The sequence below is a fragment of the Streptomyces sp. NPDC002125 genome (genome assembly GCF_053593715.1).
The window spans coordinates 56,045-110,022 of record NZ_JBSFDD010000014.1; the positions used below are offsets into that span (position 1 = coordinate 56,045).

Here is a 53,978-nt window from a genome sequence, read left to right on the forward strand (position 1 = left end):
CGAGAGCCGGATCGAGCTGCTGGAGCACCGGGGCGGGCTCGGGCGGTACAGGCTGCTGCCCGCGACCGGGCGCACCCATCAGCTGCGGGTCCATATGAACGCGCTGGGGCTGCCGCTGGTGAACGATCCGGTCTATCCGGTGGTGGAGCCCGAGCCGACTGCCGTGGACTACGGCCGGCCGCTCCAACTGCTGGCGAAGGTGCTGGAGTTCACCGATCCGGTCACGGGTGAGCCGCGCCGCTTCGGGAGCGGGCTGCGGCTGGCCGCGTGGCCGGACCGGTGACGCGGCTGGCCGCGTGGCCGGACCGGTGGGACGGTCCGCGGTCAGTGGCCGCGGGCGATCCAGTCCTCCAGCTGCGGCGCCTCCGCGCCGATGGTGGTGGAGTCCCCGTGGCCGGTCCGGACGGCCGTCTCCGGCGGCAGGGCGAGCAGCCGGTCCCTGATCGAGTCGATGATCGTCGGGAAGTGCGAGAAGGACCGTCCGGTGGCGCCGGGGCCGCCCTGGAAGAGGGTGTCGCCGGTGAACACGGTGCCCAGCTCGGGGCCGTGGAGGCAGACGGCGCCGGGGGCGTGTCCCGGGGTGTGCAGGACCGTGAGCCGGGTCCCGGCGACCTCCAGCTCCTGGCCGTCGGCCAGTTCGCCGTCGGGGGCCCGGTTGGGGTGCGTCTGCTTCCAGAGCGGCAGGTCGTCCGGGTGCAGCAGGATCGGCGCGCCCGTCGCGTCGGCGAGGGCCGGGGCCGCGTCGATGTGGTCGTTGTGCGCGTGGGTGCAGATGATCGCGCGCAGCGTACGGCCGCCGAGCGCGGCCTCGATCGCGGCGGCGTCGTGGGCGGCGTCGATGACGACGGCCTCGGTGTCGTCGCCGACGATCCAGACGTTGTTGTCGACGTCCCACTCGCCGCCGTCGAGGGCGAAGGTGCCGGAGGTGACCAGGTGGTCGATGCGGGCGGCCATCAGAAGACCACCACAGAGCGCAGGACGTCGCCGTCGTGCATCCGGTCGAAGGCCTGCTCGATCTCGCCGAGCGCGATGGTCTCGGTGACGAACGCGCCCAGGTCGAGGCGGCCCTGCTGGTGCAGGTCGATCAGCATCGGGAAGTCGCGCGAGGGCAGACAGTCGCCGTACCAGGAGGACTTGAGCGAGCCGCCGCGGCCGAACACGTCGAGCAGCGGGAGTTCGATCTGCATCTCCGGGGTGGGGACCCCGACGAGGACGACGGTGCCGGCGAGGTCGCGGGCGTAGAACGCCTGCTTGTACGTCTCCGGGCGGCCGACCGCCTCGATGACGACGTCCGCGCCGTTGCCGTCGGTCAGCGCGCGGATCGCCTCGACGGGGTCGCCGGAGCGGGAGTTGACGGTGTGGGTGGCGCCCATCTTCTTCGCCGTCTCCAGCTTGCGGTCGTCGATGTCGACCGCGATGATCTTCGCCGCTCCCGCGAGCCTGGCGCCAGCGATCGCCGCGTCGCCGACGCCGCCGCAGCCGATGACGGCGACGGAGTCGCCCCGGCCGACCTGGCCGGTGTTGATGGCGGCGCCGATGCCCGCCATGACACCGCAGCCGAGCAGTCCGGCGACGGCAGGGGAGACCTCGGGGTCGACCTTGGTGCACTGTCCGGCGGCGACGAGGGTCTTCTCCGCGAACGCGCCGATGCCGAGCGCCGGGGAGAGCTCCGTGCCGTCCAGAAGGGTCATCTTCTGCTTGGCGTTGTGGGTGTCGAAGCAGTACTGCGGGCGTCCGCGCAGACAGGCGCGGCACTGGCCGCACACCGCGCGCCAGTTGAGGACGACGAAGTCGCCGGGCGCGACGTCGGTGACGCCGTCGCCGACGGACTCCACGACGCCCGCGGCCTCATGGCCGAGCAGGAAGGGGAAGTCGTCGTTGATCCCGCCCTGCTTGTAGTGCAGGTCGGTGTGGCAGACGCCGCACGCCTGGATCTTGACCACGGCCTCGCCGGGGCCGGGGTCCGGCACGAGGATCGTCTCGACGCGCACGGGCTCGTTCTTCCCCGGTGCGATGACCCCTTGTACCTGCTGCGCCATGCCCTGGCTCCCATCCCGACTGCCCCGTGGTCTGCAAAGATCGAACCCGCCCACCGTACCCGGACGGGGACCCGCTCACGGGGCCAGGACGTCCAGTTCGTGCAGCGCGCCGACCGCGATCTCCTTGGTGAGCCGCTCGGCACCCTCGGCGTCCCCCTCGCGCACCGCTTCGGCGAGCCGGACGTGGAGCGTGACGGCGGCGGGGTCGGGGTCCTCGAACATCACCTGGTGGTGGGTGCGCCCGGCGAGGACCTCGGCGACGACGTCGCCGAGCCGCGCGAACATCTCGTTGCCCGAGGCGTTGAGCACGATGCGGTGGAAGGCGATGTCGTGGCGGAGATAGCCCTCCAGCTGCTGGCCGCGCGAGGTGGCGACCATGCCGAGGGCGCACTCCGTGAGCGCGGCGCACTGCTCGGCGGTGGCGTGACGGGCCGCGAGGCCCGCGGCCACGGGCTCGACGGCGGACCGCAGCACGGTGAGCGACCGCAGCTGCCGGGGCCGGTCGGCGCCCGCCAGCCGCCAGCGGATGACCTGGGGGTCGTAGACGTTCCACTCCTCGGTGGGCAGCACGGTCACCCCCACCCGGCGCCGGGACTCGACGAGGTGCATGGATTCCAGGACGCGGACCACTTCGCGGACGACGGTGCGGGACACGTCGAAGCGCTGGGCGAGCTCGTCGGTGCGCAGGACCAGGCCGGGCGGCGAATCACCCGCGGCGATCTCCAGACCCAGGGTGTCCAGCACATGCGTATGGAGCCCCTGGGCAGGTGTGGTCATGGCCACAAGCCTACGGGGCAGCCTTGAGGAACAAAAAGTACGACGTTTATGTCACAGCCTCTTGAATAAGTCGTATGTAATGGGTTTCAGTAGCGCGACGGACCGATGTCGACGGACCGATGTCGATGAAGACAGCGAGGCACCAATGAGCACCCCCCACGTCGTCGTGGTGATGGGCGTAGCAGGGACCGGCAAGACCACGATCGGCCCCCTGCTCGCCGAAGCACTCGGCGTCCCCTATGCCGAGGGCGACGACTTCCACCCGCCGGCCAACATCGCCAAGATGTCCGCCGGTACGCCCCTGGACGACGACGACCGCTGGCCGTGGCTCGACTCGATCGGGCAGTGGGCGCACGGCCGGGCGGGGCTCGGCGGTGTCGTCAGCAGCTCCGCGCTCAAGCGCGTCTACCGCGACCGGCTGCGGGCCGAGGCCCCCGGTGCCGTCTTCCTGCATCTGACCGGCGACCGGTCCCTGATCGAACGCCGCATGGCGGACCGCAAGGGCCACTTCATGCCGACCGCGCTGCTCGACTCGCAGTTCGCCACCCTGCAGCCGCTGCAGGAGGACGAGGCGGGCGTGTCCGTGGACGTGTCCGGCACCCCCGAGGAAATCACCGACCGGGCCGTCGCCGCGCTGCGCCGGCTCGCGAACTAAGGATCACCACCGTGACCAGTCTCAGCGTCGAGATGCTGGCAGCGGATGCCGTCGAACCCATCACTTCGGCCGGCAACGCACAGCTGGGCATCGCCGTCCTGGCGGGCATCGCCGTCATCGTCCTGCTCATCACCAAGCTCAAGATGCACGCGTTCCTCGCGTTGACCATCGGCTCGCTCGCGCTCGGATCGTTCGCCGGGGCCAACCCCGCGAAGACGATCACCAGCTTCACCGCGGGCCTCGGCTCGACCGTCGCGGGTGTCGGTGTCCTCATCGCCCTCGGCGCGATCCTGGGCAAGCTGCTGGCCGACTCCGGCGGCGCGGACCAGATCGTCGACACGATCCTCGCGAAGGCGAGCGGGCGTGCCATGCCGTGGGCGATGGTTTTGATCGCCTCGATCATCGGGCTTCCGCTCTTCTTCGAGGTCGGAATCGTGCTGATGATTCCGGTGGTGCTGCTGGTCGCCAAGCGCGGCAACTACTCCCTGATGCGGATCGGCATCCCCGCGCTCGCCGGCCTCTCGGTGATGCACGGGCTGATCCCGCCGCACCCCGGCCCGCTGGTCGCCATCGACGCTCTCGGCGCCAACCTGGGTGTCACGCTGGCCCTCGGTGTGCTGGTGGCCATCCCGACCGTGATCATCGCGGGCCCGGTCTTCTCGCGCTACGCCGCCCGCTGGGTGGACATCGAGGCGCCGGAGAAGATGATCCCGCAGCGTCCCTCCGAGGACCTGGACCGCCGCCCCAGCTTCGGCGCCACGCTGGCGACGATCCTGCTGCCCGTCGTGCTGATGCTGGTCAAGGCACTGGTCGACATCGTGGTGGACGACCCCGAGAACCACGTCCAGCGGGTCACCGACGTCATAGGCTCGCCCCTGATCGCACTGCTCGCGGCCGTGATCGTGGGCATGTTCACCCTGGGCCGGGCCGCCGGGTTCACCAAGGGCCGTCTCTCCAGCACCGTCGAGAAGTCGCTCGCCCCGATCGCCGGAATCCTGCTCATCGTGGGTGCCGGCGGCGGGTTCAAGCAGACCCTGATCGACGCCGGTGTCGGCCAGATGATCCTGGACTTCTCCGAGAACTGGTCGATCCCCGCGCTGCTGCTCGGCTGGCTGATCGCCGTCGCGATCCGTCTGGCGACGGGCTCGGCGACCGTGGCCACCATCTCGGCGGCCGGCCTGGTCGCCCCGCTGGCCGCCGACCTGTCGGCCTCGCACGTCGCGCTGCTGGTCCTCGCGGTCGGCGCCGGTTCGCTCTTCTTCAGCCATGTGAACGACGCCGGGTTCTGGCTGGTGAAGGAGTACTTCGGCATGGACGTGCCGCAGACGGTCAAGACCTGGTCGGTGATGGAGACGATCATCTCCGTCGTCGCGCTGGTCTTCATCCTGCTGCTGTCGCTGGTGCTGTAGCCGGCGCTACTCCCCCGGCTCCCGCCACAGCGGGTGCTCGGAACGGGCCCAAGGGCGCTCGACCGACCCGGTCCGCATGCCACGGCGTGCCTCCGGGTCGGCGAGCGCCTTCGCCATGTGCCCGGCGACGACGACGCCGATCGCGAGCGCCAGCCAGTCGTGGACGAAGGTCGCGCCGGTCCGCCACACCAGCGGGGCGAGGCCGGTGAACCACATCAGCAGTCCGGTGCCGGTCATCACGAGCACGGCGCCCGCGATCCACGCGGCGTACAACTTCTGGCCCGCGTTGAACTTCCCGGCCGGCCGCGCGCCCGGCGTGCGGTCGCGGCGCAGGACGGACACCAGCCACTGCCGGTCGTGCGGCCCGAACCTGTTGAGCCGGGAGAGGTCGGCCCGCAGGGCCCTGGAGACCAGCCCCGCCAGCAGCGGTACGGGAATGAGCAGCCCGGACCATTCGTGGACGGTCACCACGAGGTGGCGGCGGCCGACGAGTTCGGCGAGCTGGGGGACGTACAGACAGGCGGCCGAGGCGACGCAGAGCAGCACCAGCCAGGCCGTGGTGCGGTGCACCCAGCGCTCGGCGGTGCTGAAGCGCCGCATCCTCGGGGCGGGTTCAGACGGTGGGGGCGTCGTCCCGGCCGTTGGACCGGCCGACCCAGGCGTCGACGTCATAGCCGAGCTCCTCCCAGTAGCCGGGGCGCACGGAGTCGGTGACGGTGATCCCGGAGAGCCATTTGGCGGACTTGTAGAAGTACATGGGGGCGACGTACAGCCGGACCGGGCCGCCGTGGGCGTGGGCCAGCGGCTCGTCCCGCATCCGCAGGGCGGCCATGACGTCGTCGCGACGGGCCTGTTCGAGGGTGAGGCTCTCGCTGTACGCCCCGTCGAAGCAGGTGAACCTGACCGCCTTCGCGCCGGGCCGCACACCGGCCGCGTCGAGCAGCGCGGAGAGCCTGACGCCCTCGAAGGGCGTCTCGGGCACCCGCCAGCCCGTCACGCACTGGACGTCACGCACGACGCGGGTCTGCGGGAGGGCTCGGAGGGCGTCCAGCGTGTACGTCGCCGGGCGGTCCACCAGACCGTCCACGGTCAGGCGGTAGTCCGTGGCCCCCTTCTCCGGCACCGAGGTGGTCACGGAGTAGTAGCGGAAGCCCCCTCCGTTGGGCAGGAGCCCGGTCAGACCGGTCGGGTCCTTGTCGGCGACGGCGCCGAGACCGCTCTCCAGGCCGCGCTGGAGCACGGGAGCTGCCGCCACGCCCACGGCCCCGAGACCGAGCATGCCGAGGACGAGCCGGCGGCCGACGGGCGTGCCGCCCTCGTCGGGAGGGGAAGTGTCCACCCGCCCATTGAACACCCGCCCGTCGTACACCCGCGGCCGTCCTTCGCCAGGGGGCCGCGGGTGTACGTCGTCCCGCCGGGAGATCAGCGCGGGTCGTGAGCGGTCTCTGCGGCCTTCTCCAGCTGGAACGCCTCGTTGCCGAGGCCGATCCGCGCATGGACCTCCGGCTTGGTGCGGCGCAGCACCGCGCCGTAGGCCAGGCCGCCGGCGAGGGCCAGCAGGATGACGCCGGGCAGCAGCCAGTTCAGCGCCGAGCCGGGGCCGGAGCCGACCAGGACGTCGAAGTCCCGGACGGTGAAGACGGCGATGGCCAGCAGGGCGAGGCCGGCGAGCCCGGAGGCGACGAGCCTGGGGGCCTGGGCGCGGCCGGCTCCGCGCCGTACGAAGAACGCGATGACGGCGAAGGAGGCCGCGGCCATCAGCACGATGACGCCGAGCGCTCCGACGTTGCCCATCCAGGTGAACAGGTGCAGGACGGGTGCGGTGGGGTCGCCGGCCGGGTTGTCGTCGGTGAGGGCGAAGGCCAGCACGATCACGACGGACACCGCGGACTGGAGCATGGAGCCGGTGGCGGGGGCGCCGCTGGCCTTGTTGGTGCGGCCGAAGCCGGAGGGCAGCAGGCCCTCGCGGCCCATGGCGAAGGCGTAACGGGCGACCACGTTGTGGAAGCTGAGCAGCGCGGCGAACATCCCGGTGACGAAGAGGACGTGCAGGACGTCGGTGAAGGTGGTGCCGAGCCGCTCCGCGGTGAGGCCGAAGAGCATCCCCGGCCCCTCCTTGAGGGAGGTGTCGGCGACGGAGGAGGGTCCGGCCGCGACGGTCAGCGCCCAGGAGCTGACGGCGAGGAAGAGGGCGGCGTATCCGACGGCCAGGAACATCACGCGGGAGACGACGATCTGCGGGCGGCTGGTCTCCTCGGCGTACACCGGGGCCTGTTCGAAGCCGACGAACGCCGCGATGCAGAAGCAGAGGGCGGTGCCGAGCCCCGCTCCGGTGAGGGTCTCGGGGTTGAACGCGTGCAGGGACAGGCCCTCGGGGCCGGGATCGCTCACGGCGGCGATGTCGAAGATCACGACGAGGGCGCACTCGACGACGAGCAGCACACCGAGGACCTTGGCGTTGAGGTCGATCTTCAGCCAGCCGAGTACGCCGACGACGGCCACGGAGGCGAGGGCGGGTATCCACCACTGGAGTTCGATGTCCAGATAGGTGGCGAAGAGCCCGGAGACCTCGAAGCCGAGGATGCCGTAGATGCCGACCTGCATGGCGCTGTACGCGACCAGGGCGACGAGCGAGGCCCCCGCGCCGGCCGTCGGGCCGAGGCCCCGGGCGATGTACGCGTAGAAGGCACCGGCGTTGTGGACGTGCCGGCTCATCTCCGCGTAGCCGACGCCGAACAGCATCAGGACGATGCCGAGGATGACGTAGAGCAGGGGCTGTCCCACAATGCCCATCACGCCGAACACGGTCGGCATCACCCCGGCGACGACCATCAGCGGCGCGCTGGCGGCCAGGACGGAGAGGAGCAGACCGGGGGTGCCGAGCCGGTCGGCGCGCAGGGCTCGCTCCTCCCCCTTGTACGTGTTGATCCCGCCGGTGCCGCCGGCGGTCCTGGTGGTGCCGGTCTCGCTCGTTTCCGATGTGCCCGTCGACATGGCGGGGGTGGTCCCTTCGTTGAGAGCAACGTGCGTCAGGGGGCGCCGAGCGCGTAGGTGCGCGCGGCGAGGAATTCTTGGTGGGCGTCGCGGCCGGAGTAGGACCACGGGGCCTCGGTCGCGTGGGGGCCGATGCGGTGGAAGAGCGCGGCGGCCTCGGCGGGGCGGCCCTCGCAGATCTTGGCGTGGGCGAGGAAGTTGAGGTCGGCGCGGTGGCGGGGGTGGTCCTCGCGTTCCCATTCGAGCCACCAGTCGAAGGCGGCCTTCATGACCTGTCTGGCCCGGCGGCCGGTCCAGTGGCCGGAGGAGGCCGGGTCGCCGGACACCGCTCCGGCGGCGGCGAGGACGCGGTAGCGCTCGGCGTGCGCCACCACGGGGAGCACGGCCAGGGGCGAGTCGGCCGGGGCCTGTTCGGCCGCCCACGCCGCGAAGTCGTACACCTCGTGGAGCGGGTCGCTCTCGGGGCGGGACTCGGCGAGCCCGGCCGTCATCAGGTGGTGGGCCTGGTGGTGTTCGGGGTGGCGGGCGCGGATCTCCTCGAAGTACCGGGCGGCCTGCTCCTGGGTCCCGTGCGTACGCTCCAGGCTCATCAGCCCGAGCCACGGGGTGGGGTCGGCGGGGGCCAGAGCGGCGGCGGCCAGGCATGCCTCGCGCGCCCGGTCCTCGTCCCCGGGGCGGGCCTTGGGGCGCTGGGCCCGGGCGACGGCGGCCAGGGCGAGGAGGGTGGCGGCGTCGGGACTGCCCGGTTCGGCGAGCAGCCAGTCACCGGCCCACCCCGCGGCGGACGGCACGGCGGCGAGGGTGAGGACGCGGTGGCCCCGCCGGTCCCAGTCCGCGCCGGTCGCGACGAGCAGGGAGCGGGCCCTGGTCCACCGCCCCTGGGTGAACTGTCCCCGTACGTCGATGAGTTCGCCGTCGTCGAGGGCCGGGTCGAAGGTGTGGTCCGGGCGTCCGCCCCTGCGACGGGGGCGGCCCAGGGGTGGCGGAGGCGGAGACATCCGCAGGCTTCCTTCTCGGCTTCGACATGACACCCGCACATTTCGATGCTGTGTGCGAGCAAACGATCGCGCACAGCAAAGCGGCAGGCATCGCTTCGAGTCAAGGGCGGCTTTGGCCCAACTGCTTGTGTTTAACATGTAGTTGACGTTCACAAGGGGCGACCTGAGCCGTTCGCGCAGTTCGTCACACCGCCTGGGGTGTGACGGGTGGGGACAGCGTGACGCGTGCCACACTGCCGCCATGGAGAACCGCGAACCGCTCAAGCCCTTCCTTCTCGCCTTTCCCGGGCCCCTGCGCGACCGCCTGGTGGCGGCCGTCCTCTCCGGCGAGAAGGTCTCCACGTCCGGGCTGCTCGTGGAGTACGAGGCCGAGCGGGAGGAGCTACCGCCGGTGGGCGAACGGTCCGCACTCATCGACTCCGACGGCCGGGAGGTCGCCGTGGTCGAACTGACGGAGGTGCGGGTGCTGCCCCTGGGGTCGGTGGGGCTTCAGCACGCGCTCGACGAGGGCGAGGGCTACGCGTCGGTGGCCGAGTGGCGGGCGGGGCACGAGGAGTTCTGGCACAGCGAGGAGATGCGGGAGGCCCTGGACGACCCGCACTTCACCGTGGACGACGACACGATGATCGTGGCGGAGCGCTTCCGGGTGGTGGAGCGGCTCACCTGACGGCGGGATCGAGGCAAATCACGAGTCGCTGGAGGACGGCAGCACCGCGCGCGTCGTCATCACCGACTTCTCCTGGTCCCCGCCCCCGGCGCCCGGCACACCGGTGGTGCGCCGGGCGCCGGGGTGTCCGGCGGCCTTCCTCAGCCGACGGCCTTCGCCGCGGCCCGGCCCGCCGCGCGGCCCGAGAAGATGCAGCCGCCGAGGAACGTGCCCTCCAGCGAGCGGTAGCCGTGCACCCCGCCGCCGCCGAAGCCCGCCGCCTCCCCCGCCGCGTACACCCCGGCCAGCGGGGAGCCGTCCTCGGTCAGGACGCGGGAGGACAGGTCCGTCTCCAGCCCGCCGAGGGACTTCCGGGTCAGGATGTTCAGCCGTACGGCGATCAGCGGGCCGGCCGCGGGGTCGAGGATGCGGTGCGGCTTCGCCGTGCGGATGAGCTTGTCGCCCAGGTAGGAGCGGGCTCCGTTGATCGCCGTGATCTGGAGGTCCTTGGTGAAGGGGTTGGCGATCTCGCGGTCGCGGGCGGTGATCTCGCGGCGCAGCCCGTCCACGTCGATGAGGTCCTCGCCGGTGAGCGCGTTCATGCCCCGTACGAGCGCGCCGAGGTCCTTCTCGACGACGAAGTCCACGCCCTTGTCCATGAACGCCCTCACGGGCCCGGGCACGTCGGCGCGCGCCCGGCCGATCACGTCGCGCACGGACTTCCCCGTGAGGTCGGGGTTCTGCTCGGAGCCGGAGAGCGCGAACTCCTTGCCGATGATCTTCTGGTCGAGGACGAACCAGGTGTATCCGTGGCCGGACTTCATGATGTGTTCGAGCGTGCCCAGCGTGTCGAAGCCGGGGAAGAGCGGGACGGGCAGCCGCTTGCCGGTGGCGTCCAGCCAGAGGGAGGACGGGCCGGGCAGGATGCGGATGCCGTGCTTGTCCCAGATCGGGTTCCAGTTCTCGATGCCCTCGGTGTAGTGCCACATCCGGTCGCGGTTGATGTGGTGGCCGCCCGCCTTCTCGGCGACGCCGAGCATCAGCCCGTCGACATGCGCGGGGACCCCGGAGAGCATCTTCTCGGGCGGGGTGCCCAGCCGCTCGGGCCACTGGGCGCGGACGAGGTCGTGGTTGCCGCCGATGCCGCCGGAGGTGACGATCACCGCCTGGGCCCTGAGCTCGAAGGCACCCTTCACCTCGCGGCTGCTGGCGGTGCCCCGCTCGGCGCCGCTCTCCTGGAGGACCTCGCCGGTGACCGTGTCGACGGCTCCGGCCGAGCGGCCGAGGCCGGTGACCCGGTGGCGGAAGCGCAGCTGGACGAGGCCCTTCGCCACGCCTTCGCGGACCCGCCGCTCGAAGGGGGCGACGACGCCGGGGCCCGTGCCCCAGGTGATGTGGAAGCGGGGGACGGAGTTGCCGTGGCCGTTCGCGTCGTAGCCGCCCCGTTCCGCCCAGCCGACGACGGGGAAGAACCGCAGTCCCTGGGCGTGCAGCCAGGACCGCTTCTCCCCGGCCGCGAAGTCGACGTACGCCTCCGCCCACTTCCGCGGCCAGTGGTCCTCCTCGCGGTCGAAGCCGGCCGTGCCGTACCAGTCCTGGAGGGCCAGCTCGTGGCTGTCCTTGATCCGGAAACGGCGCTGCTCGGGCGAGTCGACGAGGAAGAGCCCGCCGAACGACCAGTGCGCCTGGCCGCCGATGGACTGCTCGGGCTCCTGGTCGAGCAGGATCACCGTGCGGCCCGCGTCGACGAGCTCCGCGGTGGCCACGAGCCCCGCGAGCCCTGCCCCGATCACGATCACATCAGCGTCGTACGCCATGGGTTCCATCCTTCGGGGCGGTGCGGGGCAGCGGCGGGCACGGCCAATCAAGTTACTTGTGGGTCAGATCTTCGGTACGGGCCGCGCCCACGTCAACCGTCCGGTCGGTGGCGCCCTCACCGATCCGGCACGGCCTCGGGGCTATCGTCGGACCGTGTCGGTGCTGGTAATCCTGCTCTCCGTAAGCGCCGCCTGCTGTCTGGGCTTCGGCTTCGTCCTCCAGCAGGACGCCGCCCGCCGCGCGCCCCTGCGCGATTTCCTCTCCCCCCGGCTGCTGCTGGACCTGATGCGGGTGCCGAGCTGGCTCGTCGGGATCGGCCTGATGGTCTGCGGCATGGTCCTGGGTGCCCTGGCGCTCGGCCAGGGCGAGGTGTCGCTCGTGGAGCCGCTGCTCGCGACCAATCTGCTCTTCGCGATGGCCCTCTCGCGCCACCGCACCGGCCAGCCGCTCGGCAGGCAGGGCTGGGGAGGCCTCGCCCTCCTGGCGGGCGGCGTCACCGCGTTCCTGCTGGCCGGACAGCCGCGCGGCGGAGAGGCGGTGACGGCGCCCCTGCGGCACTGGCTGGTGATCGGCGTGGTGGCGGGGGCCGCGCTGCTCCTCACCGCCTTCGCCCGGCACCCCAGGGCCCGGGGCACCCCCGTGATGCTCGGCCTGGCGGCGGGACTGCTCTACGGGCTCCAGGACGCCCTGACCAGGGTCAGCGGGGTGCGGCTGACCGAGGACGGCTGGGCGGCGCTGCTGACCAGCTGGCAGCCGTACGCCGTCGTCGTCATCGGGCTGACCGGACTGCTCCTGGTCCAGAGCGCGTTCGAGGCGGGCCCGCTGCGGCAGTCGCTTCCCGCGCTGACCGCCGCGCAGCCGCTGGCGGGGATCGTGTGCGGGATCGGCTTCCTCGGCGACCAGGTGCGCACCGACACGGCCGCCCTGGCCTGGCAGGCGGCGGGGCTCGCCTCGATCGTCGGGGGGATCGTGCTGCTGGGGCTGCACCCGGCGATGCCGGAGGGCAAGGACAGACACGGATCAACGGCCGCCGACCGGTTGATGTTGGATGGACCTCATGACTCCGGCTGACGAGATCCTGGACATTGTCGACGAGGACGACCAGGTCGTGGGGCAGGCACCCCGCGGCGAGGCGACCGAGCGCGGCCTCCTCCACCGCTGCGTCTTCATCGAGGCGAGGGACGCGGAGGGCCGGCTGTTCGTGCACCGCAGGACGGCCACGAAGCTGGTCTTCCCCTCCCACTACGACATGTTCGTCGGCGGGGTCGTGGGCGCGGGTGAGTCCTACGACGAGGCGGCGCTGCGGGAGGCCGAGGAGGAGCTCGGGGTCCGTGGGCTCCCCCGGCCCGTGCCGCTGTTCAAGTTCCTCTACCGGAGCCCCGGGCACAGCTGGTGGTCGTACGTCTACGAGGTGCGCTGCGAGCTCCCGGTCGATCCGCAGGCGGAGGAGGTCGACTGGCACGCCTTCCTGACCGGCGCGGAGCTGGAGCGGCGCCTGGGCGAGTGGACCTGGGTGCCGGACGGCCTGGAGGCCTACCACCGGCTGCGCCGGTTCCGGGACGGCGGGCCGGGGGCCACCGCGTGAGCGGCGGCTTCGCCCGCGGGCTGCGGCTGTGGTTCACGCCCGGACGGATCAGCGAGGAGGGCGACACCCCCGACTACCGTTTCTCCCTCGCCAACGAGCGCACCTTCCTCGCCTGGATCCGTACGGCACTCGCGCTGATCGGGGGCGGTTTCGCCGTCGACCAGTTCCTGCCGGAGCTCGCCTGGGGCGTCCGGGCGGGTCTCGCGCTCGGGCTGCTGGCGGCGGGAGTGCTCTGCGCGCTGCGGGCCGTCAGCCACTGGGTGCGGTGCGAGCGGGCGATGCGGCGCGGTGAGGATCTGCCGGTGTCGCGCTTCCCCGCGCTGCTCAGCCTCGTCGTCGCCGTGGTGGCGGTGGCCATGGTGGTGGTCGTGCTGTTCGGCTGGGAGGGCCGGTGACCGCTCAGGTGCGCGATCCGGGTCTCCAGCCGGAGCGGACACGGCTGGCCTGGCGGCGCACCACGCTGGCGTGCACGGTGGTGGCCCTGCTGGCGGTCCGGCAGGGCCTGTACGGGGGGTCGGCCGGGGCGGGGGTGCTCGCGGTGGCGCTGAGCCTGCTGGCCTGGCTGGGGTTCCTCGCGGTGGCGCACCGCCGGGTGTCCGCCATGGGTCCCGCCGAGCCGGCCACGCTGTCGCCGCGCCTCGCGCTGACCGCCGCGGCGTGCACGGTGGCGCTCGCGGTGTTCGCCGCGACGACGCTGTTCTGACCCGCCCAGGGCCCGCCGCCGTCAGCTCTCCCAGTCCACGGTGACGACGATCTTGCCCCGGGTGCGTCCCTGCTCGTTGAGCCGGTAGGCCTCCACGGCCTGTTCCAGGGGGAAGACGCGGTCCACGTGCACGGAGACGATGCCCTGTTCGGCGAGCTCCGCGAGACGGGTGAGGTCGGCGGCGTCGGGCCGTACGAAGGCGTAGTGCCCGCCGTAGGAGAAGACCTCGGCGTCGGCGATGGACGCGAGGCGGCCGTCGGAGGCGAGCGTATCGGCGGACGCGCGGAGCGCTTCACCGCCCACCGTGTCGAACGCGGCGTCGAAGCCCTCGGGCACCAGTTCCCGCAGCCGGGCGGCCAGCCCCTCGCCGTACTCCACGGGCTCGCCGCCCAGGGTGCGTACGTAGTCGTGGTTGTGGGGCCCCGCGGTGCCGATGACCCGGCAGCCCGCGTGCCGGGCGAGCTGGACGGCGAGGGAGCCGACCCCGCCGGCGGCGGCGTGGACGAGGACGGTCTCGCCCTCCTGGATCCTGAGGGTGCGGTGCAGCACCTGGTGCGCGGTGAGGCCGCACAGCGGGAGGCCCGCGGCCTCCTCGAAGCTCAGGCTCAGCGGCTTGCGGGCGAGGGTCCGCACGGGGGCGGCGACGTACTGGGCGAAGGTCCCGCGCGAGAGGAAGTCCTCGCGTACGTAGCCGATGACCTCGTCCCCCACCTCGAACTCGTCGACGGCGGCGCCGGGCTGGACGACGACCCCCGACACGTCCCAGCCGGGGATGACGGGGAAGACGGCTTCCAGCCCGGCCTGGAGGTACCCCTCGCGGGCCTTCCAGTCGACCGGGTTTACGGCTGCGGCCCGGACCTTCACCAGCACCGTGTCGGGGCCCACCTTCGGGTCGGGTCGCTCGCCGTACTCCAGGACGTCGGCCGAGCCGTACCTGCTGTAGCTGATCGCCTTCATCCTCCGACGATCGGGGCGCCCCGGGGTCCCCGCAACTCAGGCCGTGACCACGTCGAAGGGCGGCAGCAGCGTGCGCGGGTCGTGCCCGGAGTGCCAGAGCCCGATGAGGAAGGCGGTGGTCGCCTCCAGATACGCGGCCCGGTCGAGCCCGCCCACGGTCAGGGGCACGCAGCCCAGGTCCCGGACCAGGGTCCCGACCGTCTCCAGGGCCGAGGCGTCGTCGCCGCAGAGCGGGACGGCGAGGGGCCCCTCGGGGAAGGAGGGTGCGGCGCGCCTCCACACGGAGTCGGGCAGGTGGTTGAAGGCCTTGACGACCCGCGCCCCGGTGGCGTCGGCGATCGCTCGGGCGGCGCCGGGGCCCGTGCCGGTGGTGAGCCGGAAGCCCGGGCCGACGGCGTTGGTGCAGTCGACGAGGAGCCGGCCGCGCAGCGCTCCGTCCGCCGCGCCGAGCGCGTCCAGCACGCCCGCCACCGCCCCGTGGGGCAGGGCGAGCAGGACCGCTTCGCCGTGGGCCATCGCTTCCGCCGGTGTGCCGGCTCCCTGGCCGGTGCGCTCCGCGAGCGCTCCGGCCCGTGCGGCGGACCTGCCGCCGAAGAGCACCTGATGGCCGGCCGCCGCCCACCGGCCTCCCAGTGCGTCCGCCATGTTGCCGGTCCCGATGATGCCGATACGCATGTCTCTCTCCTCCACAGGGCGGTCACGTAGCGTCGTGCCGATGGGGACGTTAGGAGATCCGTTGCGCACCGTTCGGTGCCGAACGGGCGGGGGAAGGGGAACGCATGGACCGGCTGCTCGCCGACTGCAGGGCACGGCTCGGCTTCGACCTGCTGGGCAACACCTGGAATCCCGTGGTCCTGTACGCGCTCGCGGCGGGCCCGCGCAGGCCGCGTGAGCTGCGTACGGAGATCGGCGGCATCAGCGCGAAGGTGCTCACCGAGACGCTGCGCAGACTGGAGGAGTACGCGCTGGTGGAGCGCCGGGCGTACGCCGAGGCCCCGCCGCGCGTGGAGTACTCGCTGACCGGGCTGGGCCGGACGCTGCTGGAGCCGATCGAGGCGCTGGGCCGCTGGTCGGCTGCGCACGGGGACGCGTTCGTGGCGGCGCAGGGCTGGGACGACTGAGCCCCGCCCCGGGCTGGGACGGCTGAACCCCGCACAGGGCTGGGACGACTGAGCCCCGCGCAGGCCCGGGACGGCTGAACCCCGCCCCGGGCTGGGCCGACTGAGCCCCGCGCCGGGGAGGAGCCGGAGATCACTTCTCGGATTGCGGGAGGACACTGGACGGCATACCGACTGGTCGGCATCATGGTCCCGACCGTCCAACCGCCCCGGAGGTGCGCACCATGAGCCCAGTCCATCCGCCAGGTCTCGATCTCGACCTGCTGCGCGGCCATCTCGACCGCGAGCGGCCGGGGCTGGTGAAGGGACCGCTCGAAGCCCGGGTGATCGAGGGCGGCCGTTCGAACCTCACCTACATCGTCACCGACGGCGCCGGACAGTGGGTCGTGCGCCGGCCTCCGCTGGGCCATGTGCTCGCCACCGCGCACGACATGAAGCGCGAGCACCGGGTGATCAGCGCCCTGCACCCGACGGCGGTCCCGGTGCCGGAGACGCTCCTGCTCTGCGAGGACGACGCCGTCATCGGCTCCCCCTTCTACGTCATGGAGTACGTCGAGGGGACCCCGTACCGCACGGCCGAGCAGCTCGCCCCGCTCGGCGCCGAGCGCACCAGGGCGGTCGTGCTGGGGCTCGTCGACACCCTCGTGGACCTGCACGCCGTCGACCCGGCATCCGTCGGCCTCGGCGACTTCGGCCGGCCCGAGGGCTTCCTCGACCGGCAGCTGCGGCGCTGGGGCAAGCAGCTGGACGCCTCGCGCAACCGTGAACTGGCCGGGATCGACGAGCTGCACGCCGCGCTCGGCCGGGACCTGCCCGCCTCCCCCGCGCCCACCGTCGTCCACGGCGACTACCGCCTGGACAACGTGCTGATCGGCGGGGACGACCGGATCAAGGCGGTGCTGGACTGGGAGATGTCCACGCTGGGCGACCCGCTCACCGACCTCGGTCTGCTCGTGATGTACAGCTCCGACCTGGGCCTGCCCGAGTCGCCCGTCTCCACCACCAGCGGTGCCCCGGGCCACCCGAGCCCCGCCGAGCTGATCGAGCGTTACGCCGCCCGCTCGGGCCGCGACACCTCCGCCATCTCCTGGTACACGGCCTTCGCGTGGTTCAAGCTCGCCGTGATCCTGGAGGGCATCCACTACCGCTACACCCTGGGCCAGACAGTCGGTGCCGGCTTCGACCGTATCGGCGACCTGGTCCCGGTCTTCATCGCGCACGGCCTCACCACCCTCCAGGAAGGCTGATCCCCCCGTGGACTTCGCATTCGACGCCCGCACCGAAGAGCTGCGCACCAGGCTGCTCACGTTCATGGACGAGCACGTGTATCCGGCCGAGGAGGTCGCCGAGGAGCAGCGCGCGGCGCTGGCCTCCCCGTGGGACACCCCGCAGATCGTGGAGGACCTCAAGGCCGAGGCGCGCAGGCAGGGCCTGTGGAACGTCTTCCTCCCCGACGCGGAGTACGGCGCTGGGCTGACGAACCTCCAGTACGCCCCGCTGGCCGAGATCACCGGCCGCAGCCCGCATCTGGCGCCGACCGCCCTGAACTGCGCGGCGCCGGACACGGGGAACATGGAGGTGCTCTTCCAGTTCGGCTCCGAGGCGCAGAAGAAGCAGTGGCTGGAGCCGCTGCTCGCCGGGGAGATCCGCTCGGCGTTCGCGATGACGGAGCCCGAGGTGGCCTCGTCGGACGCGACGAACATCGAGACCCGGATCAGGCGGGAAGGCGACGACTACGTCATCAACGGGCGCAAGTGGTACATCTCCGGGGCGATGAACCCGGACTGTGCGATCTTCATCGTGATGGGCAAGACCGACCCTGACAACGACGACATCCGCCGTCAGCAGTCCATGATCCTGGTGCCGCGCGACACCCCGGGCCTCGAAGTCCGGCGTGCGATGCAGGTGTACGGCTACGAGGACCACTCGCACGGCGGCCACGCCGAGGTGGTCTTCACCGATGTACGCGTGCCCGCAGCGAACCTGATCGGCGAGGAGGGCGGCGGCTTCGCCATCGCCCAGGCGCGGCTGGGTCCCGGCCGCATCCACCACTGCATGCGGCTGATCGGGATGGCCGAGCGCGCGATCGAGCTGATGTGCAGGCGCGCCGTGGCCCGTACGGCCTTCGGCAAGCCGCTGGCCCAGCAGGGCGTCGTCCAGAACTGGATCGCTGACGCCCGGGTGACGGTGGAGCAGCTGCGGCTGCTGGTGCTGAAGACGGCCTGGCTGATGGACACGGTGGGCAACCGGGGCGCGCACACCGAGATCCAGTCGATCAAGATCGCCACCCCGCGTGCGGTCGTGGACATCCTCGACCAGGCGGTGCAGCTGTACGGCGCCGGGGGCGTCAGCCAGGACTACCCGCTGGCCGAACTCTGGTCGTCGGCGCGGACGCTGCGGCTGGCGGACGGTCCCGACGAGGTGCACCAGCGGTCGCTGGCGCGGCGGGAGATAAAGAAGTACCTCTGAGCCCCGCTGTCCCCGTGCGGGGAGGCGCCCGGAAGGCACCTCCCCGTGGGTCTTCCGTGGGTCTCCCCCGGGTCAGAAGGTGAGCTGCCAGCTGTCGATGTAGCCGGTGTCCTGGGCGGCGACGTCCTGGACCCGGAGCTTCCAGCTGCCGTTGGCGGCCTCGCTCGACGCGTTGACGGTGTACGTCGCGATCACGTTGTCCGCGGAGTCGCTGCTGCTGGAGTTCTTCAGCCGGTAGGCGCTCCCGTCGGGCGCGAGCAGGTCGACGACGAGGTCACCTCGGTAGGTGTGCTTGATGTCCACACCGACCTTGAGGGCGGACGGGGCGTTGCCCGTGCGTCCGGTGACCGCGACCGTCGAGGTCACCGCGGCGCCGTTGTCGGGCACCGCGACATCGGCGGCGTTGCTGAAGACCGTGCCGGCCGGCGGGGTCGTCGTACCCGCCGACAAGGTCCAGACGGCGTGGGCGATCGCGTCGCTGTTGCGGTCCAGCGCCGTGTCGTTGATGTTCGCCGTCGTGTCGCACGAGGAGTGGTAGCAGCGGTCGAAGGACTGGCCCGCCGTGCCGCCCCACTTCTGGGCCTGGGCGCTGGACTTGGTGTTGCTCGCCCCGGTGAACAGACCGCCGACGGGGACACCGGCGCTCTTGAACGGGGCGTGGTCGGAGCGGCCGTCGCCCTCGGTCTCTATCTCCGTGGGTATCGACAGGCCCGCGTAGTAGTCCTTGAAGGTCTGTTCGATGGCCGGGTCGTCGTCGTAGACGAAGTACCCGGGGTTGGGCGAGCCGATCATGTCGAAGTTGAGGTACCCGGCGAGCTTGGCGCGCTCCGTGGTGGCCAGGTTGTTGACGTAGTACTTCGATCCGACGAGGCCCAGCTCCTCGGCGCCCCACCAGGCGAAGCGCAGGTGCTTGTCCGGGGCGAGCTGCGCCCGGGAGACGGCGAGGGCGGTCTCCAGCACGGCGGCAGATCCGGAGCCGTTGTCGTTGATCCCGGCGCCCGAGGTCACCGAGTCCAGGTGGGAGCCGGCCATGAGCACCTGGTTCGGGTCGCCGCCCGGCCAGTCGGCGATCAGGTTGTAGCCGGTGGCTCCGCCGGAGGTGAACTGCTGGAGCGTGGTGGTGTATCCGGCGGCGTCCAGCTTGCCCTTCACATAGTCGACGGACGCCTTGTATCCGGTCCTGCCGTGGGCCCGGTTGCCACCGTTGGCGGTGGCGATCGACTGGAGCTGGGTGAGGTGCGCCTTGACGTTGGCGAGCGGGATGTCGGGGGCGGCCGCGACCTTCGCGGGTGCGGCCTCGGCGGCCGGCGCGGCGGTCGCCAGCAGGGCAGCCACGGCGAGTGCGGCGGCGGGCAGGGATCTGAGTCGTACGGGTCTCATCTGGGGCTCCGGATTCCGTTCGGGGACTGACGGAACGTGCGGGGGGTCCCAGGGCGTGCACGGCCCTGGACCTGGAGCGGTGGGGCTGGAAGTGCGCCCCCGATGCTCGGGGAGATGACCGAGCACCGTCAAGGGTGGAATCCGGACAGGTGTGTTCGCTGAACGGACACCTCTTCCTGCGGAGCCGGCTCACGTGTGTGCCGGAGCGTCGGGCGGGGGGCCACGCGCCGGGGGCGCTCGTTCGGGGTGTTCTGCCTGCTCAACGCGATTCGCGCGCCGTGTTCCGGCCTCTTGGCGGGGTGTGCGGGTGGCCGCAGACTCCGAAGGGGGTCCCCGCGGGGAGCCCGGCCATGACGTCCACGCAGCGCGAAACGAGAGGCCCTCCATGTTCCCGCTCCGCCTGTCCGCAGCATCCCTGTCCGCCGCGGCCCTCCTGCTGGCCGCCGCCTCCACGACCGCGTCCGCGCACCCGCAGGGCACGCAGACGCACAGCACGCAGACACCAGGAACGCAGACGCACACCACCGTGCCGGGGATCGCCGGCGGAGGCTTCGAGACGCCGGTGGTCCCCGCTCCGTCCCCCTTCACCAGCTACGCCGGCGGACAGGCCGTCGGCCCCTGGACGTCCGGCGGCCACAGCGTCGACCTGACCTCCGACCGGCTGTGGGACGCCGCCGAGGGCAGCCAGTCTCTGGACCTCAACGGCAGTGCGTCCGGCAGCGTCTCGCAGGAGATATCGACGCTCCCCCTGACCTCGTACATCGTCAGCTTCGAACTGGCCGGCAACCCCGCGTGGGCTCCCGCCCTGAAGACGGGTGAGCTCAGAGTCGACGGCGTCCCGGTGAAGACCTTCGCCTTCGACATCACGGGCCATGGTTTCCGGAACATGGGCTACACGAGGCAGACCGCCGTCTTCACCACCCTCCTGAAGACCTCCGTGACCCTCACCTTCGCCAGCACCAGTCCCGGGGTCGGCGGCCCGGTCATCGACGACGTGCGGGTCCGGAGCTGTCTGCTGGTGCTCTGCCCGCCCGTCTCCTGATCCCGGACGGGACCGCGACGGCCCGGGGCCGCGCCCTGCGCGCAGGGCGCGGCGGCCGGAAGTGTGCCCGGGAGGCCGTCAGGGCCGCAGGGCCCTCAGCAGCAGGTCCGCCAGGTGGTCCGCGACCTCCTGCTGACTGAGCGGGCCCTCCGGGCTGTACCACGTGGAGAGGTGGTGGACCGAGCCGAAGTGGTAGTCCACGACCAGGTCGGCCGGGGTCGCGGAGGAGAAGACACCGGCCCGCTGGCCCTCCTCGATCAGGGCCCGGAACCGCTCGTGGTAGCGGCGGCGCTCGATCCGCACCTGCTTGTTCTTCTCCGGGCTCAGATGGTGCATGGAGCGGAAGAAGATCGAGGCGTCGTCGAGGTTCTCGATGGTCGTGACGACCACGTCCGCCGCCGCGTCACGCAGCCGCCGCTCGACGGGGGCGTCGGCGTTCGCGAAGGCGTCGAGCCGCTCCTGCTGGAGCCGCAGCACCCGGGCGTAGACCTCCTGGAGGAGGTCCTCCTTGGAGCCGAAGTAGTGGTACAGCGCCCCCTTGGTGACCCCGGCCGCCTCGACGATCTCCTGCACCGAGGTGCGGTCGTAGCCCCGCTCCGCGAAGAGCCGGGTGGCGGCGGCCAGCAGCCTTTGGGGAACGGGCACGCCGTTCCCGTCCGTCGCCTTGGCCATTGCCGCCACCTGCCCTCTCGTACCACGCGTGAACTGTTCTAACGGGGGGAACGCAGTTCCCGCCTGAGGATCTTCCCACTCGCGGTCTTCGGGAGTTCGGTCAGGATCTCCACTTCGCGCGGGTACTTGTACGCCGCCAGCCGCTCCTTGCAGTACGCGCCGAGCTCACCGTCGGCGACCTCGGCCCCCGGCCGCAGGCTGACGTAGGCGCGTACGGTCTCGCCGCGGTAGGCGTCGGGAACGCCCACGACGGCGGCCTCGCGGACCGCCGGGTGGGTGTAGAGGACGTCCTCGACCTCCCGGGGCCAGACCTTGAAGCCCGAGGCGTTGATCATGTCCTTCTTGCGGTCGACGACGTAGAGCCAGCCTGCCGTGTCCATGAAGCCGATGTCACCGGTGCGCAGCTCCCCGCCGGGGAAGGCCGCCTCGGTGGCCTCGGGGAGGTTCCAGTAGCCGGAGACGACCTGCGGTCCCCGTACGGCGATCTCGCCCTGTTCGCCGAAGGGGACGTCGTCGCCCTGCTCGTCGACGATCCGGACCAGCGTGTCGGGTCCCGGCACGCCGACGGACAGCGTTCCGGAGACCGGGTCGACGGGGGCCTCGTGCTCCGGCGGGACGGACGCGCAGGGCGCGGTGCACTCGGTGAGGCCGTAGCCGTTGCGGATGTACGGGCCGAAGCCGTCGCGGAACTTCTCGACCAGCGCCGGCGGCAGCGGAGCTCCGCCCGACGAGATCACCTTGAAGGAGGCGAAGTGCTCCCGGGTGACCCCGGGGTGCGCGGCGAGCGCCATGAAGGCGGTCGAGGGGCCCACGGTGTAGGCGGGGCGGTGCTCGGCGAAGGCCTCCAGGACGACGCTCGCCTCGAAGCGGTACGCGAGGACCAGGGTGCCCGCGTTGGCGATACAGGCGGCCAGCTGGCACACCATGCCGGTGATGTGGAACAGCGGGGCGAGCGCGAAGTAGGCGGAACCCTCCTCGATGGGGTGTCCGGCGCGCTGCCGCTCGGCGTTGACCATGATGTTGCCCTGGGAGTTCATGGCGCCCTTGGGGGTGCCGCTCGTCCCGGAGGTGTAGCTGATCAGGGCGGTGTCCGACGCGGTCAGCTCCCGGCCCCCGGGCGCCGCGAGACCGAGACGGGCGACGGTCACCAGGTCGGAGGCCCGGTCGTCGGGGCCGGGCGCGGGGAGCCTCTCGAAGCCGAGCACGCGCGGGTCGTCGGCCGACTGGAGGTCGAGCTCGCAGGCGGTGAGGGCGATCCGGACGCTGGGGGCGGCCTCGGCGGTGGCCCGCAGATAGGACTCCCAGGCCCGGTCCGAGCAGATGAGCGCGGTCACCCCGGCGTCCGTCAGCACGTGCCCGACCTCGCCGGACTTGTACATCGGGTTGAGGGGGACGACCGTCGCGCCGGCCTTCCAGGCACCGAGCAGGGCGAGCACGAAGTGCGGCGTGTTCTGGAGCATGATCGCGACCCGGTCGCCGCGCCGCAGCCCCTCGGCGGCGAGATGGCCCGCAACGGAGTCGGACAGCTCGTCGGTCTCGCGGTAGCTGAGGCGCCCGTCGAAGTAGGCGAGGGCGGTGTGGTCCGGGGCCCGGCCGACGGCCGCGCGGAAGGCGTGCACCACGGTCTCGGCCGGGTGGACGGGGGCGAGCTGGGCCTCGCTGAGGAGGGCGGTCCAGGGCTTCGCGGCGTAGATCGACTCGGTCATGCTCCCGCCTCCTCCCACTTCTGCTGAAGGTGGTTCATGTTGCCGAGCCAGTGGTCCGGGTCCTTGGCGCGGGCGCGGTAGTAGCCGGCCACCTCGGGGTGCGGCAGGACCAGGAAGCGGTCCTGCTCGATGGCCTCGAACAGGGCGTCGGCGACCGCCTCGGGCTCGATGGCGGTGGGGGCGAGGACGAGGTCGCCCGCGGAGCCGGCCGCGGTGAGCATGTCCGTGCGCACGCCCTGGGGGCAGATCGTGTGGACCTTGACGCCCCGGTGCCGGTAGGTCAGCGAGAGCCACTCGGCGAAGGCGACGGCGCCGTGCTTGGTGACGCTGTACGGGGCCGCCCCGATCATCGTCAGCAGCCCGGCCGCCGAGGCCGTGGAGACGAAACGGCCGCTGCCGCGCTCCAGCCACTCGGGCAGCAGGGCCTTGGCCGCGCGGACGTGCGCCATCACGTTGACGTCCCAGGCCCTGGCCCAGACGTCCTCCTCCGCGAAGGCGTCCCCGCCCGACGCGAGGCCGGCGTTGGCGCAGTAGACGTCGATCGTGCCGCCGAGCGCGTCCCGCGCGGGCTCCACGATCATGGAGGCGTCGCCCGCCACGACGGTGCCGCCGATCTCCTCGGCGAGGGGCTTGATCCGGTCGGCGTCGAGGTCGTTGACGACGACCCGTGCGCCCTCCGCGGCGAACTTGCGGGCCAGCGCGGCGCCGATGCCGCCTCCGGCTCCCGTTACCACTACGCCAGCGCCCTGCACCGTGCTCATCGGTCCCGCCTCTCTCAGCCGTCTTCCCCGGCAGACTAACCAGTCGGTATGTGATCCGGGAAGGGGTTCGGGGCAGGACTGGGAATCTGCCCAGTCGTGGCCGTTCCGCGCGGCCCGCACCCGCGCTAGCGTGCGTGACCATGACAGTCGGCGCGATCATGGAGGTAGCGGAATGACCCTGTCCAGACGTGGTGTGCTGGCCGCCGGCGGTGCGATGGGGGCCCTGGTGGCGACCGCCGGGCCCGGGACCGCGTCGGCCGCGGGCCGGGGTTCCGGGGCCGCGCGCCCCCGGGTCCGCACCGGCTTCGACCGGCTGGCCGCCGACGGCTACGGGCTGCTCGCCGGGCAGAAGGTCGGCATCGTCACCAACCCCACCGGGATCACCTCGGACGTCGGCCACATCGTCGATGTGATGCACCCCGACGACCGGGTGGACCTGACCGCCGTCTTCGGCCCGGAGCACGGCTTCCGCGGGACGGCGCAGGCGGGCGGTTCGGAGGGGCGCTACGACGACCCGGCGACGGGGCTGCCGGTCTACGACACGTATCTGAAGAGCGGTCAGCCGCTCGCCGACATCTTCACCGCGTCCGGTGTGGACACCGTGGTCTTCGACATCCAGGACGCGGGTGCCCGCTTCTACACGTACATCTGGACGCTGTACGACTGCATGGAGGCGGCGGCGCTCGCGGGCAAGCGGTTCGTCGTCCTGGACCGGCCCAACCCGGTGACCGGGCGGGCGGCGCTGGGGCCCGTGCTCGATCCGGCCTTCGGCACGTTCGTGGGGCGCCGGGAGATCTCCCAGGCGCACGGCATGACGGTGGCGGAGCTGGCCCTGCTCTTCGACGGGGAGTTCCTGACCGCCCGGCCGCTGGAGCTGGACGTCGTGAAGATGTCCGGCTGGCGGCGGTCCGACTTCTTCGACGAGACGGGTCTGCCGTGGGTGCCGCCGAGCCCGAACATGCCGACGCCCGAGACCGCGCTGGTCTATCCGGGCACCTGCCTCTTCGAGGGCACCAACCTCTCGGAGGGGCGCGGGACGACGCGTCCGTTCGAGCTGCTGGGCGCGGAGGGCGTCGACCACCGGTGGGCGGCGGCGGCGAACGCGCAGGAGCTGCCCGGGGTCGCCTTCCGTGAGGCGTACTTCGCGCCGACGTTCTCCAAGTTCCAGGGCAGGACGGTCGGCGGGGTGCAGGTGCACGTCCAGGACCGCGAGGTCTTCGACCCGGTCCGCACGGGCATCGCGCTGCTGGTGACCGCGAAGCGCTCGTGGAGCGGGTTCGCGTGGCGTGCGGACAACTGGATCGACAAGCTCACGGGCAACACGCGCGTCCGCACGATGATCGACGCGGGTGCGGACACGGACGAGGTCGTGGGCGCCTGGTCGGCGGATCTGGCGGCGTTCCGCGCGAAGCGCAAGAAGTACCTGCTCTACCGGTGACCGGCCGGCGGGTGCCGCCGTACGGACCGGGGCTTCCCGGTCCGTACGGCGGTCGCGCCCCGGTCAGCGGTGCGAGGGGAACTCCACGACCTGCTGGTACGTCGGCCGGTTCTGCCAGTGCAGGGACTTCTGCGAGATCCCGCCCAGCGGCCGGTGCACGATGGAGTCGGTGCACCACTGCTGTCCCGCCGAGCAGCTGTCGTCGGCGGGGTAGACCGTGGCCGCCGGAACGGCCGCCGCCTCCTTGAGGGTGCTGAGAAGTGCCGCACGGCAGCTGCTCAGGTCACCGTTGCCGCAGTACGTCTTCGCCAGCGGCCCCTTGACGGACTGTCCGAGGACCTGGCGCAGGTCCTTGTCGGCGAAGCCCCACCAGCCGTACTGGAAGGCGGACCCGCTGTGCGCGCCGCTCGGTCCGTGGCTGGCGGCCGGTGACTCGTCCGTGGCGAGGTTCGCGGTCAGCGCCGACCAGAGCCCGTCGCCGAGCCCCGGACGGAACTCCGCCTCGATCAGCCTCGGCCACCACGCGTCCATGATCCGTACGGCGTCCGCGTGGGTGTACGTGTGCGATCCCGGGCTGGTCTCCTTGCGCTGCGCGCCCGCCGCCCGCCAGGAGTCGAGCTTCTGGACCACCGCGTCGAGCGCCGGGTCGGTGACCGGCTGGGAGCGCAGCACCTTCAGCAGTTCGGGCAGCAGCTGTTCTCCGCGCAGGTCGGTGAGCGCCGCTTCGGCCATGGCGCGGGTGAGGGAGGCGCGGGTCACGCCACCGGCCTCGACGAGTGCGGACACCCGGTCGTCGAGCAGGTCGCCCCGGTGCACCGAGCCGAAGCCGAACGCCGCGGTGGAGTAGTCCCGCGCCTGACGGTTGTTCCAGGAGATGTAGTAGTCCTGGCCGCTGGAGTGCGGGTGTTCGGCGAAGGGGGTGTAGTCGGTGGTGTTGGCCGCCGGGTCGTAGCCCCGCCACTCGTACGCCTTCTCGGCCCTGACCGGCAGGGCGGCGTCCACTCCGGCCGCGCGCACGGGGTTCATCCCGCTGTTGTAGTAGGACGTCGTGCGCGAGTCGGCGTAGAACCAGTTGAAGGCGTAGTCGATATGGCTCGCGGCCTGCTGGAAGGAGGCCGCGTCCGTCACGTACGCCGGGTCGTTGAGCATCTGGAAGCCGATGATGGAGTCGGCCTCGTGGCGGTAGGTGGTGCGCAGCGAGGTGTAGGCGACGGGCTTGCCGTCCACCGTGGCCCGGTGGGTGACGATGCCGTAGCCGGTCCTCCACACCTGCATCCGGTAGGAGCCCGCGGCGGTGGAGTCGGCGACGGTGGGCTTCCAGGAGTTGCTGCGCTCCAGCTTCTCCATCGCGGTGCAGACGCCCCGGAAGCGGTAGTGCGTGGACGCCTTGGAGGGTGTGGAGCCGTTGGGCTCGCAGAGTTCGACGGCGTACGTGTCGGTGATGTCCTGGGCGGCCGATGTGGCGCTCCAGGCGTAGTCCTGGCCGCGTCCCATCTGGATGTACATGCCGACGCCTGCGAAGGAGACGCCCCGGGCGCTGATGCCGGGGCCCTGGAGCTCCTGGAGCATCATCAGCTGCGGGGCGAAGTAGCCGGTCTGGGGGCCCATGACGGCGATCGGGTTCCCGCTCGCGGTGTGCTTCCCCGACACCAGCAGCGCGTTGGACATACCCCGCTTCTGGGCGCCGTCGCCCGAGCCGGGCAGGGAGCCCTCGGGGACGACCCCGTCGTCGTACATGCCCTGGGCCGCCTTCAGGTTCGGCGGGGCGTCGACGGGGTCCTTCCTGTTCGTGCCCGCCGAGCCGGTGCGGTCGTAGATCAGCGGTTCGGCGGTGACGGAGCCGGCGTCGGGCAGGGCGGTGCCGCGCGCCTGGTCGGGCTTGGTGGCGTACGGGAAGCTCGTGCCGTCGTGGACGGTGAGGACGGCTTCGGGGTCGTTGCGCTGGCGGAAGGACTCCCAGACGCGGGTGCCCTCGGCGACGCCGTACTTCTGCTGGGCGGCGAGCAGGGAGAGCGCGGCCTGGACCTCACCGCCGCCTCCGCCGCCGAACTGTCCGCCGACGACCGAGGCGATCGAGATCAGGTCGGTCAGCTTGAACGGCTGGATCTCGCCCACGTTCGTGATCGAGTCGATCTTCCCGGTGAGGACGTACTCGCCGGGGAAGTAGCGGCCCTTCTTGGACTTCTCGCGGTAGGCGTTGATGCCGTCGACATAGGCCTGGGCGTCGGCCATGGCCTGTTCGCCGCGTGCGCCCTCGGTGGCCCTGATGCGCTCGACCTGCGCTTCGAGATCCGCCTCGGTGTAGGGGGCCTGCGGCCAGAACTGCTGCTCCAGGCCCTGGTTGGCGAGCGCTCCCCCGGCGAACGAGGTCAGCTCGCCGCGTCCGATGTGCCGGAAGAGGTCCATCAGCCAGAGCCGGTCCTGTCCGGCGGCGAAACCGGCGCCGAACTCGGTGCCGTAGCGGGTGGTGCCCTTGATGTGGGGGACGCCGCTCTTCTTGTCCCGGGTGATGGTGACGTCGGACCGGGGTGAGGTGACGGACTCCACCTGGTCGGCGGCGACGCCGAAGGAGGCGTCGTTGAAGAAGTCGTTCAGCTTCTGGTCGGTGAGGCTCGTATGGCCCGCGACCAGGCCGTTGTAGCGGTCGAGCTGGTCGTCGCTGTGCGCGGGGTGGGTACCGAACGCCTTGTTGCCGAGGATCTCGACGAGGGTGGCGTTGCCGTTCTCGCCGGGCGGCAGGATGTCCGCGCACTGGCTGCCGCAGTGGTCGGTGACCGCGAGGGTCTCCGTTTCGGCCGCTCCGGCGCTGGGGACCGAGGCGAGAAGGGACGTACCGAGAGCGAGAACCGCGGCGGCCGCGGCGGTTCTGAGGGTGCGGGTGCGTGGGGGCATGCATGCTCCTCCGGGTGGACGGTGCGCCGGAGGTTACTGGCGGTACGCCCCGCCGGTAAGATGAACATCAGTCACTTTTTCCGAATCGTCACACGCCGGTTCACCGTCCCGCACAGGGCCTCACATGGACCATCTCAGTCCGTGGACGGATTTCACCTTTCGATGGAGCCGAATCGGGCAGTCGTACGTCCATCCCTTGACGCCGAAGTACGACCGACGGAGGTGGCAGTGCCATGGCCGGTTTCCGGAGTCTTGCGAGACAGGTCCGCGATCCACGGGGCGATCTGGCTTTGCGGCGGTACTCGCTGCGCAAATGCCTGGAACGATTCGCCCCCTACGGGCACCGGGCGACCTGGGACCATCTGTGCGCCCGGCACGGGATGGAGCCCGAGGACCGGGCCCCCGACCCGGCGCGCCTGATCCGCGCACTGGAGGAACTGGAGGAGGCGCGGGCCGTCTGGCTCGCGTACGAGACGGGCTTCGCCGAGCGGCGGCGCCGTGAGAAACACGACGGGCTGCGCAGGCCCGGCACCTTCGACGACTGGCACCGGCTGACGTGGGGCGGCTACGGCATCGCGCACTGCGAGGATCCGGGGGTCCACCCGAGCGCACCGCTGGCCGAGGTCCTGGGCCGGCTGATCGCGGCCCTGGGCACGAAGCCCGGCGCGGTCTGCCCGGTCTGCACCGGGACCGGGATCGTCTGGCGGCAGGACCTGGAGCGCGAGCCATGGTCGGGGCCGGTCTGCACGCGGTGCGGCATCGTCGTCCCGAGGCCGGTGCTGACGGCGGGCGCACTGGCCCGGGCCGGGAGCGGGCACACGAGGAATCTGGCCGCGTCGGCGGCCTGAGGGACGCGGGGACGCGGGATGGCCGCCCGGGCCACGGCCGGGTTCAGGAGCGGTCCGCCGCGCCCCGCCGTTCGGGCATCAGGCGCGAGCCGGCCATCCTGTCGCCGAACGCGTCATCGGGGTTGGACAGCACACAGGTGTCCAGCGAGAGGCAGCCGCAGCCGATGCAGTCGCTGAGGTGGTCCCGCAGCCGCCCGAGCTGCTTGATGCGCTCGTCGAGCTCCGCCCGCCAGGCGCGGGAGAGCCGCGCCCAGTCTTCGCGGTTCGGCGTGCGCTCCTCCGGCAGCTCGGCCAGCGCCTTCCTGATCGTGGCCAGCGGGATGCCCACCCGCTGCGCGGCGCGGACGAACGCCACCCGGCGCAGCGCGTCCCTCGTGTAGCGGCGCTGGTTGCCACTGGTGCGGCTGCTGCTGATCAGGCCCTTTGTCTCGTAGAAGTGCAGGGCCGACACCGCGGCGCCGCTGCGCGCGGAAAGCTGGCCGACGGTGAGCTCTTGGCATGTCTGCGGAATCTGTGGCACTCCCCGAACCCTAATGGCCGCGCCCGAGGGCTGTCCCGGGTTCCCTGGCAGGGAATGCGGGAGAGCCCTCGGGCGCCGGCCGCCCGCTTCGAAAACCCGACCGGTCCGTCGTTGACAGGGGCGCGCGGCCCAACCATGCTGAGCAAGCGCTTAGACATCGCCCCGGGAGTGGGCGACCGACAGCCGGAAGGCAGGGACCAGGAACATGGCAGAGCCGAAGATCTTCACGTCCGCACAGGAGTTGCTGGACGCGGTGGGCGAGCAGCTCGGGCACAGCGACTGGCTGGAGATCGAGCAGAAGCGGATCGACCAGTTCGCCGAGGCCACGGGCGACCACCAGTGGATCCATGTGGACCCGGAGCGTTCCGCGAACGGGCCCTTCGGGACGACGATCGCCCACGGCTATCTGACGCTGTCACTGCTGCCCGTGCTCGTGCCGCAGATCCTTCAGGTCGACGGCGCCAAGATGGGCATCAACTACGGGACCAACAAGGTCCGCTTCCCCTCGACGGTCCCGGTGGGCTCGCGGCTGCGCGCCACGGCCGTGCTCAAGAACGTCGAGGAGGCGGGCGGCGGCGTACAGGTGACCGCCCTCGTCACGGTCGAGCGCGAGGGCGGCGACAAGCCGGCCTGCGTCGCGGAGTCGGTGTCGCGCTACTACTTCTGAGCCACTGCGGGACAGCCGCCGCCGGGCCGGTGCGTGCGGGGCCGGCGCCTGTGGGCCCCGCGGCCACCGGCCGCGCCGCCGCTCGCGAAGTGCGCCGGGCCCGCGGGGGCGCCCTGCGTCACTTCCGGCGGGCCGGCGTCACTTCTGGGCGCCCACCATGCGCAGGACGAGGTCGGCGTAGAGGGTGCCGACCTCCTCGGGCGTCCGGCTGCCCTGCGCGTTGAACCAGCGCGCCACGTCGATGCAGAGCGACAGCACGGCGAGCGTGGTGCCGGGGACGTCCGGGACGTCGAATTCGCCCGCCCGGACGCCGTCCCCGATGATCCGGCGCACCGCGGCGTCACTCCGCCTGCGCAGGGCGACGATCTCGACGCGGTGCTCGTCCCCGAGGGCCTCCAGCTCGTACTGCACCACCCGGGCCGTGGTATGCCGCTCGGCGTGCCAGATGACGAAGGAACGGACCGCGTCGGCGAGCCGCTCGGACGCCGTGCCGTCGCTGTCCGCCGCCGTCTCCAGGAGACGCAGCGCCCGGTCATGGCCGATCCTGCTGATCCGGTGGAGCAGCTCTTCCTTGGTCTTGTAGTGGATGTAGAGCGCGGCCGGGCTCATCCCGGCACGGCCTGCGATGTCACGGGTGGTGGTCGCGTGGTAGCCGCGTTCGGCGAAGGCCTCGACCGCCGCGACGAGCAGCCTCCTCGCCGCCTCGGGTGTGACCTCGCCCCACGGCGTGTCGTCGCCGTGGGTCTCCTCCGCCGTGCTCATCGCCACGTGCCCCTTTCCGCTGGCAGGACGAACACCATACCGCGAACCTGAGCAAGCGCTTAGAGCGCTCGTGGGGTGAGACCGTCAGAGCTTCTGGAAGGGGTCGTGCTCGGCGAGGATCTTCTCCAGCCTGGCCTGGTCGACGCGGCTGACGATCTGGCCGGCCTCCTGGCGGTCCCTGATGACCTTGGCGAGGGTGAAGCAGGACGTGACGAGATAGAGGACGCCGATGGCGAGGAAGGCCCGCACCCAGGCGTCGGCGTCGAGGAAGAAGATTCCGAGGGCCACCGCACCCATCGCCACTCCGAAGGAGAGGACGGCCTGGCCGTAGAAGGCGGCGGTGCTCTGCTGCTTGACCGATGTCGTGTCACTCATGCCGCACAGCATCCGGCGCGGTGGAGTACGCCGGTATCCGCCGGCGTACTCATCCGGTACTCAGCACGTGCCCCGTGGCATCAGAAGGCGGAGACGCCCGTCAGCGCGCGGCCGATGATCAGCTTCTGGATCTGGCTGGTGCCCTCGTACAGCGTCATCACCCGCGCGTCCCTGACCAGCTTGCCGACGGGGTACTCGTCGATGTAGCCGTAGCCGCCGAACACCTGGAGGGCGTTGTTCGCGGCGCGGACGGCCGCCTCGGAGGCGAAGAGCTTCGCCGTGGACGCGGCGGTGGCGAAGTCCTGGCCCCGGTCGATGAGGTCGGCGACGCGCCAGGTCAGCATCCGGGCGGCGTCCACGTCCACAGAGATGTCGCTGATGAGCTCCTGCACGAGCTGGTAGCTCGCGATGGACTTGCCGAACTGCTCGCGCTCGCCCGCGTAGCGCACGGCGGCGTCCAGGGCGGCCTGGGCGATGCCGACACAGCCCGCCGCGACCGACATCCGGCCCTTGGCCAGGGCGGACATGGCGATGGAGAAGCCCTTGCCCTCCGGGCCCAGCAGGGTGGAGGCGGGCACCCGGACGTCCTCCAGCACCAGCTCGGCGGTGGCCTGGCCGCGCAGCCCGAGCTTCCCGTGGACGGTGCGCCGGGTCAGCCCGGGGGCGTCGGCCGGCACCAGGAAGGCGGAGACGCCCCGGTGCCCCGGGGTGTCGTTGGTGCGGGCGAACAGCAGGACGACATCGGCCCAGGTGCCGTTGGTGATGAACATCTTGGAGCCGTTGATGACGTAGTCGTCACCGTCGCGCACGGCCCTGGTGCTGAGGTTGCCCGCGTCGGACCCGGTGCCGGGCTCGGTGAGGCCGAAGCAGCCGACGGCCTCGCCCGCGGTGAGCTTCGGCAGCCACTGCCGCTTCTGCTCCTCGTCGCCCCAGGAGGCGATCGTCTTGGCGACCAGGCCGAGGGAGACGGACACGATGCCGCGCACCGAGGAGTCGCCCCGGCCGAGCTCCTCCGTCACCAGGCAGTAGGCGAGGTGGTCACCACCGGAGCCGCCGTACTCCTCCGGGATCGTCAGCCCGAGGAAGCCGAGGGCGCCCAGCTTCTTCACGATCGACTTGTCGACACTCTCGGCCCGGTCCCACTCGACGACATGCGGGGTGATCTCCCGCGCGACGAAGTCCTCGGCGAGCTGCCGGACGGCATCCTGCTCCTCGCTCAGCTCCAGATTCATCCTGCGACACCCCACTTTTAATTAGCACTGCTAGTTTTTCGCTTGCAGGCCCTACTATGTGCCGCATGGCCCGACCGCGCAAGCCCCTCCTCAGCAGAGACCGCATCGTCGAGGCGGCGAGCGCGCTCGTGGACGCCGAGGGACTGGACGCGGTGTCGACCCGCCGCCTCGCCGCCGAGCTGGGCGTCAGCGGGCCCTCGCTCTACAACCACTTCCGGAACAAGGACGAGATCCTCGACGCGGTCGCCGACGCCGTGTCCGCCCAGGTCGACCTGTCGATGTTCGAGGAGTCCGACCCGCGCGACTGGCCCGCCGCCCTGCACGACTGGGCCGTCTCCTACCGCGCCGCGCTCGCCGCGCACCCGCACATCGTCCCGGTGCTCGCCCAGGGACCGGGCCGGCGCCCGGCCGGTCTGCGGGTGGCCGACGCGGTCTTCGGCGCGATGGTCGAGGCGGGCTGGCCGCCCGCTCAGGCGACGTACATCGGCGCCCTGATGCGCTACTTCATCACCGGCTCCGCGCTCGGCTCCTTCGCCCGTGGCTTCGTCGACGACGAGACGGCCTACGACCCCGCCGACTATCCGCACCTCGGCCAGGCCCACCTGCTGGCCGACCGCCGCCAGCAGGTCGACGAGGGCGCCTTCGAGACGGGCCTGCGGGCTCTGCTGGACGGCCTCGCGCTCCAGTACGAGGAGACGGTCGCCACCCGCACGGTTCGGCCCGCGCCGAACGGTGCCTGACGCATCCTGGACGCATGGCCCGTACGAGACCGAACGATCCGGCAGCCCCCAGGCTCGCCGCGCTGGCCGCACTGCTGGCGGACGAGACCCGCGCCTCCTTCTGCCTCGCCCTGCTCGACGGACGGGCCTGGACGGCGGGTGAGCTGGCGCGGGGCGCGGGCGTGGCCCCGTCCACGGCGAGTGAGCATCTGGGCAAGCTGGTCGGGGGCGGCCTGCTCACCGAGGAGCGCCAGGGCCGCCACCGCTACGTACGGCTGGCCGACGGACGGACCGCCCAGCTGATCGAGGAACTGGCCGCCCACGCCGCCCCGGGCGCGGAGAAACTCCCGCGCACCCTGCGCGAGGCGAGCCTCCAGCACGCGCTGGCCCGGGGGCGCACCTGCTACGACCACCTCGCCGGGCGGCTCGGCATCCGGATCACCGACGCGATGACCGGACGCGGGCTGCTGCGCCAGGACACCGGCTTCGCGCTCACCGACGAGGGCCTGGCGTGGTTCGAGGACCTCGGGGTCAGCCTCGACACGGCGTCACGGCGTCCGCTGGCTCGCGGCTGCCTGGACTGGACCGAGCGGCGGCCGCATCTGGCGGGCGTCTCGGGCGCCGCCCTGTGCCGGCACGTGCTGGACGCGGGGTGGTGCGAGCGGGTCGGCACGGGGAGGGCGGTGCGCGCCACCCCTGACGGGCTGCGGGCGCTCTCGCGGCACCTGGGCATCGAGCCCGGACACTTGACGTGAGCCGTCAATTCGGTGGGCGCCGAAGCGTTCCCCGCCTACCGTCAACCCCATGACGACGACTCCGACAGCGCGCCCCACCGCGCAAAACACCGCGGGACGCGACTGGCGGGCCCCTGCCGCCGCATGCACCACGGTCGTCCTCTGGGCCTCCGCGTTCGTGTCCATCCGCAGCGCCGGTGAGGCGTACTCACCGGGGGCGCTGGCACTGGGCCGGCTGCTCGCCGGCACCCTGACCCTCGGCGTGTTCCTGCTCGTACGCCGCGAGGGGCTGCCGTCCCGGGCGGCATGGCCGGGCATCATCGGCTCGGGGCTGCTCTGGTTCGGGCTCTACATGGTGGTGCTCAACTGGGGTGAGCAGCTGGTCGACGCGGGCACCGCCGCGATGCTGGTGAACATCGGCCCGATCCTGATCGCCCTCCTCGGCGCCGGTCTCCTCGGCGAGGGGCTGCCCAGAAGGCTGCTCGTCGGCATGGCCGTCTCGTTCGCGGGCGCGGTGGTGGTCGGGCTCTCCATGTCGGGGCACGGGAGTTCGTCGGTCCTGGGCGTCGTGCTGTGCCTGGTGGCCGCGGTGACGTACGCCGGCGGCGTGGTCAGCCAGAAGCCGGCGCTCCGGCACGGATCGGCCCTGCAGATCACCACGTTCGGCTGCCTGATCGGCACGGTCGCCTGTCTGCCGTTCAGCGGTGTGCTGGTCTCCGAGGCGGCCGACGCCCCGCTGTCCGCCACGCTGAACATGGTCTACCTCGGGGTGTTCCCGACCGCGCTGGCGTTCACCACCTGGGCCTATGCCCTGGCCAGGACCACGGCGGGCCGGATGGGCGCGACGACGTACGCGGTGCCCGCCCTGGTGGTGCTGATGTCATGGCTGCTGCTGGACGAGGTCCCGGCACTGCTCACGGTCGCGGGCGGGCTGCTCTGCCTGGCCGGGGTCGCGGTCTCCCGGACCCGCGCACGGGCGGCACGGACGCCTCTCCCGGCTTCCTCGCCTCGGTCCGGCGACCCCGAGAGCTGAGCCGCACCTCCGCACGGCCCGGCCCAATCCGGTCCGGGGACGCGAGCGCCCTGCCGTCCCACGCGGACAGGCAGGGCTTCGCGCGTACAACCACGCGCTGTACTACGCCTCCGAGGCGAGCCCGACGAGCCCTGCCCAGGCCTCCCGCGACACCTGGAGAACCGGCCCGGCCACGGACTTGGAGTCACGCACGAACACGGCCTCGACGCCCGCCGCGACCTCGATGCACTGGCCGCCCTCCGCGCCGCTGTAGCTGCTCTTGAACCAAGCGAGGGATTCGGTGTTGTTCATAGCTCTCCCAGCAACTTCTCAACAAACGCCAGCGACTCTCGCGGAGTGAGAGCCTGTGACCGGATGATCCCATAGCGCGCGGCGGAGACGACGGCCTGCTTCGGATCCGTCTCCAGGGCGCCTGCGCCCTGAGCCTCGGAGTAGACGAACCTCTTGGTGTCCTCGCGGGTGATGACCGTGAAGGGGCCGTCCACACCCGTGTTGTCCTCGCTGTCGAGCGGCATGACCTGCAACTCGACGTTCCTGCGTCGGCCGATGAGGAGCAGCTGCTCCAGTTGCCCGCGCAGCACCGCTCTGCCCCCGAACTTCCGCCGGAGCACCGACTCGCACATGACGTAACTCAGGAAGGGCTCGGGCCTCCGGTCGAAGATGTCCTGCCGGGCCAGGCGAGCGGTGACGCGCTGCTCGACGATCTCCGGGTCGAGCGGCGGACGACGGTTGCCGAGCAGTGCCCGCATGTACTCCTCAGTCTGCAAAAGGCCGTTGACCACCAGGGTGTCGTACGCGAGCAACTCCACGGCCCGCTTCTCCAGGGCCACCATCCCCTGGAAGAACGCCGGGTACTGCGCCCGCTCCAACTGCTCCTTCCACACCGTCAGCAGACCGTCCGCACCCAGCTCATCGTCCGTCCGGTCGATCGCCCGTGGCGGCGGGATTCTTCGGCCCTGCTCGAAGGAGGCGATGGTCGACGCGGAGTAGCCGAGGCGCTTACCCAGCTCCTCCCGCTCCATCCCCGCCCGCACCCGCAGGGTCTTCATGCTCTGCCCGAACGCGACGACCACGCCCTGGCTCGACTTGTCCGCCGCCCGGGCGCCGCTCTCGTCGTCCCCGCTCGCCCCGGCCTCGGGCCTTGTCCGTTCCGCCGTCATCGCACCCCGTCTCCCGGGACTGCGCCCCCGTCGGGCGCGGTCACGCCGTGCTCCACGTACCGGCGCCCGCATCGCGCGTACAGGCGGACCGCGTCGGTGCGTCACCACTGGTCACGCTACGCCACCGGGAGGACCGTGGTGGTCATGACGAGCAACCTCGACAGCCCCGGCAGCACCACCCGCCCCCCGGGCCTCTCTTCGCACGCGGGCGCCCAGCTCTTCGCGATGCGGTTCACGTCAACTCCCCGTGGCGCCCGGCTCGCCCGCCGGCTGGTCGCCGTACGGCTCGACGCGTGGGGTGTGCCGTACGGGACCGGGCCGCACGAGGCGGTCGTGCTGGTCGCGGCCGAGCTGACGGCGAACGCGGTGCGGCACGGGCACGTGCCCGGACGGGACTTCCACCTGCTGCTGCGCGTGACCGCGGAGCCCCGGCCGGTGGCCCGGGTCGAGGTGAGCGACGCCCGGGGCGAACGGGTGCCGCCCCCGCCAGGGCAGCTCGCCGTCCCCGCACCTGGTCCGGAGCCGGCGGAGGGAGGCCGGGGGCTACTGCTCGTGGCGGGGGTCGCCGACCGCTGGGGCTGGTACCCGAGGCACCGGGCGCCCGGGAAGACGGTCTGGGCCGAGTGCGTGCTGCCCGCCTCCTGACGGGCGCGAGCCCGGCAGGAGGCGGTCGTACACGGAAGAGAACGGGGCTGCGGCTAGAACACGACCAGCGCGCGTCCGCCCTTGCCCGCGATCATGTTCTCGAAGGCTGCCGGGATACCGTCCAGCGAGATCCGCTCCGTCACCAGCATGGAGAGGTCGAAGCGTCCGGCGCGGATGTGCTCGGCGAGCACGGGCAGGTCGCGGGCCGGGTCGCTGTTGCCGTAGACACAGCCGGTGAGGGAGCGGCCCCAGTGGAAGATCTCCAGGGCGTTGAAGGTCACCTGCTGGTCCTTGCCGCCGATGCCGACGACCGTCGTACGGCCACCCCGGCGGGTGGACTCCCAGGCCCCCCGGATGGTGGCGGGGCGCCCGACGCACTCCACGGCGACGTCCGCGCCCTGGCCGCCGGTGAGTTTGCGGACGGCGCGCGGAGTGGTGTCGGAGGCGACGACGTAGTCGGTGGCGCCGGCCTTGCGGGCGAGCTCCTCCTTCTCCGGTGACACGTCCACGGCGATGATCTTCGACGCCCCGGCGATGCGTGCGGCCTGGAGGACCGCGAGGCCGACCCCGCCGATCCCGAAGACGACGACGCTCTCGCCTTCGCGCACCCGGGCGGAGTGGTGGACGGCCCCGTACCCGGTCAGGACCGCGCAGCCGAGCAGGGCCGCGTCGTCGAGCGGGATGCCGGCCGGGGCGGGCAGCACGCAGTTGGCGGCGACGACGGTCTCCTGGGCGAACGCCGCGACGTTCAGGCCGGGGTGGAGCTCGGTGCCGTCGGCCGTGCGGGCGTGGATGTTCGCCGCGCCCTTGAGCGCGTCGGCGCAGAGCCAGATCTCGCCGATCCCGCAGTGGAAGCACGCCCCGCAGGACGGGGCCCAGTTGAGGACGATCGGGTCACCCACGGAGACATGGGTGACGCCCTCGCCGACGGCCAGCACGGTGCCCGCGCCCTCATGGCCCAGGACGGCGGGGACCGGCAGGCGCATGGTGCCGTTGGACAGGGACAGGTCGGAGTGACAGACACCAGCGGCGGCGAGGCTGATGCTCACCTGGCCGGGGCCGGGCTCCGGGAGTTCGATGTCGGTGATCTCCAGGGGAGCTCCGACGGCGGGCAGTACGGCGGCGCGGACCACGAACAGACTCCTCGGTGGATCGGTGGGATCGGGCCGGATCGGTGGGACCGGCCGGATCGGTGGGATCGGCCGAATCCGTGGGATCGGCCGGATCGGTGGGACCGGCGGGGTCAGAACTGGAGGGACTTGGTCTGGAGGTACTCGGAGAGGCCGTGCGGGCCGAGCTCGCGGCCCACCCCGGACTGCTTGTAGCCGCCGAAGGGGGCCAGCGGGTTGAAGCGTCCGCCGTTGATGTCCACCTGGCCGGTGTCCATGCGGCGGGCGAAGGCCACGGCCTCCTCCTCGTCCGCACCCCAGACGGCCCCGGCGAGTCCGTAGACGGTGCCGTTGGCGATCCGCAGCGCGTCGTCCGTGTCCTCGTAGCGGAGGATGGAGAGCACCGGGCCGAAGATCTCCTCCTGCGCGATGGTCATGTCCGGGGTCACGTCGGCGAAGACGGTGGGGCTGACGTAGTAGCCCTGCTCCTTCGGCGCCTCGGGGCCTCCCGCGACGAGGCGGGCGCCCTCCTCGATGCCCTTCTCGATGTAACCCCGCACCCGGGCCTGCTGCTTGGCGTTGACGAGGGGGCCGACGCGCTCGCCGGGCACGTACTTGGCGACGGCGGTGGCGGCGAGGCTCACGGCCTCCTCATACCGCTCGGCGTCGACCAGCATCCGGGTCCAGGCGCTGCACGTCTGGCCGGAGTTGGACATCACGTTGGCGACACCGACGTTGACGGCCTTGGCGAGGTCCGCGCCCGGGAGGATCACGTTGGCGGACTTGCCGCCGAGCTCCAGCGCGACGCGCTTGACGGCCGCTCCCGCCGTGGCGCCGATCTGCTTGCCCACGGCCGTGGAGCCGGTGAAGGAGACCAGGTCGACGCCCTCGTGCTCGGCGAGGGCCTGCCCGGCGACCGTGCCGATCCCGGTGACCAGGTTGAAGACACCCGGGGGCAGTCCCGCCTCGTGGGCCGCCTCGGCGAAGAGCTGCGCGGTGAGCGGGGTGTCCTCGGCGGGCTTCAGGACGACAGTGCAGCCGGCGGCGAGTGCCGGGGCCACCTTCGCGACGATCTGGTGCAGCGGGTAGTTCCAGGGCGTGATCGCGCCGACGACGCCGACGGGCTCCAGCAGGACGGTGGAGTTGCCCAGCTTCTCCTCGAAGGAGTACGAGGCGGCCAGTTCGGCGTACGAACCGGCGACCAGCACCGGTACGCCCGCGTGCACCATCTGGGACAGCGGCAGCGGCGAGCCGAGTTCGGCGGTGACCGTCTCCGCGATCTCGTCCTTGCGGGCGGCGAGCACGTCACGCAGGACGCCGATCCTGGCGGCCCGTTCGGCGGGCGGGGTGGCCGCCCAGCCGGGGAAGGCGGCGCGTGCGGCCCGTACCGCCGCGTCGACGTCCTCGGCGGTTCCCGCGGGGACGTGCCCGACGACCTGCTCGTCCGCCGGGTTCACGACCGCGATCGTGTCCTGGCCCGAGGCGGGCCGCCATTCCCCGCCGATGTACATCCCGTCATGCGCCTTCATGCTGTTCCTCCCGGGCTCGCTGTGCCTGCCGCCGAAGCCGTGCGTCGTACGGACGGATGCCGTCCCGGGCCCAAACTAGCGCTGTTAGTTTTTGGGCGCCAGGGAACGGCCGGAGACACAGGTCACGCACGGACCCCGGCAACCGTCCCACGCCGGGAGGGCCGGCGTCCGGGGCGCGGCGGGGCGGGTTCTCAGGAGCCGGGGGTCAGGAGGCGTCCCGCTCGGCGCGGGGCCGTTCGGCGCGGGGTGCCCGGGCGCGGGGTGCGGGCACCTCGGAAGGGGGCGCGGGCGCCACAGCGGGGGGCGCGGGCGCCTCGGCCGCCGGTGCCGGGGCCCTCCGTCCGCCGCCCCGCAGCCCGAGTCCCGCCGCCCCGACGAGCAGCGCGCCCAGCATCACGAACGGGGCGGCGGTGCCCGCGACTCCGGCGATCAGCCCGGCGGAGGCGGGCGCGGCGACCTGGCCGAGGCGGTTGCCGGTGAGCCGGAGGGCAAGCGCGGTGGAACGGGCCGCCTCGGGGGCGGCCTGGACGACGGTGGTCATCGAGAGCGGCTGGCCGACGCCGAGGCAGAAGCCGAGCACGGCCAGCATCACCGCGAGGCCCCACACGGGGACGGGCAGGGCGACGGCGGCGCAGAGCAGGCCGCCGAGCAGGCAGGTCGTGGAGAGCAGCGCGGTCCGGCCGACCACGCGCAGCATCGGTGTCATGACGAGCCGGCACGCGATGGTCGCGGCTGCCCGCAGGCTGAGCAGCAGCCCGACGGTGGCGGGCGCGATGCCCCGGTGCTCGCCGACGACCGGCAGATAGGCGGTGAGGATGTCGGTGGCGCTGAGCACGGCGAGGCTGATGAAGATGCCGGCCGGCACGCCCCGGGTCCGCAGGATGGCGCCCACCGGCACCTTCTGCGCCTCCTTCCGGGCGTTCACGGCGGCGCGCCGGTGTTCGATGCGCCAGAGCGAGGTCAAGGAGACGGCGGCGACGACCGCCGACACGAGCAGGGCGAGGGCGCTCGTACGCGCCATGGCGCCGTCCTGCTCGGAGATGACGAAGCCCGCGGCGATCGGCCCGACGAGCTGGCCGAGGGAGGCCCCGATGGTGAAGTGGCCGAAGTTGCGGTCCTGGTCCGCGGGGGCCGACTGGCGGGCGACGAGCGACTGCGCGCCGATGACGAAGCAGAGGTGGCCGAGTCCCATGACCCCGCTCCAGGCGGCCAGCGCCGCGAGGGAGCCCGAGGTGCCGCTGAGCGCGCAGCCCCCGCCGATCAGGAGGACCCCGACGGGCAGCAGGGGCGCGCAGCGGCCGTGGTCCGTGCGCCGGCCCAGCGGTACGGCGGCGAAGAGCGGCAGCAGCGCGTAGACACCGGCGATGACGCCGATCGCCCGCTCGTCGGCGCCCAGCGAGAGGGCCCGGTAGGAGACGGCGGGCCGCGCCATCGACACCGCCCCCTGCGCGAAGGCGAAGGCGATGACGAGGCGCAGCAGCCAGCCCCTGCCGGGCCGGGGTTCCGGAGGCATCAGATGATCCCGAAGAGGATGCCCGCGCCGAGCACCACCAGCGAGGTGAGCACGGCCCACTTGACGGTGAACCGGGTGTGGTCGCCGAACTCGACCTTGGCCATACCGACCAGGACGTAGACGGCGGGCACGAGCGGGGACGACATGTGCAGCGGCTGGCCCGCGATGGAGGCGCGGGCGATCTCCAGGGGGGAGACGCCGTGGGCGGCGCCGGCCTCGGCAAGCACGGGCAGGACTCCGAAGTAGAAGCCGTCGTTGGACATGAAGTACGTCAGGGGAAGGCTCAGCAGACCGGTGACCAGGGCCATGTGCGGGCCCATGCCGTCGGGGATGGCCCCGACGAGCCAGTCCGCCATGTGTTCGACCATACCGGTGCCGGTGAGCACGCCGGTGAAGACGGCGGCGGCGAAGACCATGCCGGAGACGTTGAGCACGTTGTCGGCGTGGGCCGCGATCCTGGCCCGCTGGTCGGGCATGTGGGGGAAGTTGACGGTGAGGGCGAGGGCCGCGCCAAGCAGGAAGAGGACCGGGATCGGCATCAGTTCGAGGATCATCGCGGCCAGCAGGACGACGGTGAGACCGGCGTTGAACCAGTAGAGCTTGGGGCGCAGGGTGGGCCGGTGGGGGTCGAGCCCCTTGAACTCCTCGTCCGCCTCCGCGTCTTCGGCGCCGCCCGTGCCGCTCGGGGTCCCGGTGCCCTTCGGGGCCTTCGTGAGCCGGTCCCCTCCGCCGCCCGCGCCGACGAGGACTGTCTCGGGCTCGGTGACCAGCGCCTCGTCGAGGGTGAGCGTGCCGAGCCGCTTGCGCTCACGGCGGCCGAGCACCCAGGCCAGCAGGATGACGGCGAGCAGGCCGACGGCGAGGGCCGGGATCATCGGGACGAAGATGTCGGCCGCGTCCACCTTGAGGGCGGTGGCGGCACGGGCGGTGGGCCCGCCCCAGGGAAGGGTGTTCATGACACCGTTGGCCGTGGCGGCGACGCCGGTCATCACGACCAGGCTCATCTTCAGCCGCTTGTAGAGCGGATACATCGCCGAGACGGTGATCATGAAGGTGGTGGAGCCGTCGCCGTCCAGCGAGACGACCGCCGCGAGCAGCGCCGTGCCGATGACGATCCGCATCGGGTCGGCCTTGCAGAAGCGCAGGATGCCCCGGACGATCGGGTCGAAGAGGCCGACGTCGATCATCACGCCGAAGTAGACGATGGCGAACATCAGCATCGCGGCGGTCGGCGCGAGGTTGCCGACCCCTTCGATGACGTAGTCGCCGAGCTGCGCGCCCTGCCCGACGGCCACGCAGAACAGGGCGGGGATCAGGACCAGCGCCGCGATCGGCGACATCTTCTTCGTCATGATCAGGACCAGGAAGGTCGCGATCATGGCAAAGCCAAGAATTGTCAACATATGGGATACCTAACGTTCACCTTTGAACCCTGACCGAAGCCGGCGGTCCGGATGACGTTAGGTGCCCCCGATCGGCGTTAACAAGATGTTGACGTGTGAGCAATACGAGCAAAACCCCAGGTCAACGAGTTGGCGCCACGGAGACCGGGACGGCGTCGCGCACCGCCGTCACGGAGACGGGGACGGCGTTGAGCACCGAGGTCCCGGACAGCGGGTCCAGCAGGCTGCCGTCCAGGAGCTGGTTCACATTGACGCCGGGATCGGCCCCGGCGACCGTCATACGGGTGCCCGGACGGCTGTGGCCCCAGCCGTGCGGGAGGCTCACGACCCCGGTCCGTACCGCGTCGGTGATCTCCGTGGGCGCCTCGACCTCCCCGCCCGCAGCGGTGATCCGGGCCGTGCCCCCCTCGGCGAGACCGAGCCTGGCTGCGTCCTCGGGGTGGATCTGGAGGGTGCAGACGTTCGAACCGCCGCGGAGCGCCGCGACGTTGTGCAGCCAGCTGTTGTTGGACCGCAGATGGCGGCGGCCCACGAGGACCAGCCCGGCAGGCCGGGCAGCGAGCGCGGCACGCAGCCGGGGCAGATCGGCCGCGATGGGCTCCGGGAAGAGCTCGATGCGGCCGGTGCGGGTCTTGAGCACCTGCGGGACGCGCGGCTTGAGCGCGCCGAGGTCGATCCCGTGCGGATGCGCGAGGAGCTGCTCCAGCGTGAGGCCGTACGGCCCCATGCGCAGCATCAGGTCGAGGCGGCGCTCGGCGCCGGTGAGGCCGGTCAGTTCGGCCGCGAGGGTCTCGGGTGCCCCTGCCTTGGCGAGCGTCGTCGCGATGACCAGGTCGTCGACGGACTCGGGCGGCGCGCCGTGGTTGCCGCCCACGGCGAGGACGAGCCGGGCCAGGATCTCGCACTCGTCCATCCCGCCCTCCTCCAGCGGCACGGCGGCCCTGCCGTACCGGACCTGGTTGCGGACGGCCAGGGAGTTGAGCGCGAAGTCGAAGTGGGCGCTCTGCGAGGGCGGCGGCGGGGGCAGTACGACATCGGCGTGGCGCGCGGTCTCGTTGAGATACGGATCGACACTGACCATGAAGTCGAGGCCGTCGGCCAGCGCCCGGTCGAGCCGGTCCCCGTCGGGGGCGGAGAGCACGGGGTTGCCCGCGATGACGACGAGGGCGCGGATGCGGCCCTCCCCCGGGGTCTCGATCTCCTCGGCGAGCGCGGCGACGGGCAGTTCGCCCTTGGCCTCGGGGTGCCCGGAGACCCTGCTCCTCCAGCGGCCGAGGGCGAAGCCCTTGCCGGGGGCCGCCGGACGGGGCGCGCGGCCGGTGGCGGAGAGCGGGAAGAGCGCCCCGCCGGGGCGGTCGAGGTTGCCGGTGAGGATGTTGAGTACGTCGACGAGCCAGCTGGCCAGGGTGCCGTGCTCGACGGTGCAGCTGCCGATGCGTCCGTAGACGGCGGCGGACGGAGCGGCGGCCAGCTCGCGGGCGATCCCCCGGATGGTGTCCGGCTCCAGGTCGCAGGCGGCCGACACCGCCTCGGGGGTGAAGTCGGCGATGGCCTCGGCCAGTTCGTCGTAACCGTCGAGGTGCTCGGTGAGTGCGCCGGGGTCGGCGAGCTTCTCCTCCAGGAGGACCTGGGTGAGCGCGGCGAGCAGGAGGGCGTCGGTGCCGGGCCGGATCGCGGCGTGCCGGTCGGCGAGGCGCGCGGTGCGGGTGCGGCGCGGGTCGATGACGGTGAGGGTGCCGCCGCGCCAGCGCAGCGCCTTGAGCTTGCCGGGGAAGTCGGGGGCGGTGCACAGACTGCCGTTGGACTCCAGCGGGTTGGCGCCGATCAGGAGCAGGTGGGCGGTGCGGTCCAGGTCGGGTACGGGGATGGCCTGGGCATCGCCGAAGAGCAGACCGCTGGAGACGTGCTTGGGCATCTGGTCCAGGGTGCTGGCGGTGAAGACGTTACGGGTGCCGAGCGCGGCGAGCAGCAGCGGCGGATAGAGCCCGCCGGCCATCGTGTGCACGTTGGGGTTGCCCAGGAAGACGCCGACGGCCTGCTTGCCGTACTCCTCGGTCAGGGCGGGGATCTTCGCGGCGATCACGTCGAAGGCCTCGTCCCATGTCGCCTCGCGCAGGACGCCGTCCGTGCGGACGAGCGGGGTGCGCAGCCGGTCGGGGTCGGCGTCGAGCCCGCCGAAGGATGCGCCCTTGGGGCAGATGAAGCCCTGGCTGAAGATGTCGTCGCGGTCACCTCGGGCACCGGTGACCGTGGTCCCCTCGATGGTGAGGGTCAGCCCACAGGTGGCTTCGCAGAGCGGGCAGACACGCAGGGCGGTACGGGAATCGTGGGACATGGGCCCTCCCCGGGGCGGCAGCGGTGGCGCGCGGGCGTGATCCGGCCGCCCGCCGCCCGCACGGCGGGCGCGGACTCCGGCCGGACCGAGCATACCGACCGGTACGGATGGAGGCGAGACGCGGACGCCACCGGTTCGGGGGGCCCAGCGAGGGCCGGGGCTCCCAGCGAGGGCCGGGGCTCCCAGCGAGGGCCGGGGCTCCCAGCGAGGGCCGGGCTCCCGCCAGGACCGAGCCGGACTCGGATCACGATGCGGCCGGACGTGCAGGGACAGCCCTCAGGCCAGGACGCGCGCCAGATACGCCTGGAGCAGCATCCGGGTCTCCGCGATCAGATCCGGGTCGCCCTCCGGGTCCGAGCGGAAGGCGAGTTGGAGCAGGGCGTCGGCCGCCTGCACGGAGACCAGCACCGTCCGGAGCAGCCCCGCATCGGTCAGGGCTCCGTCGCGGCCCCGCCCGAGATGGCCGGAGAGCAGCCCGGCCAGCCGGTCCGCGACGCGCCGGTTCGCCTCGTCCTGCGGACCGGTGACGGGTGCGGGAGGCCCGAAGTCGACGAGGGCGAAACCGGGGACGGAGCGCTTCATCGCGAGGTACTCGTCGAGTACGGCGTCGATGGCCGCCCGCCATTCCCGCTCCGGTATCGCCTCCAGTCTGGCGACGACCCGCCCCGCGTAGACGTCGAGGTTGCGCTCGGCCAAGGCGTCGACAAGGGCCCGCTTGTTGGGGAAGAAGCGGTAGACGGAGCCGATGGGCACCCCGGCACGGTCGGCGACCGCCCGGGTGGAGAGCAGTTCGTAGCCGGTCTCGTCGAGCAGTTCCGCGCCGGCGTCGAGGATCCGGGCGAGCCGGTCGGCGCTGCGCTGCTGCACGGGGACGCGTCGGAGGTTCGTATGAGCGTGGGACACGGACCCCATGATGCCCGTATGCCGTTGACGGGCAACGTTTCGATTCCTACGGTGATGCATAGGATTCTTCGTCAGGGGATCCATGGGATTCCTCATCCACCGGGAGCGCATGATGAGCGGCATCGAGCAGGCGAGGAAGACGGCACGGGGCCTCGGCCACAGTCCCGGCTTCGGCAACGAGCACAGCTCGGAGGCCGTTCCCGGCGCCCTGCCGCATGGCCGCAACTCCCCCCAGCGCGCCCCTCTCGGGCTGTACGCGGAACAGCTCAGCGGCTCCGCCTTCACCGAACCCCGCGCCCGCAACCGCCGGTCCTGGCTCTACCGGATCCGCCCCTCGGCCGCCCATCCCGCCTTCGTCCGCATCGACAACGGCGCCCTGCGCAGCGCGCCGTTCACCGAGTCGGTGCCGGACCCCAACCGGCTGCGCTGGGACCCGCTCCCCGAACCCGCGTCCGGCACGGACTTCCTGACCGGCCTGTGGACGCTGGGCGGCAACGGCGACGTCACCCGGCGCACCGGCATGGCCGTGCACCTCTACAGCGCGAACGCCTCCATGACCGACCGGGTCTTCAGCGACTCCGACGGCGAGCTCCTGATCGTCCCCGAGCGCGGCGGACTGCTGCTCCGCACCGAGTTGGGCCTGCTGGCGGCCGGTCCGGGCCAGGTGGCGCTGATCCCGCGCGGCGTGCGCTTCCGCGTCGAGCTGCTGGACGCCACCGCGCGTGGCTATGTCTGCGAGAACTACGGGCAGCCGTTCGTCCTGCCCGACCTGGGCCCGATCGGCGCCAACGGCCTGGCGAACGCCCGGGACTTCCTGGCGCCCGTCGCCGCGTACGAGGACCGCGAGGGCCCGGTCGAGGTGGTCAACAAGTTCTGCGGGAACCTGTGGTCGGCGACGTACGGCCACTCGCCGCTCGATGTCGTCGCCTGGCACGGCAACCACACTCCGTACGTCTACGACCTGCGCCGCTTCAACGTCATCGGCACGATCAGCTACGACCACCCCGATCCGTCGATCTTCACCGTGCTGACCTCGCCGTCCGACACCCCGGGCCTGGCCGGGGTCGACTTCGTCGTCTTCGCCCCGCGCTGGCTGGTCGGCGAGGACACCTTCCGCCCGCCGTACTTCCACCGCAATGTGATGAGCGAGTACATGGGCCTCATCGAGGGCGCGTACGACGCCAAGGCGGGCGGTTTCGTGCCGGGCGGCGGCTCCCTGCACAACATGATGTCGGCGCACGGCCCGGACCGTGAGACCTTCGACCGGGCGAGCACCGCGGAGCTGAAGCCGCAGAAGATCGACGACGGCCTCGCCTTCATGTTCGAGACCCGCTGGCCCGTCACGGCGACCGCGCAGGCCGCGGGCGCCGGCCATCTCCAGCGCGGATACGACAAGGTGTGGCAGGGTCTGAGCCGCAACTTCCGGCCGTGACACCGCGCGGCCGGCCGCAGCCCAGAGAGCTCAGGTGAACCGGATGGATCAGGTCAACGAGGCGAGCCGGACGCCCGGCTTCGCCCCCGACTCCCTGGTGCTGAACCGGAAACTGCCCCTCTGGTACCAGGTCTCGCAGTCCCTGCGCGCCTCCATACTGGGCCGCCCCCAGGACGCGTCGACGCGGCTGCCCACCGAGGAGCAGCTCGCCGCGCACTACGGGGTCAGTGTCCTGACCATGCGCCAGGCGCTCAAGGAGCTGGAGACCGAGGGGCTGATCAGCAGGCACAGGCGGCGCGGGACGTTCATCGAGCCGCGCGCCCGGCGGGTTTCGCCGGTCAGGCTGCTGGGTTCGATCGACGCCATCGTCGCCCAGCAGTCGGGCGAGCGGACGACCGTGCTCGGCCACGGCAGGACGCCCGTCCCGGGTGATCTCGCCGAGTACTTCCCGGGCTGCCCCGAGGTCGTCAGCTACCGGCGGCTGCGCTGCGACGAAGGGACCGGCGAGCCCACCAACTGGGCGGAGAACGCGGTGCGTCCGGAGATCGCCGCCCGGATCGACGTGACCGATCTGGAGCGCTGGCCGATGACGAAGGTGCTGCGCGACGCCGTCGGCGTACGCATCTCCCGGATCACGGACACCGTCGAGGCCCGCCTCGCCGACCCCGTCACGGCCGAGCTGCTCCAGGTGCCGCTGCTCAGTCCGATCCTCCACTACACCGGCGTGACGTACGACGAGGACGGCACGGTGGTGGACGTGGCCCGCATCCGCTACCGGGGCGACCGCTTCGCCTTCTCCGTGACGGTGGACGCCCACTGAGTCCGTGAGGGTCCGCGCACCGGCGGCGGCGCGCGGCCGGCGGTCGTTACGATGCCTGGGGCGGCGGACCTGGTGACGGGGAGGACGACACGGTGGCAGCACGGGCGGCGGCCATGGCGGGCGGGCGCGGAGCGCTCCCGCTGCTGGACGACCTCATGCCCTGGTCCGTGCCCCCGCTGAGAACGGGCCGCGCCTGGGTGACCGCCCCGGAGGCCGCCTCGCTCCGGGCCCGCTGGGACCTGCTCGTGCGGGCCGAAGGCGCCGAGCGGGAGCGGTTGTTCGGGCCGAGCCGTTCCCGTACGCCGATGACCCCGGCAGCCGCGCTGCCGGGCCGGTCCACCGGGACGAGCGCGTTCGCCCGGGACCCGGGGCCGTATCCCGAGCCGGTGCGCATCCTGCACGGCCCCTTCGACGAGCAGTGGCTGATCCCGGACCACCGGCTGCTGGACGCCGCGCGTCCCGAGCTGTGGCGGGTCGCCGACCGGAACCAGCTCTTCGCCGTCGAGCACGGCCATGTGCCACAGGGCGCCGGTCCCGCGCTGTCCGCGACCGCGCTGCTGCCCGACGGGCACTCCCCCGCCGGGCGCCCCGGTCGGATACGCCCGCTCTACCGGCGGCCCGGCGGCCTCGAACCCAACCTCGCCCCCGGTCTGTCCGTCCTGCTCGGTGCCCGCTTCGGAGCCGCCGTCACCGCCGAGTCCGTCCTCTGCTGGGCCCTAGCCGCCGCGCTGCCCTCCCCCGCCGGGCCCCTGGTGCCCCTGCCGGCCGACGGGGACCTGTGGGCGGACGGCGTCGAGCTGGGCCGGGAGCTGCTGCGGCTGCACCTGCGCGGGGCACGCGACGGGGAACGCCCCCGGCTGCCGGGCGGCCGTCGCCCGTATGTGCGGGCCGCGATCCCGGCCCGGCCGGACGCTCTGCGCTACGACGCCGCCGAGGAGACGCTGTTCGTCGGCGAGGGGCGCGTCTCGCCCGTGCCCTCGGGGGCCTGGGACTTCCGGGTCGGCGGGGTGCGCATGCTGGAGCTCTGGTTCGAGCGGCGCACGGCACCGGCGGAGGGCCTCGCGGCGGTCGGGCCGCGCGACTGGCCGCGCGAACGGACCTCGGAGCTGCTCGAACTGATCACCGTGCTCGCCCTGCTCGACGGCCTGGAGCCCCGGCAGGCGGCGCTGCGGGACCGGCTGGACGGAGCGGAGGCGCTGACCCGTGACGGGCTGCGCGCGGCCGGAGTGCTCCCCGTGCCCGCGGCGGCCCGGCGGCCCGCGTCCGTGCTCGACCACCAGGAGGAGGGCCCGGACGGGCAGTTCGCGCTGCTCTGACCGCCCGGTCACCGGCGCCCCGCGTGACAGGAGGGCCGCGTACACGGTAAGCACGCTGCTCATGAGCACACAGCCCCTCCCCCTGGACGGTGTCACCGTGGTGGCCGTCGAACAGGCAGTCGCCGCACCCTTCGCCACCCGGCAGCTCGCCGACCTCGGCGCGCGGGTCGTCAAGATCGAGCGCCCGGACGGGGGCGACTTCGCACGCGGCTACGACACCGCGGCGCGCGGGCTCGCCTCCCACTTCGTCTGGTGCAACCGGGGCAAGGAGTCCGTCGCGGTCGACCTCAAGGACCCGCGCGGCCTGGAGGTGGTGCGCCGGCTCGTGGCCGGGGCCGATGTGTTCGTACAGAACCTGGCACAGGGGGCCGCGGCCCGGCTGGGGCTGGATGCCGCCACCCTCTGCGCCGCGCACCCCCGGCTCGTCGCCGTCGACATCTCGGGCTACGGCGCGGACGGTCCGTACGCCCACAAGCGGGCCTACGACATGCTCGTCCAGTGCGAAGCGGGCCTGGTGTCCGTCACGGGGACCCCCGGGGAGCCCGTGAAGGCGGGGATTCCGGCCGCCGACATCGCGGCCGGGATGTACGCCTTCTCCGGTGTCCTGGCCGCTCTGCTGAGGCGCGCCACGACCGGGCGCGGGGGCCCGGTGGAGATCTCGATGCTGGACTCGCTGGCCGAGTGGATGGGGCACCCGCTGCACCACGGGATGCACGGGGGCGGGACCCCGGCACGCACCGGGCTCGCGCACGCGGTCATCGCCCCGTACGACGCGTACGCCACCGCCGACGGGGAACGGGTGCTGCTCTCCGTGCAGAACGACCGGGAGTGGCGGCGGCTCGCGGAACAGGTGCTGGAGCGGCCCGGGCTGGCCGGCGACCCGGACTTCGCGACGAACACCGCGCGGACCGCGAACCGGGAGCGGACGGACGCGGTGGTGGCCGGGGCACTCGCGGCGCTGAGCGGGGAGGAGGCGCTGGCGCGGCTGGACGCGGCGGGGATCGCCTGCGCGCGGCTGAACACGGTCGCGGATGTGGCCGCGCATCCTCAGCTGGCCGCGCGGGACCGATGGCGGGACGTGACCACACCCGTCGGCGAACTGCGCGCGCTGGTGCCCCCGATCACGCTGCCGGGCGGAGCGCCGACGCCGATGGGTGCCGTACCGGCGCTGGGGGAACACACCGACGCAACGCTGCGCGCCCTGGGGATGACGGGCGGGCAGACAGCAGCCTTGCGCCGGGACGGAGTGATCGTGGACGCGGCCCTGAGCGGTGGGCCGGACCGGTCCTGACAGCCGTCGGTCAGTGGCGGCTGCCGAAGAGCGAGCGCCGCAGTCGCCGCAGCGGTGCGAAGAGCGAGACACGCGCGCTCCTGCTCCTGCGACTGTGCGCGGCGTCGCGCGACGTGAGTTCGAGCATCAGCAGCGTCGCCTCGGCCGACTCGCGCTGCGGAACGGCGGGGCCGCCCAGCACTGCGAGATGGCGGTCGAGGCGCGAACTGGTCGCACCGCTCCCACATGTGATTGCAGGCACACGCGGCCTGCTGCGCACCGTTATCTGTTCCATGTCACTCCCCACCCGTACGAGGGCACCCGGCCCGGGCAGGTTAACCCTATCGTCCTCCGACCACACCCGTGTATCCCGGCCGCAGGATTGCACACTCGTGTACGGAGGTTGACGGCCCGTTACCGGACCCCGCCTGTTCCGGGCCGGAATGGGCTGATCGGCGGGGAATCGGCTGCTCCCGGCGCCGCCGCAGGTGCGCGGGACGCACGCGACCGGTACGGGGGGGTTGTGCGCGACCGGGGCGCACGCCGGGGCTTCGTCCGGCCGCCGGTGGTTCGAAGTGCTTCCGTACGCCGCCCGTGATCCGCGGGAACGAGCCCGCCGGGAGGAGCCCCGGCACGGCGGGACCCTCCTCCCGGCGGGATCGCTTCCCGCCACTCCGGTCTTCGGGTATCGGGCTCCGGGCCGGACCCTCGGGTTCCGGGCTACGAGCCTCGGGCTCCGGTCAGTCGTTCGCGTTGAGGACGGGCAGATAGCCGCCCGACTGCCCTGCGGCAGTGGGGTGGTAGGACTCACCGATGTTCAGCCAGTTCACGCTGTGCAGCCAGGCGCTGCCCGAGCAGATCTCGTGCCCGGTGAAGGTCGTGGTGACGTCGCCGAAGGTGAAGCCGTGGTCGGCGGCGCGCTTGGCGGTGGCCGCGTTGAGGTAGTCGGCGGCGCCGTTGATGGCGGAACGCTCGTTCTCACTCAGACCGGTGATGCAGCTGCCGGCGAGCTTGTAGAAGCGGGGGTAGCCGAGGACGACGACCCGCGCGGCGGGCGCCTTGGCGCTGATCGCCGTGTACACGGAGTCCAGCCGGCCGGGGAGGGTCGAGTCGACGTAGGCGCGGGCGGTGGCGATCCGGCTCAGACAGGTGGCTTCGGACTGCAGGACGCAGGTGGTCATGACGTCGGCGAAGCCCGCGTCGTTGCCGCCGATGGAGATCGAGACGAGGTCGGTGGAGGAACTGAGCGGACCGAGCTGGCCGGCCGTCACATCGTTGGTCCTGGCCCCCGAGCAGGCCGTGAAGGCGAACGAGGCGGGGCTGTTGGCGGCGGCCCAGAGGGCGGGATAGGCACGGGTGCTGCGCTTGCAGTCGCCGCTCGCGCTGTCGTAGCTGCCGGCCCCGACCCCGGAGGAGTACGAGTCACCGAGGGCGACGTAGTCGACGGCCGCGGATTCCTTGGCCTGGGCGACGCCGGCACCGGTCAGGGCGAGGACGGTGCCGAGCAGGAGAGAGGACGAGAACGCCACGAGTCTGGACATTTTCATGGAACCTCCTTGGGCAGGATCTCTGCCTACTCCGTAGTAGCAGTACGAGTCCGAATTCCGGAAGTGTCCATGCCAAGAAGCTTGAACGAGGGCTTCTTGACGGGCTGATGGCGTTGCGTCACATTGAAATCCGGCATCCGGCGCACCGGGGGGCAAAGTCGCCAATGCGGATCATCACCGATGAGACAGGGACAGCAGGGGCAGACGCGCCGCACGTTCCGCAGGGCCGCGCGGCGGCGGCAGGGGCCGATGCGGTGCCGGATCTCGCCGACCTCGATTCACCACTGCCGTGCGCCCTTTGCGCCGTCCCGCCTCTTCACAACCCCACCAGCCACGCTCCACGCCCGTCCGCCGGGCCCTGGGAGGGCGGGCCGGCCGCCGTCCCGGCCGCCGGATCGCCCGTCGTCGATCTCGCGGCGCCCCACACCCCGCCGGCGCCGGGCAGCAGGTCAGCACGGAATTCCGTCCAGATCATTTCCCTTTCCGCTCTGATCATTTTCCCGGCGGTAAAGCTCCCGGTGATCCGCAGAACGCGAGGGAATAGGAAGCGTCAATTCCACGGCGGAATGTGACAGTTCCGTCAAAGTCCGGAAAATCCGAGACCTCGTCCCAGTTCTTGGCATACAGTTCCCCTCGTTCATTACGTCGCGCATCCACTCGCAACGGCCCATCACGCAGCGGCTCCAGGGGAGGGCTCAGGCAGCCGCGGTGGATACCGGAGCGGTGCGCGTCAGGGGGGTGCCGCGCCAAGCGGCCGTGCTCGTTCGAGCCGGTCGCCGTGCGGCCAGTTGTGCCAGCTCATCCAGCCTGCTCGGAGCGTGGCTCCGCCATGGCCGGGATGAGGACCCCCCTTTCGAACCGGACCTTTATCCGGACGGCCCGGGGGCGGGCCGTCCACCGGACGAGAGGGAAATGACTCATGAGTTCAGTTCTGCCTTCCTCGACCAGATCTTCCGCCGAAGAGACCGAAGTCGCTCGAATGGAGAGCGAATACCGACCGATCTCTTCCCATCTCGCGATAGCGCCGCCGGTAAGTGTCGTGATTCCCGCCATGAACGAGGCGGAGAATCTTCCCCATGTGTTCAAGACCCTGCCCGACTGGATTCATGAAGTCGTGCTCGTCGACGGGAATTCCACCGACGACACCATCCGGGTCGCCCAGGAACTCAGGCCGGACGTCGTCGTCGTGAAGCAGGTCGGCAAGGGCAAGGGGGACGCCCTGATCAGTGGCTTCGCCGCCTGCACCGGCGACATCATCGTGATGGTCGACGCTGACGGCTCGGCGGACGGTGAGGAGATCGTCAGCTACGTCTCCGCGCTGGTCGGCGGCGCGGACTTCGCCAAGGGCTCGCGCTTCGCCAACGGCGGCGGCACGGACGACATGACACCCGTCCGCAGGCTCGGCAACCGGGCGTTGTGCACGGTGGTCAACCGCAAGTTCGGGGCCCGCTACACCGACCTCTGCTACGGCTACAACGCTTTCTGGAAGCACTGCCTCGACAGGATCACCCTGGACTGCACCGGCTTCGAGATCGAGACCCTGATGAACATCCGGGTGGTCAAGGCGGGCCTCCGCGTCCAGGAGGTGCCCAGCCACGAGTACAACCGCATCCACGGGGTGAGCAACCTCAGCGCGGTGCGCGACGGGCTCCGGGTGCTCAGGGTGATCCTCCGGGAGAAGCGGGTACGCCGCGCCCGCCGCCCGGCGGCCCTGCCCGCCGCCGTCGGCCGGGGGCAGGGGCTGTGAGCCGGCGCGACTTCTCCGTGGTCATCTGTGTCTACACCGAGGAGCGCTGGGAGGACATCCTCGCGGCCGTCCGTTCCGTACGGGAGCAGTCCCTCCCCGCGGAGGAGATCCTGCTGGTGGTGGACCACAACAGGGCACTGCTGGAGCGCCTTTCCGAGGAATACGGCGACTCCTCGGAGGTGCGGGTGCTCGCGAACGCGGGTCCCCGCGGCCTCTCGGCGGGCCGCAACACCGGCATCGCCGCGTCCCGGGGCGGCTTCGTCGCGTTCCTCGACGACGACGCGGTGGCCGAGCGGGACT

54 protein-coding genes (2 of these 54 running past the window's edge) are annotated in these 53,978 nt (G+C 72.0%); 25 read left to right on the plus strand and 29 right to left on the minus strand.

The features are described from left to right. A protein-coding gene (locus ACWCQM_RS23350; protein ID WP_450917087.1) for a pseudouridine synthase crosses the window boundary here: on the plus strand, positions 1–283 show its 3' end. It extends 656 nt beyond the left edge of the window; the window shows 283 of its 939 coding nt (coding positions 657–939); its start codon lies beyond the left edge, outside the window; it ends in the stop codon at positions 281–283. A 41-nt stretch (positions 284–324) separates the two neighbouring features. On the opposite strand, the gene ACWCQM_RS23355 is transcribed toward ACWCQM_RS23350, so the two are convergent. The 3 genes from ACWCQM_RS23355 to ACWCQM_RS23365 all read right to left on the minus strand — a co-directional run bounded on the left by ACWCQM_RS23355 (position 325) and on the right by ACWCQM_RS23365 (position 2,816). Next, positions 325–954, minus strand: coding sequence for an MBL fold metallo-hydrolase (locus ACWCQM_RS23355; RefSeq protein WP_450917088.1), 630 nt, complete (start codon positions 952–954; stop codon positions 325–327). Further along, positions 954–2,039 carry an S-(hydroxymethyl)mycothiol dehydrogenase gene (locus tag ACWCQM_RS23360; protein WP_450917089.1) on the minus strand — a complete coding sequence of 362 codons (1,086 nt, stop codon included), beginning with the start codon at positions 2,037–2,039 and terminating at the stop codon, positions 954–956. The genes ACWCQM_RS23355 and ACWCQM_RS23360 overlap by 1 nt, the downstream gene beginning before the upstream one ends. 75 nt (positions 2,040–2,114) lie before the next feature. After that, positions 2,115–2,816: a FadR/GntR family transcriptional regulator gene (locus ACWCQM_RS23365; protein WP_267076620.1), complete on the minus strand. Its 702-nt coding sequence runs from the start codon at positions 2,814–2,816 to the stop codon at positions 2,115–2,117. Positions 2,817–2,961: 145 nt separating this feature from the next. Between ACWCQM_RS23365 and ACWCQM_RS23370 the strand changes: the two genes are divergently transcribed. Continuing rightward, entirely contained in the window at positions 2,962–3,471 is a 510-nt protein-coding gene (locus ACWCQM_RS23370; protein ID WP_450917090.1) for a gluconokinase, read from the plus strand. Between the two features lie 11 nt (positions 3,472–3,482). Then, a complete protein-coding gene (locus ACWCQM_RS23375; RefSeq protein ID WP_450917091.1) occupies positions 3,483–4,880 on the plus strand; it encodes a GntP family permease in 1,398 nt (465 codons plus the stop codon). A 6-nt stretch (positions 4,881–4,886) separates the two neighbouring features. On the opposite strand, the gene ACWCQM_RS23380 is transcribed toward ACWCQM_RS23375, so the two are convergent. The 4 genes from ACWCQM_RS23380 to ACWCQM_RS23395 form a co-directional block, all read right to left on the minus strand. Beyond that, on the minus strand, positions 4,887–5,480 hold the full coding sequence (locus ACWCQM_RS23380; RefSeq protein ID WP_450917092.1) for a cytochrome b/b6 domain-containing protein: 594 nt from the start codon (positions 5,478–5,480) through the stop codon (positions 4,887–4,889). A 13-nt stretch (positions 5,481–5,493) separates the two neighbouring features. After that, entirely contained in the window at positions 5,494–6,159 is a 666-nt protein-coding gene (locus ACWCQM_RS23385) for a molybdopterin-dependent oxidoreductase (protein ID WP_450917205.1), read from the minus strand. 143 nt (positions 6,160–6,302) lie between these two features. Continuing rightward, entirely contained in the window at positions 6,303–7,874 is a 1,572-nt protein-coding gene (locus ACWCQM_RS23390) for an APC family permease (protein WP_450917093.1), read from the minus strand. 35 nt (positions 7,875–7,909) lie between these two features. Beyond that, positions 7,910–8,872: a hypothetical protein gene (locus ACWCQM_RS23395; protein WP_450917094.1), complete on the minus strand. Its 963-nt coding sequence runs from the start codon at positions 8,870–8,872 to the stop codon at positions 7,910–7,912. Positions 8,873–9,113: 241 nt separating this feature from the next. Here ACWCQM_RS23395 and ACWCQM_RS23400 point away from each other — a divergent pair, with 241 nt between their 5' ends. Then, on the plus strand, positions 9,114–9,539 hold the full coding sequence (locus ACWCQM_RS23400; protein ID WP_450917095.1) for an ASCH domain-containing protein: 426 nt from the start codon (positions 9,114–9,116) through the stop codon (positions 9,537–9,539). A 140-nt stretch (positions 9,540–9,679) separates the two neighbouring features. Here the strand turns inward: ACWCQM_RS23400 and ACWCQM_RS23405 are convergent, their stop codons facing one another. Further along, entirely contained in the window at positions 9,680–11,335 is a 1,656-nt protein-coding gene (locus ACWCQM_RS23405; RefSeq protein WP_450917096.1) for an FAD-binding dehydrogenase, read from the minus strand. 154 nt (positions 11,336–11,489) lie between these two features. On the opposite strand from ACWCQM_RS23405, the gene ACWCQM_RS23410 reads away from it, so the two are divergent. Genes ACWCQM_RS23410 through ACWCQM_RS23425 form a run of 4 tightly spaced genes read left to right on the plus strand, consistent with a single transcriptional unit; the run spans position 11,490 to position 13,624 of the window. Continuing rightward, complete coding sequence (locus tag ACWCQM_RS23410) at positions 11,490–12,407, plus strand: DMT family transporter (protein WP_450917097.1); 918 nt, start codon at positions 11,490–11,492, stop codon at positions 12,405–12,407. Next, positions 12,394–12,921, plus strand: a complete 528-nt coding sequence (locus ACWCQM_RS23415; protein WP_450917098.1) for an NUDIX hydrolase — start codon at positions 12,394–12,396, stop codon at positions 12,919–12,921. Before ACWCQM_RS23410 ends, ACWCQM_RS23415 begins: the two co-directional genes overlap by 14 nt. After that, on the plus strand, positions 12,918–13,316 hold the full coding sequence (locus ACWCQM_RS23420; RefSeq protein WP_450917099.1) for a YidH family protein: 399 nt from the start codon (positions 12,918–12,920) through the stop codon (positions 13,314–13,316). Before ACWCQM_RS23415 ends, ACWCQM_RS23420 begins: the two co-directional genes overlap by 4 nt. Further along, positions 13,313–13,624, plus strand: a complete 312-nt coding sequence (locus ACWCQM_RS23425) for a DUF202 domain-containing protein (protein WP_450917100.1) — start codon at positions 13,313–13,315, stop codon at positions 13,622–13,624. The genes ACWCQM_RS23420 and ACWCQM_RS23425 overlap by 4 nt, the downstream gene beginning before the upstream one ends. A 21-nt stretch (positions 13,625–13,645) precedes the next feature. On the opposite strand, the gene ACWCQM_RS23430 is transcribed toward ACWCQM_RS23425, so the two are convergent. Continuing rightward, complete coding sequence (locus tag ACWCQM_RS23430) at positions 13,646–14,581, minus strand: NADP-dependent oxidoreductase (RefSeq protein ID WP_450917101.1); 936 nt, start codon at positions 14,579–14,581, stop codon at positions 13,646–13,648. 36 nt (positions 14,582–14,617) lie between these two features. Beyond that, the gene (locus ACWCQM_RS23435) at positions 14,618–15,256 is read right to left on the minus strand and encodes an NADPH-dependent F420 reductase (protein WP_450917102.1); all 639 of its coding nucleotides are present in this window, start codon (positions 15,254–15,256) and stop codon (positions 14,618–14,620) included. Between the two features lie 104 nt (positions 15,257–15,360). Here ACWCQM_RS23435 and ACWCQM_RS23440 point away from each other — a divergent pair, with 104 nt between their 5' ends. The 3 genes from ACWCQM_RS23440 (at position 15,361) to ACWCQM_RS23450 (ending at position 18,168) form a co-directional block, all read left to right on the plus strand. After that, positions 15,361–15,702 (plus strand): winged helix-turn-helix transcriptional regulator, encoded by a 342-nt coding sequence (locus ACWCQM_RS23440; protein WP_073751292.1) that lies wholly within the window; start codon positions 15,361–15,363, stop codon positions 15,700–15,702. Between the two features lie 221 nt (positions 15,703–15,923). Then, positions 15,924–16,946 carry a phosphotransferase family protein gene (locus tag ACWCQM_RS23445; protein ID WP_450917103.1) on the plus strand — a complete coding sequence of 341 codons (1,023 nt, stop codon included), beginning with the start codon at positions 15,924–15,926 and terminating at the stop codon, positions 16,944–16,946. Between the two features lie 7 nt (positions 16,947–16,953). After that, complete coding sequence (locus ACWCQM_RS23450; RefSeq protein WP_450917104.1) at positions 16,954–18,168, plus strand: acyl-CoA dehydrogenase family protein; 1,215 nt, start codon at positions 16,954–16,956, stop codon at positions 18,166–18,168. A 72-nt stretch (positions 18,169–18,240) separates the two neighbouring features. Here ACWCQM_RS23450 and ACWCQM_RS23455 read toward each other — a convergent pair whose 3' ends face one another. Beyond that, on the minus strand, positions 18,241–19,548 hold the full coding sequence (locus tag ACWCQM_RS23455) for a M28 family metallopeptidase (protein ID WP_450917105.1): 1,308 nt from the start codon (positions 19,546–19,548) through the stop codon (positions 18,241–18,243). 385 nt (positions 19,549–19,933) lie between these two features. Here ACWCQM_RS23455 and ACWCQM_RS23460 point away from each other — a divergent pair, with 385 nt between their 5' ends. Then, positions 19,934–20,590 carry a DUF642 domain-containing protein gene (locus ACWCQM_RS23460; RefSeq protein ID WP_450917106.1) on the plus strand — a complete coding sequence of 219 codons (657 nt, stop codon included), beginning with the start codon at positions 19,934–19,936 and terminating at the stop codon, positions 20,588–20,590. Between the two features lie 78 nt (positions 20,591–20,668). On the opposite strand, the gene ACWCQM_RS23465 is transcribed toward ACWCQM_RS23460, so the two are convergent. Genes ACWCQM_RS23465 through ACWCQM_RS23475 form a run of 3 tightly spaced genes read right to left on the minus strand, consistent with a single transcriptional unit; the run spans position 20,669 to position 23,729 of the window. After that, positions 20,669–21,262 carry a TetR/AcrR family transcriptional regulator gene (locus ACWCQM_RS23465; RefSeq protein WP_450917107.1) on the minus strand — a complete coding sequence of 198 codons (594 nt, stop codon included), beginning with the start codon at positions 21,260–21,262 and terminating at the stop codon, positions 20,669–20,671. Positions 21,263–21,300: 38 nt separating this feature from the next. After that, positions 21,301–22,968 (minus strand): AMP-binding protein, encoded by a 1,668-nt coding sequence (locus ACWCQM_RS23470; protein ID WP_450917108.1) that lies wholly within the window; start codon positions 22,966–22,968, stop codon positions 21,301–21,303. Then, a complete protein-coding gene (locus ACWCQM_RS23475) occupies positions 22,965–23,729 on the minus strand; it encodes an SDR family oxidoreductase (RefSeq protein ID WP_450917109.1) in 765 nt (254 codons plus the stop codon). The genes ACWCQM_RS23470 and ACWCQM_RS23475 overlap by 4 nt, the downstream gene beginning before the upstream one ends. Positions 23,730–23,901: 172 nt before the next feature. On the opposite strand from ACWCQM_RS23475, the gene ACWCQM_RS23480 reads away from it, so the two are divergent. Continuing rightward, positions 23,902–25,167, plus strand: a complete 1,266-nt coding sequence (locus tag ACWCQM_RS23480; RefSeq protein ID WP_450917110.1) for an exo-beta-N-acetylmuramidase NamZ family protein — start codon at positions 23,902–23,904, stop codon at positions 25,165–25,167. 63 nt (positions 25,168–25,230) lie between these two features. Here the strand turns inward: ACWCQM_RS23480 and ACWCQM_RS23485 are convergent, their stop codons facing one another. Next, entirely contained in the window at positions 25,231–28,059 is a 2,829-nt protein-coding gene (locus ACWCQM_RS23485; protein WP_450917111.1) for a penicillin acylase family protein, read from the minus strand. Between the two features lie 233 nt (positions 28,060–28,292). On the opposite strand from ACWCQM_RS23485, the gene ACWCQM_RS23490 reads away from it, so the two are divergent. Next, on the plus strand, positions 28,293–28,907 hold the full coding sequence (locus ACWCQM_RS23490; RefSeq protein WP_450917112.1) for a hypothetical protein: 615 nt from the start codon (positions 28,293–28,295) through the stop codon (positions 28,905–28,907). A 43-nt stretch (positions 28,908–28,950) separates the two neighbouring features. Here the strand turns inward: ACWCQM_RS23490 and soxR are convergent, their stop codons facing one another. Next, entirely contained in the window at positions 28,951–29,427 is a 477-nt protein-coding gene (gene soxR / locus ACWCQM_RS23495) for a redox-sensitive transcriptional activator SoxR (RefSeq protein WP_450917113.1), read from the minus strand. Between the two features lie 205 nt (positions 29,428–29,632). Here soxR and ACWCQM_RS23500 point away from each other — a divergent pair, with 205 nt between their 5' ends. Then, on the plus strand, positions 29,633–30,094 hold the full coding sequence (locus ACWCQM_RS23500) for a MaoC family dehydratase (protein ID WP_450917114.1): 462 nt from the start codon (positions 29,633–29,635) through the stop codon (positions 30,092–30,094). 138 nt (positions 30,095–30,232) lie between these two features. Here the strand turns inward: ACWCQM_RS23500 and ACWCQM_RS23505 are convergent, their stop codons facing one another. The 3 genes from ACWCQM_RS23505 to ACWCQM_RS23515 form a co-directional block, all read right to left on the minus strand. Next, positions 30,233–30,856, minus strand: a complete 624-nt coding sequence (locus ACWCQM_RS23505; protein ID WP_450917115.1) for a TetR/AcrR family transcriptional regulator — start codon at positions 30,854–30,856, stop codon at positions 30,233–30,235. 84 nt (positions 30,857–30,940) lie between these two features. Next, on the minus strand, positions 30,941–31,231 hold the full coding sequence (locus tag ACWCQM_RS23510) for a YiaA/YiaB family inner membrane protein (RefSeq protein ID WP_073751279.1): 291 nt from the start codon (positions 31,229–31,231) through the stop codon (positions 30,941–30,943). Between the two features lie 80 nt (positions 31,232–31,311). Further along, positions 31,312–32,463 carry an acyl-CoA dehydrogenase family protein gene (locus ACWCQM_RS23515; protein WP_356740232.1) on the minus strand — a complete coding sequence of 384 codons (1,152 nt, stop codon included), beginning with the start codon at positions 32,461–32,463 and terminating at the stop codon, positions 31,312–31,314. Positions 32,464–32,528: 65 nt separating this feature from the next. On the opposite strand from ACWCQM_RS23515, the gene ACWCQM_RS23520 reads away from it, so the two are divergent. Genes ACWCQM_RS23520 through ACWCQM_RS23530 form a run of 3 tightly spaced genes read left to right on the plus strand, consistent with a single transcriptional unit; the run spans position 32,529 to position 34,949 of the window. Beyond that, a complete protein-coding gene (locus ACWCQM_RS23520; RefSeq protein ID WP_267076592.1) occupies positions 32,529–33,203 on the plus strand; it encodes a TetR/AcrR family transcriptional regulator in 675 nt (224 codons plus the stop codon). A gap of 14 nt (positions 33,204–33,217) precedes the next feature. Further along, positions 33,218–33,937, plus strand: coding sequence for an ArsR/SmtB family transcription factor (locus ACWCQM_RS23525; protein WP_450917116.1), 720 nt, complete (start codon positions 33,218–33,220; stop codon positions 33,935–33,937). 49 nt (positions 33,938–33,986) lie between these two features. Next, positions 33,987–34,949, plus strand: a complete 963-nt coding sequence (locus ACWCQM_RS23530) for a DMT family transporter (protein ID WP_450917117.1) — start codon at positions 33,987–33,989, stop codon at positions 34,947–34,949. 102 nt (positions 34,950–35,051) lie between these two features. Here the strand turns inward: ACWCQM_RS23530 and ACWCQM_RS23535 are convergent, their stop codons facing one another. Both ACWCQM_RS23535 and ACWCQM_RS23540 read right to left on the minus strand, forming a co-directional pair. Continuing rightward, positions 35,052–35,240, minus strand: a complete 189-nt coding sequence (locus ACWCQM_RS23535) for a DUF397 domain-containing protein (protein ID WP_450917118.1) — start codon at positions 35,238–35,240, stop codon at positions 35,052–35,054. Continuing rightward, positions 35,237–36,109, minus strand: coding sequence for a helix-turn-helix domain-containing protein (locus ACWCQM_RS23540; RefSeq protein WP_450917119.1), 873 nt, complete (start codon positions 36,107–36,109; stop codon positions 35,237–35,239). Before ACWCQM_RS23540 ends, ACWCQM_RS23535 begins: the two co-directional genes overlap by 4 nt. 144 nt (positions 36,110–36,253) lie before the next feature. Here ACWCQM_RS23540 and ACWCQM_RS23545 point away from each other — a divergent pair, with 144 nt between their 5' ends. Further along, positions 36,254–36,754, plus strand: coding sequence for an ATP-binding protein (locus tag ACWCQM_RS23545; RefSeq protein ID WP_450917120.1), 501 nt, complete (start codon positions 36,254–36,256; stop codon positions 36,752–36,754). Positions 36,755–36,807: 53 nt separating this feature from the next. On the opposite strand, the gene ACWCQM_RS23550 is transcribed toward ACWCQM_RS23545, so the two are convergent. From ACWCQM_RS23550 to ACWCQM_RS23575, 6 genes are all read right to left on the minus strand, one after another. After that, positions 36,808–37,887, minus strand: a complete 1,080-nt coding sequence (locus ACWCQM_RS23550; RefSeq protein WP_450917121.1) for a Zn-dependent alcohol dehydrogenase — start codon at positions 37,885–37,887, stop codon at positions 36,808–36,810. Between the two features lie 110 nt (positions 37,888–37,997). Further along, positions 37,998–39,392, minus strand: a complete 1,395-nt coding sequence (locus ACWCQM_RS23555; protein WP_450917122.1) for an aldehyde dehydrogenase family protein — start codon at positions 39,390–39,392, stop codon at positions 37,998–38,000. A gap of 205 nt (positions 39,393–39,597) precedes the next feature. Continuing rightward, positions 39,598–40,905 (minus strand): MFS transporter, encoded by a 1,308-nt coding sequence (locus tag ACWCQM_RS23560; protein ID WP_450917123.1) that lies wholly within the window; start codon positions 40,903–40,905, stop codon positions 39,598–39,600. After that, a complete protein-coding gene (locus tag ACWCQM_RS23565) occupies positions 40,905–42,308 on the minus strand; it encodes a CitMHS family transporter (RefSeq protein ID WP_450917124.1) in 1,404 nt (467 codons plus the stop codon). Before ACWCQM_RS23565 ends, ACWCQM_RS23560 begins: the two co-directional genes overlap by 1 nt. 121 nt (positions 42,309–42,429) lie before the next feature. Then, a complete protein-coding gene (locus ACWCQM_RS23570; RefSeq protein WP_450917125.1) occupies positions 42,430–44,643 on the minus strand; it encodes a molybdopterin oxidoreductase family protein in 2,214 nt (737 codons plus the stop codon). Positions 44,644–44,919: 276 nt separating this feature from the next. Next, positions 44,920–45,555: a TetR/AcrR family transcriptional regulator gene (locus ACWCQM_RS23575; protein ID WP_450917126.1), complete on the minus strand. Its 636-nt coding sequence runs from the start codon at positions 45,553–45,555 to the stop codon at positions 44,920–44,922. A 103-nt stretch (positions 45,556–45,658) separates the two neighbouring features. Between ACWCQM_RS23575 and hmgA the strand changes: the two genes are divergently transcribed. The 4 genes from hmgA (at position 45,659) to ACWCQM_RS23595 (ending at position 50,405) form a co-directional block, all read left to right on the plus strand. Continuing rightward, positions 45,659–46,978 (plus strand): homogentisate 1,2-dioxygenase, encoded by a 1,320-nt coding sequence (gene hmgA, locus ACWCQM_RS23580; protein ID WP_450917206.1) that lies wholly within the window; start codon positions 45,659–45,661, stop codon positions 46,976–46,978. Between the two features lie 43 nt (positions 46,979–47,021). Beyond that, a complete protein-coding gene (locus ACWCQM_RS23585; protein WP_450917127.1) occupies positions 47,022–47,798 on the plus strand; it encodes a GntR family transcriptional regulator in 777 nt (258 codons plus the stop codon). Between the two features lie 92 nt (positions 47,799–47,890). After that, on the plus strand, positions 47,891–49,114 hold the full coding sequence (locus ACWCQM_RS23590) for a type ISP restriction/modification enzyme (RefSeq protein ID WP_450917128.1): 1,224 nt from the start codon (positions 47,891–47,893) through the stop codon (positions 49,112–49,114). Positions 49,115–49,175: 61 nt separating this feature from the next. Further along, positions 49,176–50,405: a CaiB/BaiF CoA transferase family protein gene (locus tag ACWCQM_RS23595; protein WP_450917129.1), complete on the plus strand. Its 1,230-nt coding sequence runs from the start codon at positions 49,176–49,178 to the stop codon at positions 50,403–50,405. 10 nt (positions 50,406–50,415) lie between these two features. Here ACWCQM_RS23595 and ACWCQM_RS23600 read toward each other — a convergent pair whose 3' ends face one another. Both ACWCQM_RS23600 and ACWCQM_RS23605 read right to left on the minus strand, forming a co-directional pair. After that, positions 50,416–50,679 (minus strand): hypothetical protein, encoded by a 264-nt coding sequence (locus ACWCQM_RS23600; protein ID WP_073751254.1) that lies wholly within the window; start codon positions 50,677–50,679, stop codon positions 50,416–50,418. A gap of 445 nt (positions 50,680–51,124) precedes the next feature. Then, positions 51,125–51,931 carry an SGNH/GDSL hydrolase family protein gene (locus tag ACWCQM_RS23605; RefSeq protein WP_450917130.1) on the minus strand — a complete coding sequence of 269 codons (807 nt, stop codon included), beginning with the start codon at positions 51,929–51,931 and terminating at the stop codon, positions 51,125–51,127. 919 nt (positions 51,932–52,850) lie between these two features. Here ACWCQM_RS23605 and ACWCQM_RS23610 point away from each other — a divergent pair. Together ACWCQM_RS23610 and ACWCQM_RS23615 are read left to right on the plus strand one after the other, a co-directional pair. Next, positions 52,851–53,678, plus strand: a complete 828-nt coding sequence (locus tag ACWCQM_RS23610) for a glycosyltransferase family 2 protein (protein WP_450917131.1) — start codon at positions 52,851–52,853, stop codon at positions 53,676–53,678. Then, on the plus strand, positions 53,675–53,978 hold the beginning of the coding sequence (locus ACWCQM_RS23615; protein ID WP_450917132.1) for a glycosyltransferase family 2 protein. Its footprint extends 701 nt past the window's final position; 304 of the gene's 1,005 nt are visible here — the first part of the coding sequence; it begins with the start codon at positions 53,675–53,677; its stop codon lies off the right edge, out of view. Before ACWCQM_RS23610 ends, ACWCQM_RS23615 begins: the two co-directional genes overlap by 4 nt.

What these genes read in the sequence shown, in the direction of transcription:
- ACWCQM_RS23400 (WP_450917095.1), top strand. Translation starts at nt 9,114, where the DNA reads ATGGAGAACCGCGAACCGCTCAAGCCCTTCCTTCTCGCCTTTCCCGGG.
- ACWCQM_RS23555 (WP_450917122.1), bottom strand. Translation starts at nt 39,392, where the DNA reads ATGAAGGCGCATGACGGGATGTACATCGGCGGGGAATGGCGGCCCGCC.
- ACWCQM_RS23600 (WP_073751254.1), bottom strand. Translation starts at nt 50,679, where the DNA reads ATGGAACAGATAACGGTGCGCAGCAGGCCGCGTGTGCCTGCAATCACA.
- ACWCQM_RS23585 (WP_450917127.1), top strand. Translation starts at nt 47,022, where the DNA reads ATGGATCAGGTCAACGAGGCGAGCCGGACGCCCGGCTTCGCCCCCGAC.
- hmgA (WP_450917206.1), top strand. Translation starts at nt 45,659, where the DNA reads ATGAGCGGCATCGAGCAGGCGAGGAAGACGGCACGGGGCCTCGGCCAC.
- ACWCQM_RS23605 (WP_450917130.1), bottom strand. Translation starts at nt 51,931, where the DNA reads ATGAAAATGTCCAGACTCGTGGCGTTCTCGTCCTCTCTCCTGCTCGGC.
- ACWCQM_RS23435 (WP_450917102.1), bottom strand. Translation starts at nt 15,256, where the DNA reads ATGCGTATCGGCATCATCGGGACCGGCAACATGGCGGACGCACTGGGA.
- ACWCQM_RS23465 (WP_450917107.1), bottom strand. Translation starts at nt 21,262, where the DNA reads ATGGCCAAGGCGACGGACGGGAACGGCGTGCCCGTTCCCCAAAGGCTG.
- ACWCQM_RS23510 (WP_073751279.1), bottom strand. Translation starts at nt 31,231, where the DNA reads ATGAGTGACACGACATCGGTCAAGCAGCAGAGCACCGCCGCCTTCTAC.
- ACWCQM_RS23460 (WP_450917106.1), top strand. Translation starts at nt 19,934, where the DNA reads ATGTTCCCGCTCCGCCTGTCCGCAGCATCCCTGTCCGCCGCGGCCCTC.
- ACWCQM_RS23535 (WP_450917118.1), bottom strand. Translation starts at nt 35,240, where the DNA reads ATGAACAACACCGAATCCCTCGCTTGGTTCAAGAGCAGCTACAGCGGC.
- ACWCQM_RS23390 (WP_450917093.1), bottom strand. Translation starts at nt 7,874, where the DNA reads ATGTCGACGGGCACATCGGAAACGAGCGAGACCGGCACCACCAGGACC.
- ACWCQM_RS23490 (WP_450917112.1), top strand. Translation starts at nt 28,293, where the DNA reads ATGGCCGGTTTCCGGAGTCTTGCGAGACAGGTCCGCGATCCACGGGGC.
- ACWCQM_RS23455 (WP_450917105.1), bottom strand. Translation starts at nt 19,548, where the DNA reads ATGAGACCCGTACGACTCAGATCCCTGCCCGCCGCCGCACTCGCCGTG.
- ACWCQM_RS23575 (WP_450917126.1), bottom strand. Translation starts at nt 45,555, where the DNA reads ATGGGGTCCGTGTCCCACGCTCATACGAACCTCCGACGCGTCCCCGTG.
- ACWCQM_RS23505 (WP_450917115.1), bottom strand. Translation starts at nt 30,856, where the DNA reads ATGAGCACGGCGGAGGAGACCCACGGCGACGACACGCCGTGGGGCGAG.
- ACWCQM_RS23540 (WP_450917119.1), bottom strand. Translation starts at nt 36,109, where the DNA reads ATGACGGCGGAACGGACAAGGCCCGAGGCCGGGGCGAGCGGGGACGAC.
- ACWCQM_RS23440 (WP_073751292.1), top strand. Translation starts at nt 15,361, where the DNA reads ATGGACCGGCTGCTCGCCGACTGCAGGGCACGGCTCGGCTTCGACCTG.
- ACWCQM_RS23515 (WP_356740232.1), bottom strand. Translation starts at nt 32,463, where the DNA reads ATGAATCTGGAGCTGAGCGAGGAGCAGGATGCCGTCCGGCAGCTCGCC.
- ACWCQM_RS23560 (WP_450917123.1), bottom strand. Translation starts at nt 40,905, where the DNA reads ATGCCTCCGGAACCCCGGCCCGGCAGGGGCTGGCTGCTGCGCCTCGTC.
- ACWCQM_RS23370 (WP_450917090.1), top strand. Translation starts at nt 2,962, where the DNA reads ATGAGCACCCCCCACGTCGTCGTGGTGATGGGCGTAGCAGGGACCGGC.
- ACWCQM_RS23360 (WP_450917089.1), bottom strand. Translation starts at nt 2,039, where the DNA reads ATGGCGCAGCAGGTACAAGGGGTCATCGCACCGGGGAAGAACGAGCCC.
- ACWCQM_RS23610 (WP_450917131.1), top strand. Translation starts at nt 52,851, where the DNA reads ATGAGTTCAGTTCTGCCTTCCTCGACCAGATCTTCCGCCGAAGAGACC.
- ACWCQM_RS23430 (WP_450917101.1), bottom strand. Translation starts at nt 14,581, where the DNA reads ATGAAGGCGATCAGCTACAGCAGGTACGGCTCGGCCGACGTCCTGGAG.
- ACWCQM_RS23475 (WP_450917109.1), bottom strand. Translation starts at nt 23,729, where the DNA reads ATGAGCACGGTGCAGGGCGCTGGCGTAGTGGTAACGGGAGCCGGAGGC.
- ACWCQM_RS23545 (WP_450917120.1), top strand. Translation starts at nt 36,254, where the DNA reads ATGACGAGCAACCTCGACAGCCCCGGCAGCACCACCCGCCCCCCGGGC.
- ACWCQM_RS23405 (WP_450917096.1), bottom strand. Translation starts at nt 11,335, where the DNA reads ATGGCGTACGACGCTGATGTGATCGTGATCGGGGCAGGGCTCGCGGGG.
- ACWCQM_RS23365 (WP_267076620.1), bottom strand. Translation starts at nt 2,816, where the DNA reads ATGACCACACCTGCCCAGGGGCTCCATACGCATGTGCTGGACACCCTG.
- ACWCQM_RS23520 (WP_267076592.1), top strand. Translation starts at nt 32,529, where the DNA reads ATGGCCCGACCGCGCAAGCCCCTCCTCAGCAGAGACCGCATCGTCGAG.
- ACWCQM_RS23395 (WP_450917094.1), bottom strand. Translation starts at nt 8,872, where the DNA reads ATGTCTCCGCCTCCGCCACCCCTGGGCCGCCCCCGTCGCAGGGGCGGA.
- ACWCQM_RS23595 (WP_450917129.1), top strand. Translation starts at nt 49,176, where the DNA reads ATGAGCACACAGCCCCTCCCCCTGGACGGTGTCACCGTGGTGGCCGTC.
- ACWCQM_RS23525 (WP_450917116.1), top strand. Translation starts at nt 33,218, where the DNA reads ATGGCCCGTACGAGACCGAACGATCCGGCAGCCCCCAGGCTCGCCGCG.
- ACWCQM_RS23530 (WP_450917117.1), top strand. Translation starts at nt 33,987, where the DNA reads ATGACGACGACTCCGACAGCGCGCCCCACCGCGCAAAACACCGCGGGA.
- ACWCQM_RS23500 (WP_450917114.1), top strand. Translation starts at nt 29,633, where the DNA reads ATGGCAGAGCCGAAGATCTTCACGTCCGCACAGGAGTTGCTGGACGCG.
- ACWCQM_RS23565 (WP_450917124.1), bottom strand. Translation starts at nt 42,308, where the DNA reads ATGTTGACAATTCTTGGCTTTGCCATGATCGCGACCTTCCTGGTCCTG.
- ACWCQM_RS23570 (WP_450917125.1), bottom strand. Translation starts at nt 44,643, where the DNA reads ATGTCCCACGATTCCCGTACCGCCCTGCGTGTCTGCCCGCTCTGCGAA.
- ACWCQM_RS23380 (WP_450917092.1), bottom strand. Translation starts at nt 5,480, where the DNA reads ATGCGGCGCTTCAGCACCGCCGAGCGCTGGGTGCACCGCACCACGGCC.
- ACWCQM_RS23415 (WP_450917098.1), top strand. Translation starts at nt 12,394, where the DNA reads ATGACTCCGGCTGACGAGATCCTGGACATTGTCGACGAGGACGACCAG.
- ACWCQM_RS23445 (WP_450917103.1), top strand. Translation starts at nt 15,924, where the DNA reads ATGAGCCCAGTCCATCCGCCAGGTCTCGATCTCGACCTGCTGCGCGGC.
- ACWCQM_RS23355 (WP_450917088.1), bottom strand. Translation starts at nt 954, where the DNA reads ATGGCCGCCCGCATCGACCACCTGGTCACCTCCGGCACCTTCGCCCTC.
- ACWCQM_RS23385 (WP_450917205.1), bottom strand. Translation starts at nt 6,159, where the DNA reads ATGCTCGGTCTCGGGGCCGTGGGCGTGGCGGCAGCTCCCGTGCTCCAG.
- ACWCQM_RS23470 (WP_450917108.1), bottom strand. Translation starts at nt 22,968, where the DNA reads ATGACCGAGTCGATCTACGCCGCGAAGCCCTGGACCGCCCTCCTCAGC.
- ACWCQM_RS23480 (WP_450917110.1), top strand. Translation starts at nt 23,902, where the DNA reads ATGACCCTGTCCAGACGTGGTGTGCTGGCCGCCGGCGGTGCGATGGGG.
- ACWCQM_RS23485 (WP_450917111.1), bottom strand. Translation starts at nt 28,059, where the DNA reads ATGCCCCCACGCACCCGCACCCTCAGAACCGCCGCGGCCGCCGCGGTT.